A 56598-nucleotide genomic window follows, 5' to 3' on the forward strand; every position below is an offset into this window, starting at 1 on the left:
TGGAAAAGGAATCGCGGCCTGGGTCGTTTGCAATTTCGTCAGGGTTTCGCGGACCACTTCCTTGGCGAGGCAGGCACATTTACCACATTGACTGGCAACGCCGGTGGCCTGGCGGACTTCCTTGTAACTGCAGCATCCTTCATAGATCGCATCGCGGATTTGGCCGTCGGTGACGCCAGTGCAGAGGCAAACATACATAAGTGAAGACCGTCGCTCGTTTATGTCTCGAATGCGATGGATCTTAATGTTAACGAGAATGATTGTCAAAGTGCATTGAGGGAGCTTTTTCGAGGTCTGACGAACGGTGTTTTTCGAGAGAGTATTAAACGAAAGCCGCTCCGGTATTTTTCACCTGAGCGGGAAAAACCGTTGAGGACAGGCCAAACACGCAGTGTATGATGGCCGGTCTTTGCGAAACGGGTTCGTGTCACAGGGCTGTCGCCTGAGGGTGGCAGGCTGGCGCAAACCTTGTTTTTCACGTTTCTACACCAGGAGATATCCAATGAGCGTACTCGTAGGCAAACAAGCCCCGGACTTCACCGTACCGGCCGTACTCGGCAATGGCGAAATCGTAGACAGCTTCACCCTGTCCTCTGCCATCAAAGGCAAATACGGCCTGGTGTTTTTCTACCCACTGGACTTCACCTTCGTTTGCCCGTCGGAGCTGATCGCTCTGGATAACCGCATGTCTGAGTTCAAGGCACGCAACGTTGAAGTGATCGCCGTGTCCATCGACTCGCATTTCACCCACAACGCGTGGCGCAACACTCCGGTCAACAATGGCGGTATCGGCGAAGTCCGTTACACCATGGCTGCCGACATCAAGCAGGACATCATGAAAGCCTACGACGTTCAGTCCGCTGATGGCGTGGCCTTCCGTGGCGCGTTCCTGATCGACGACAAAGGCGTTGTCCGTTCGCAGATCGTCAACGACCTGCCACTGGGTCGTAACATGGAAGAGTTGCTGCGTCTGGTCGACGCTCTGCAATTCCACGAAGAACACGGCGAAGTCTGCCCAGCGAACTGGAAAAAAGGCGACAAGGGCATGAACGCTTCGCCAGAAGGCGTCGCGGCTTACCTGACCGAACACGCTGCTGCGCTGTAAGGCACACGTTCCTGCTACAAAAAGCAGGTACAAAAAAACCGGCCCTTGAGGCCGGTTTTTTTATGGGCGGGATGAGTGCGACGGATCAATCGTCGAAGTCTTCCCAACCGCCCATTTGTTTCCAGCGATTGACGATGCCGCAGAACAGCTCGGCGGTCTTCTCCGTGTCATAGCGAGCCGAGTGGGCCTCGCGACCGTCGAAGTCGATGTCGGCTGCCTGGCAGGCTTTGGCCAGCACCGTTTGACCATAAGCCAGGCCGGCGAGGGTGGCCGTGTCGAAACTGGAGAACGGGTGAAACGGGTTGCGCTTCATGTCCAGCCGCGCGACGGCGGCGTTGAGGAAGCCCAGGTCGAAGCTGCTGTTGTGACCGACCAGAATCGCCCGCTTGCAACCGTTGGCTTTTAACGCCTTGCGTACGCCGCGGAAGATATCGTTCAGCGCCGACTCTTCACTCACGGCCATGCGCAGTGGGTGATCGAGCTTGATCCCGGTGAATTCCAGGGCTGCTGCTTCGACGTTCGCGCCTTCAAATGGCTCGACCCGGAAGAAGTAGGTGTGATCAGGGTAGACAAAGCCCTTTTCATCCATGGCGATGGTAGTCGCGGCGATTTCCAGCAAGGCGTCAGTGGCCGAGTTGAAGCCACCGGTTTCTACGTCGACGACAACCGGCAGGTAACCACGGAACCGGGCAGCCATTGGATGACGAGGACCGCCTCCGCCGCCTTGACCTTCCTGTTCGTCGTCGAAATGGTCTTCACTCACGCGTGTTCCTCCAGCAGGCGCCAGCGCAGTTTTTCACCGGCGCGCAGCGGGATAACGGTCAGCTCGCCAAACGGCAGGCTGGTTGGAGCGGTCCACTCTTCGCGGACCAGGGTGATGCGATCGGTGTTCACCGGCAGGCCATAGAAGCGCGGGCCGTTAAGGCTGGCGAAGGCTTCGAGCTTGTCCAGCGCATTGCGCTGTTCGAAGGCTTCGGCATACATCTCGATTGCCGCAAAAGCGGTGTAGCAGCCGGCGCAACCGCAGGCGGCTTCCTTGGCGTGCTGGGCGTGGGGCGCCGAGTCGGTGCCGAGGAAGAATTTTTCGCTGCCGCTGGTGGCGGCATCGAGCAGCGCTTCCTGATGCGTGTTGCGCTTGAGAATCGGCAGGCAATAGAAGTGCGGCCGAATCCCGCCCACCAACATATGGTTGCGGTTGTACAGCAGGTGATGCGCGGTGATGGTCGCGCCAACGTTGGCCGAAGCCGAGTTGACGAATTGCACGGCGTCAGTGGTGGTGATGTGTTCGAACACCACTTTGAGTGTCGGGAAACGCTCGACCACGCGACGCATGTGTTCATCGATGAAGATTTTTTCGCGGTCGAACACGTCGACATCGCCACGGGTGACTTCACCGTGAATCAGCAAGGGCATCCCGACTTCGGCCATGGCCTCCAGTGCCGGGAAGATCTTGTCGATGCTGGTGACGCCAGAGTCGGAATTGGTGGTCGCGCCGGCCGGGTAGAGCTTGGCGGCATGAATAAAGCCGCTGGCCTTGGCCTCGCGAATTTCTTCAGGCTGAGTGCGGTCGGTCAGGTACAGGACCATCAGCGGTTCGAACCGGCTGCCGGCCGGGCGGGCAGCGAGAATCCGCTGGCGGTAGCCGTCGGCCTCAGCCGCATTGCGGACCGGAGGTACCAGGTTGGGCATGATGATGGCGCGACCAAAGGTGCGCGCGACATCCGCGACGGTATTGGTCAACACGGCACCATCGCGAAGATGAATGTGCCAGTCGTCGGGACGCAGCAGGGTCAGGCGGTCGGACATGAGGGGATTCCAGGCGGGTCAAACTGAGGGGAATGCTACCGGAAAAGACTCTTGCAGGCACTCGCTATCAAGTTTTGCAGGAAGCTTCCGATATCCAACAGGTATGCCGTAAACATCTGTGTGTCGGTCTTATTGTTGTAGAAGCCAGTGGAGCCTCCCGTGCGCCAGCGTTATTTAGCCTTGCTCAGTGTGTTTGCCAGCCTTCCCGCGATGGCGCTCACTTTCCAGACCCGTCTGGAGAGCATTGAGTGGACGGTCGAAGGCGACAAGTTTGAATGCCGACTGACCCAGCCGATCACCGATTTCGGCTCGGGACAGTTCGTGCGTCGAGCCGGCGAGCAGGCAACGTTTCGTCTGAATGCTTACAACGCCATGATGGGCGGTGGTTCGGCTACCTTGCTGGCCGCCGCTGCGCCTTGGCAACCGGGGCGGGGCGATATCAATCTGGGTACGGTGAGAATCGGCAGCGGTAACGTGTTGTTCAACAGCTCACAGGCTCAGGCCGGACGCCTGATCAGTGGCCTGATGGATGGGCGCAGTCCCGTGGTTCGGCATTCCTCTGGCGATGGACGGGTGTCGGAAGTGCGCCTGTTACCGGTCAAGTTCAACAAGGCATTTGCCGACTACCAGGGGTGCGTCGCCAAGCTGTTGCCACAGAATTTCGATCAGGTGAAACAGTCCGAAGTCGGTTTCCCCGGCGGCGGCATTGAGCTGGATGCTGCCGCGAAAGCCAGGCTGCAGGTGATGCTCGAATTCATGAAGGCCGATCCGACGGTCAATCACATCGAACTCGACGGCCATTCCGACAACAGCGGCAATCGCCTGACCAACCGCGACCTGTCACGTCGCCGCGCCCTGGCCGTCATGGAGTTCTTCAAGGCGAACGGCATCCAGGAGTCGCAGATCACCCTGCGCTTCCATGGCGAGCGTTACCCGCTGGCACCCAATACCAACAACGCCAATCGCTCGAAGAACCGCCGGGTTGCGGTGCGTCTGGAGCGGGGGGCACCACCGGAACAAGTGGCGCCTCAAGCCACGAAGCCGGCCGCATCGGCAACATCCTGACTCCTTGGTCATCGTCGCGCTCTCGACATAATCTGTCGCTTCGTCGTCATAAGCTGTCGCGCCACTGTAAATTATCCTGCATGAGCGGTAGACTTCTCGGCTTTCCGTAGAACCCCGTGGAGTGATGGCATGGCGGACGTAAACAAGGTCGTTCTGGCGTATTCCGGCGGCCTGGACACTTCGGTGATCCTCAAGTGGCTGCAGGATACTTATAACTGTGAAGTGGTGACCTTCACCGCTGACCTGGGTCAGGGCGAAGAGGTCGAACCGGCACGCGCCAAGGCACAGGCCATGGGCGTGAAAGAAATCTACATCGACGACTTGCGCGAAGAGTTCGTGCGCGATTTCGTGTTCCCGATGTTCCGCGCCAACACCGTTTACGAAGGCGAGTACCTGCTGGGTACTTCCATCGCTCGTCCGCTGATCGCCAAGCGCCTGATCGAAATCGCCAACGAAACCGGCGCTGACGCCATTTCCCATGGCGCCACCGGCAAGGGTAACGACCAGGTTCGTTTCGAACTGGGCGCCTACGCCTTGAAACCTGGCGTGAAAGTGATCGCTCCGTGGCGCGAATGGGACCTTCTGTCCCGTGAGAAGCTGATGGATTACGCTGAAAAGCACGCAATCCCGATCGAGCGTCACGGCAAGAAAAAATCCCCGTACTCGATGGATGCCAACCTGCTGCACATCTCCTATGAAGGCGGCGTGCTGGAAGACACCTGGACCGAGCATGAAGAAGACATGTGGCGCTGGACCGTCTCCCCGGAGAACGCTCCTGACAAGCCGCAGTACCTGGAATTGACTTACCGCAACGGCGACATCGTGGCCCTGGACGGCGTCGAAATGACCCCGGCCACCGTGCTGGCGACCTTGAACCGTATCGGTGGCGAACACGGTATCGGTCGTCTGGATATCGTCGAGAACCGTTACGTGGGCATGAAGTCCCGTGGCTGCTACGAGACGCCTGGCGGCACCATCATGCTGCGCGCCCACCGTGCGATCGAATCGATCACCCTGGACCGCGAAGTGGCTCACCTGAAAGACGAGTTGATGCCGAAGTACGCCAGCCTGATCTACACCGGCTACTGGTGGAGTCCTGAGCGTCTGATGCTGCAACAGATGATCGATGCGTCCCAGGCTCACGTGAACGGCGTTGTGCGCCTGAAACTGTATAAGGGCAACGTGATCGTAACCGGTCGCAAGTCCGACGAATCGCTGTTCGACGCCAACATCGCGACCTTCGAGGAAGATGGCGGCGCTTACAACCAGGCCGATGCGGCGGGCTTCATCAAGCTCAATGCCTTGCGCATGCGTATTGCTGCAAACAAAGGCCGCAAGCTGTTCTGAGTGGTTTGAGCCTGTGATGGATTTGTGGCCTCGTCATCGACGGGGCCACAAATCTGAAAGAGGTTTTTGAATTTTGTAATACAACGATTTACGTTTGGCCTGATTGATACCTTCCCGTCTGCCTCTCACTGATCGGACCTATCCTGCTGCTGAGCGTTGTGTGTCAGTCGGCAATCGGGGTCCATGACAGTCATCCCCTGCGAACTCAAGTTGTAAGCCACACAGAAATGGGCGCTGCCGCGTTTTTTTGTCTGTTTGAAATATTTGAGTACACGTCCATTCAGTAATTTTTCCGATTCGGCACCGGTAAGAAACAAAATTACGCGCGGCCGCTTTTCCTGTGTCCTTTGTATCTTCTCCAACGAAGAGCTGAGCTCCGGTTTGTTTTTCATCCGGCGTGTATCGATGATGTGCAGATCCCTCAATAATTCAGGTAGGCGAATATGGAGCGGAGGCTGTAACCCTGTTTCGTCTGGCGGAGCCTGTGCACTGCCGGGAGAGGAGGCTGGCCGCAAGTCATTTGTCGAAGCGTTGTTTTCCTGAGCATCCACATCGTCCATGGCCTTCAGGAAGTGTTCATCCTTTTCAAAGTCAGAAGGTGAGTACAGTGATCGGTAATTGAAGTTGAGTGTGGCAAAGAAAAGGAACAATAGATAAAAAGGAAAGCTGATCAGGAACCAGACATAGATCTCTCTTTCCTGATTGTCCAGAAAGGGCAGAGAGATAGCTGCCGATGTTTCAGAAAGTGTTGCGAATGTGGCGATTATTGTCATGGGGTTGGTTATTCTTCTTTTTAGTTTGTTCATGTCTGCTACTCATCGTATGTGTGTTTTCTTGGTTGAAATGTTGGTGCCTTTTGTTGAAGGTTATGTTACGTCATTCACTTGATTTCAGTATCTTTGTGTTGGTTGGAAATATTGTTTGTTTTATTTTGCTGGTCGCTAGTTTGTTGTTTTTGATTTGATAATGATTGTTCATGTGAGATTTTTTGCTGTAAGAGTAAGTGGATAATCGATGTGTGATATTTCTGGTGTGAATGTTTTAGTGGTTGGCGTCAGTTGCGGTTTAATGTTGACTGTCCGGTCGGATTTGGTTTGCTGGATGTTGAGGGTTTGTTTTTAAGTTGAGAGTTGATGCGAAAGATGTTGGAAGAGGTAATCTGTTTGCTTGGATACAATTTTTTTGCGTTGTGTTCGAGGGAGTTTTGTAGGACTAATCCGCGATTTTTGTAGGGAATGTCTCTCGGTGCAGGTCGTTGGGGGGGGCGGCATGCCATGGGTGAAACGACTAGGCTATTGTGCTGGCTCTAAAAATTCGAACAGCGAAAATTGGACTTGCCCATGAATAAAGTGCTGATCGTGGATGATCACCCCGTCATTCGTCTTGCGGTACGTATGCTAATGGAACGTCATGGCTACGAAGTTGTTGCAGAAACCGATAACGGCGTGGATGCATTGCAACTTGCTCGCGAACATATGCCGGATATTGTCATTCTGGATATCGGAATACCGAAACTGGACGGGCTGGAAGTTATTGCGCGTCTTGCATCAGCGGCAATGCCCATGAAAGTGCTGATATTGACTTCCCAGGCTCCCGGACACTTTTCCATGCGTTGCATGCAGTCGGGGGCTGCGGGGTATGTTTGCAAGCAGCAGGATCTCACGGAGTTACTCAGTGCGATAAAAGCGGTTTTGTCCGGTTACAGCTACTTTCCCAATCAGGCTTTGCATACCGTGCGCGCCAGTCTCGGGAACGCCAGTGAAGCCGATATGGTGGATCGCCTGTCAGGGCGGGAAATGATGGTCTTGCAACAGTTGGCCAGGGGCAAGACCAACAAGGAGATAGCTGATGGGATGTTTCTCAGCAACAAGACCGTCAGTACTTACAAGACGCGCCTGTTGCTGAAGCTCAATGCACGCTCCCTGGTAGACCTGATCGAACTGGCTCAACGCAATGGATTAGTGTGATTTTATCCGGGGCGACGATACGTGATGAACGGGCATTTATCGCGGTTCGGCACACAGTAAAAAGCCTCCGTTTCGGGAGGCTTTCAGGTGTCATAAGTCAAAGTCGTAATCGGCCAATTGCTTTTGCAGTCGGCGCTCCTCCAGCAGATTGTCGATGGTACGCCGTTTGCTCAGGTTGGTTTTCGCTACTTCAACCACAGGTTCGGCATCATCAGCCTCAACGGCAGTGAATTCTTCATCTACGTCCAATTGCTCTTTGCCAGTGCTCATTTAGTTACTCCAGGCTAAGAAGGCCTTTGGGGCTCCTTATATCGACAATCTCCCGGCGGGTAAAAAAGATTTTTTCAATCGACGAATCAATAAATCCAATAGTGGCTCAATCGTCCGAGGTCTTGTGCTTGTATTCGCACAAGTCTTCGATGCGGCAACTGCCGCACCGGGGCTTGCGGGCCAGGCAAACGTAGCGACCGTGAAGGATCAACCAGTGGTGGGAGTCGAGCAGGTACTCCTTGGGCACGAACTTCATTAGTTTTTTCTCGACTTCGACCACATTCTTGCCGGGCGCAATGCCGGTGCGGTTGCTGACCCGGAAAATATGGGTATCCACGGCCATGGTCAGCTGGCGAAATGCAGTATTGAGTACAACGTTGGCGGTTTTGCGGCCCACGCCCGGCAGGGCTTCCAATTCTTCACGAGTCTGTGGCACTTCCCCCGCATGACGTTCCACCAGCAAGCGACAGGTCTCGATCACGTTTTTCGCTTTGCTGTTGAACAGCCCGATGGTCTTGATGTATTCCGACAGCCCCTCGACGCCCAAGGCATGGATTGCAGCGGGGGTATTGGCTACCGGGAACAGTTTTGCCGTGGCCTTGTTGACGCCGACATCGGTTGATTGCGCCGAAAGAATCACCGCAATCAGCAATTCAAACGGTGAGGAATAGGCCAGTTCGGTCTTCGGTTCCGGGTTGTCTTCATGCAGCCTGCGGAAAATTTCCAGACGTTTTGCGGCATTCATGGGCAGTGCGATTCCTCGAAAGCGATCAATGTGAAGGTGTCGGGCGCTGCCAGGCCTGCCATGCGGCGACCAGCAACCCCAGCAAAATGAAGCCACCAGGGGCCAGTGTGGCCAGGCGCAAGCCTCCGTCGGCGGTCAGCACCCACCCGCGCCAATCCGTTTGCGTCGCAACAAGCAGCCACGGTAAATGATTACCGAGCGTCCCGTTACCGATGAGTTCACGTAGCAGGCCGAGGCCCACCATCAATGCGCCGAACAGGCTGTACAGGCGCAGGCGATCGCGCCGGCTGCTCTGGAAGAATCCAGTGTGGTCCAGCACGACACATTGCAAGGCGATTAACGCTGAATAGATGCCCACCTGTTGATGCCATTGCAGCGACCAGATTTGCGCCCCGAGTTCCGCGCAACTGGTCAGCGTTGTGGCGAGCAGCACGCTTGCCGGCAAATGCGTCGACGCAAGCAAGCGCGAGCGCAATGCATTCATGCCCAGTCCAAAAACACTGATCACCACGATGAACATCAGCCACAGGCCAAGCGCGCTCACCAATGAGCCGGTGGCGCCGATAAGCGGCGCGAGCATCAATGAATGCTGTAACAGCGGTGATTTACTCATGGGAAGGGCTCCCAAGCAGTTGTTGTCGGTGCTCATCGAAGTAGCGCAGCGCGTCATGGGTGGCGTTTATCACCGCTCTCGAAGTAATTGTCGCGCCTGCAATCTGGTCGAATTGCCCTTGATCCTTTTTCAAGGCCCAGCCGTTGTCGACCGGATCGGTTCGGGACTTGCCGGAAAACATTTGAAGCCAGGCATTGGGCCAGTCGGCAATCCGCGCGCCGAGCCCCGGTGTTTCCACTTGCTTGAGGGTTTTGATGCCAATCAACCTGCCGTTAGCGTCGATGGCGATCAGCAGCTCGATAGCGCCTGCGTAACCCAGGGTCTGGCTGCGCAGCAGCACGGCATACGCCTGACCAGCCTTGGTCGCCTGGTAACCCGCCAGCAGTGTGCTGTTGCCCAGTGCTGTGTTTTCAAGCGTGAGCGGTTGATCCAGCGGCTGATTGTCGTAGCTGCCGGGCGGTAGCAGGTCCAGCAGGTTACGACTGTCGATCAGGCGTTGCTCCGCCGCGATCCGTGGCTCGCTGCTGTGCTGCACGAGCCAGGTCAGGCCGACTCCGAGGACGGCCAGTAATATCAGGACGGCAACGCTCGAAGCCCGGTTCATGATGCAGTCCGCTGCTGTCTGGCCGCGACAAACCGATCCAGCGCCGGCACACAGAGGTTCATCAACAGCACCGCAAAAGCCACGCCGTCCGGGTAGCCGCCCCACGTACGAATCAGATACGTCAGCAGCCCGACACCAATGCCGAACAGCAGTCGTGCGCCGGGGCTTTTGGCGCCGGACACCGGTTCTGTAACGATAAAGAACGCTCCCAGCATGCTGGCGCCGGTCAGCAGATGAAACAGCGGTGAGCCATGGGAATCGGAGCCCGAGCCGTTCCAGAACAATAGACTGATGATAAACAGGCTGGTGAGCATGCCGACCGGCGCATGCCAGCTGAACACGCGTCGTTGCAGCAGAAACGCGCCACCCGCGAGAAAGGCCAGGTTCACCCATTCCACACCGCGACCACCGAAATGGCCAAACGCCGGATTGGCCGAGAACAGTTCGTCCATGGTGAGGTTTTTATTGATCCGCAGGCTGTCCAGTGCCGTGGCCCCAACCCACGCATCCGGGGTTGGACCGAAACCGAACACTTGCTGTAAGCCGCCCGACAGATTCAGGCCGTGGGACGCGGGCCAGTGGGTCATCTGTTGCGGAAAAGCCACCATCACCAGGGCGAAACCGAGCATCGCCGGGTTGAACGGATTGCTTCCGACACCGCCATACAGGTGTTTACCGAACACCATGGCAAACGCGGCAGCACTGACCGTGAGCCACCACGGGCAATAGGGTGGCAAGGCCAGGGCCAACAGGGTTGCACTGACGAGGGCGCTGCCATCGCTCAAGGTCGGCTTGAGGGGGCGCTTGCGCAATTGCAGTACCGTCGCTTCAGCGGCCAGCGCACTGGTGCTTGCCAGCATCAGATTGATCAATACCCCCCAGCCGTATAGCCAGAACAACGCCAGCATCCCTGGCAACGTAGCCAGTAGAACCAGTTTCATGGCCTGCTGCAGGCGTTCGTCGACCGATTCAAGGGGTTGCATAGGCATCCACCTGGCGTTCGGCTTCACTGACTGCACGTTCCAGGGCTTCGATCTGCTCAGCGGGCGTTTCGGCGGCTTGGGCTTTTTTGAGTTCCGCGCGGCGCATGGCCAACTGGATCTTCGCCCGATTCAGGTCGGCATTCTTCGGTGGAGTAGCAACCGTAGCGGGCGTCGGGGACGGCGGTGCTGCGTTTTCCAGTTGTGCCAAGGCTTGCTCGGCGGCTTCGAATTGCTGTTGCAAAACGATCAACTGCGACTGCTGTTCGAAGGTCGGCGGATGGCCAAAAGCCTTGAGTGATTTGGTCAGTTGCGCCCGACTCATTGCCAGATCGATCTTGGCTTTCTTCAGCGCCGCATCGGCATTGGCGGCCTTCTGTGCGCGGACGCGTTCGAGGGCGGCTTGCACCGGGTCAAGCGTCACTTGCGCGGGTTGGGCGGCGCGTTGCGCACGGGCTTGGCGCTCGGCGGCCTTTTGTTGTTCTTCGTGCTGCAAACGGGCGTTGCGCTGCTCGAAACGGCGCCGTGCATGATTACGTTTGGCGGCGCGAGCCCGTTGTTCTTCCAGACTGAACGCCAGGCCACCGACAATCGGCAGCACGGAGGTCATCGGCAACGGATGCATTTCGATGCAGTCCACAGGGCATGGTGCCACGCAGAGGTCGCAACCGGTGCATTCGTCGATAATCACCGTGTGCATCAGCTTGGCCGCGCCGACGATGGCGTCTACCGGGCAGGCCTGGATGCATTTGGTGCAACCGATGCATTCGGCTTCGCGGATGTAGGCAATCTGTGCCGGGGCGGATCCACGGCTGAGATCCAGCTCCAGCACCGGCACGTTCAGCAGTTCGGCCAGGGCGTTGATGGTTTCGTTGCCGCCCGGTGGACACTTGTTGATCGGCTCGCCGTTGGCGATGCCTTCAGCGTAGGGCTTGCATCCGGGATGGCCGCACTTGCCACATTGGGTCTGCGGCAAGAGGGCGTCGATGCGTTGAATCAGACTCATGTTTTGATCAGTCCGCTGAATCCGAGAAAGGCCACTGCGATCAGGCCGGCGCCGATCAGGTCGATCGGCAAGCCGCGAAAGGGCAGGGGAACATCGTTATCGAGTGTGCGTTGACGCAGGTCGTTGAACAGACTCAGCACCAGCCAGAACCCCAGCCCGCCGCCCAGGCTCAGGGCTGCTGCGGCGAAAAATCCTTTGTCATCCTGAATGCCGAGAAGCGCCACCCCGAGCACGCCGGCGTTGCCCAACAGTAACGGCCAGAGACCTTCAAACGACAGCGTCGAAAAAAACCGGGACAAGCCCTTCAGCAGAGGACCGATCAGCAGCACGCTCAGGGGCAGGAATACGAACAGACGCAGCGACGTCAATTCCAGCGGGAGGAGCAGCCAATGATAGAGCGCATAACCGAGCAGGCCGACAATCAGCATCAGGCAGGTCGTCGCCAAGCCCAGGGCATGGACTTGCCGACGTTCGCTGCCCAGCAGCGGATCGACACCCAGCGGCCAATGCAACACGAGGTTGTTGATCAGGGCGGTGCTGATAAGCGTGAGCAGTGTTTCGGTCATGATCGTGCCGGCAAGGACGGAGTTGTTTAACACCGCTGTCTAGAAAAGCTTAGGCATTATCCGGCAAGGGCGGAGGGTGGGCCAGACATGAAAATCCCACAGGCGCGCCAGGCACGACTGTGGGATCGGTTTGCTGCCGTGCCTTACTTGATCCGCTGACCAGGCTTGGCGCCGCTGTCAGGGCTCAGCAGATAGATTTCTTCACCGCCAGGACCGGCCGCCATCACCATGCCCTCGGAGATGCCGAATTTCATTTTGCGAGGCTTGAGGTTGGCGATCATCATGGTCAGACGACCATTGAGCTTGGACGGGTCCGGGTAGGCGCTCTTGATCCCTGAGAACACGTTGCGCTGTTCGTCACCGATGTCGAGCGTCAGGCGCAACAGCTTGTCGGCGCCTTCCACAGCTTCGGCCTTCACGATCAGGGCAACGCGCAGGTCGACCGCAGCGAAGGTGTCGAATTCGATTTCCGGGGACAACGGATCCTTGGCCAGTTCGCCGTTGCCAGCGGTTGCAGCTTCGCCGGTATCGGTCTGGCTGGCGGTCAGGTCTTCTTTCGAAGCGTCGGTCATGGCCTGCACTTTAACCGGGTCGATACGGGTCATCAGCGGCTTGAACTCGTTCAGCTGATGGTTGGCAAGCCAGATCGTATGATCGTTCCAGGTCAATGGCGCGACGTTCAGGAATGCCTCGGCATCGGCAGCCAGAAGCGGCAGCACCGGCTTGAGGAAGATGACCAGCTGGCGGAACAGGTTGACGCCGGTGGCGCAGATGGCCTGGACTTCATCCTGCTTGCCTTCCTGTTTGTTCAGCGACCACGGTGCCTTGTCGGCGATCCAGGCGTTGGCGCGGTCGGCCAGGGCCATGATCTCGCGCATGGCGCGGGCAAAGTCGCGGGCCTCGTAGGCATCGGCGATGCCAGGCGCGGCGGCCAGGAAGGCTTCGGTCAGCTCCGGCGCGGCGTTGGTGTCGACCATGACGCCGGCATTGCCCTTGTGGATGAAACCGGCGCAACGGCTGGCGATGTTGACGACTTTGCCGACCAGGTCGGAATTGACCTTCTGCACGAAGTCTTCGAGGTTCAGGTCGAGGTCGTCGACGCCACGGCTCAGTTTGGCCGCGTAGTAGTAGCGCAGGTATTCCGGCGACAGATGATCCAGGTAGGTCCGTGCCTTGATGAAGGTGCCACGGGACTTGGACATTTTCTGGCCGTTGACGGTCAGGTAGCCGTGCACGTTGATGCCGGTCGGCTTGCGGTAGCCCGCGCCCTCGAGCATGGCTGGCCAGAACAGGGCGTGGAAGTTGACGATGTCCTTGCCGATGAAATGGTACAGCTCGGCGGTGGAGTCCTTGCCCCAGAACGCGTCGAAGTCCAGCTCCGGCGTACGGTTGCAGAGGTTCTTGAAGCTCGCCATGTAGCCGATCGGCGCATCCAGCCACACGTAGAAGTACTTGCCCGGCTCGTCTGGAATTTCAAAGCCGAAGTACGGCGCATCGCGGGAGATGTCCCACTGTTGCAGGCCGGCATCCAGCCATTCGGCGATTTTGTTGGCGACGGCGTCTTGCAGGGTGCCGCTGCGGGTCCAGGTCTGCAACATTTCCTGGAAGTCCGGCAACTTGAAGAAGAAGTGCTGGGAATCCTTGAGTACCGGGGTGGCGCCGGAGATCGCCGACTTGGGATCTTTCAGGTCGGTCGGTGCGTAGGTCGCGCCGCATTTTTCGCAGTTGTCGCCGTACTGGTCTTCCGTGCCGCATTTCGGGCAGGTGCCCTTGATGAAGCGGTCGGCCAGGAACATTTTCTTTTCCGGGTCGAAATACTGCGTGATCGAACGCGTGGCGATGTGCCCGGCGTCGCGCAGCTTCAGGTAGATCTGGCTCGACAGCTCACGGTTTTCTTCGGCGTGAGTGGAGTGGAAGTTATCGAAGTCCACCAGGAACTCGGCAAAGTCGGCGCTGTGTTCAGCCTGGACGTTGGCGATCAGTTGTTCCGGGGTGATGCCTTCCTTTTCCGCGCGCAGCATGATCGCCGAACCGTGGGCGTCGTCGGCGCAGACATAAATGCATTGATTGCCGCGGTGCTTCTGGAAGCGCACCCACATATCGGTCTGGATGTATTCCAGCATATGGCCGAGGTGAATCGAACCATTGGCATAGGGCAGGGCGCTGGTGACGAGGATCTTGCGTGGCTCGGACATGGGGCTCGGCTACTTGATGAAACGGAGGTCGGCCACTATAAAGCGCCGGCGCATATTTTTCACCTTTGTGGCTGTTTCCTCCGATGATCAAACCGGTTATGCCTGCAAAAGATCGCAGCCATCCCGCCCAACGATCAGAACAGGTACGATACCCGTCATCTTTTCCAGTCCCGTTTTCGGAGTTGCCCATGAGCGCCGTCAATCGCGCAGCGGTGGAAGCCGTCCTTCGCCAATACACCGACCCTTACCTGAACCAGGACCCGGTCAGCGCCGGGTGCGTGCGCAGCATCGACATTCAGGGGGACCGCGTCAGCGTTCAGCTTGAACTGGGCTATGCCGCCGGCCTGTTCAAGAGCGGCTGGGCACAGCTGTTGCAAATGGCCATCGAAGGCCTGGACGGCGTGACAACTGCCCGCGTTGATATCACCAGTGTGATTGCCGCGCACAAGGCTCAGGCGCAGATTCCGGGACTGGCCAACGTCAAGAACGTGGTGGCCGTGGCATCGGGCAAGGGCGGCGTGGGCAAGTCCACCACCGCGGCCAACCTGGCCCTGGCCCTGGCCCGCGAAGGTGCCAAGGTCGGCATTCTCGATGCGGACATCTACGGTCCGAGCCAGGGCATTATGTTCGGCATACCGGAGCGCACCCGTCCCGAGGTCAAGGATCAGAAATGGTTCGTTCCGCTCAAGTCCCATGGCGTGGAAGTGATGTCCATGGCCTTCCTCACCGACGACAACACGCCGATGGTCTGGCGCGGTCCGATGGTCTCAGGCGCCTTGTTGCAACTGGTGACCCAAACAGCGTGGGGCGACCTGGATTACCTGGTCATCGACATGCCGCCGGGTACAGGTGACATCCAACTGACCCTGGCACAGAAAGTCCCGGTGGCCGGTGCCGTCATTGTCACCACACCGCAGGACCTGGCCTTGCTCGACGCACGCAAGGGCGTGGAAATGTTCCGCAAGGTCAACATCCCGGTGCTGGGCGTGGTGGAAAACATGGCCGTGCACATCTGCTCCAACTGCGGACATGCCGAGCATCTGTTCGGTGAGGGCGGCGGCGTGAAACTGGCCAACCAGTATGGCGTCGAGTTGCTGGCATCTTTGCCACTGTCGATGGTCATCCGCGAGCAGGCCGATGGCGGCAAGCCGACGGTGGTCGCCGAGCCGGACAGCCAGATCGCCATGGTTTACCAGGAACTGGCCCGCCATGTCGGTGCGCGGATCGTATTGCAGGAAGCGGCGACGCCGGCGATGCCGAACATCACCATCAGCGACGATTGATTCACTGAAATACAGTCCCTGTGGGAGCGAGCAGGTTCGCTCCCACATTCGTTTTAGGTCGGGGGTTTAGATGCGCAACCCGCCATCCATTTCCAGAATCCGGCCGGTGTAATAGTCGTTCTCGAAAATGTACGCCGCCGAATGGGCGATCTCTTCCGGCTTGCCCATGCGCTTGAGTGGAATGCCCGAGGTCATTTTCTCCAGCGCTTCGGGTTTCATGCCCAGGGTCATTTCGGTTTCGATGAAGCCCGGTGCAATACCGGCCACGCGGATGCCGTAGCGCGCCAGTTCCTTGGCCCAGGTCACGGTTGCGGCGGCGACACCGGCCTTGGCGGCGGAGTAGTTGGTCTGGCCGACATTGCCTGCGCGGGAAATCGACGAGATATTGATGATCGTGCCGCTGTTCTTCAACTCGACCATTTTCGCCGCGACTTCACGGGTGCACAGGAACACGCCGGTCAGGTTGACGTCGATGACCGCTTGCCACTGGGACAGGCTCATTTTGGTCATCTCGCCATCCTTGACTTTGAGCAATAGCCCGTCACGCAGGATGCCGGCGTTGTTGATCAGGCCGTGGATCGCACCGAAGTCTTCGGCGACCTGGGCGACCATGTGGGTCACTTGCTCTTCATTGGCCACGTTGCACAGGTAGGCGCGGGCTTCGGCGCCCTTGGCCTTGCAAGCCGCCACGGTGTCATCGAGCTTTTCCTGGTTGAGATCCACCAGCGCAAGCTTCGCGCCCTTGGCGGCGAAATACTCGGCCATGGAACGGCCCAAACCCTGGCAACCGCCGGTGATAATGATTACTTTGTCAGTGAGTTGCATTCGCATGCCCCGGTAGCAGTTCTGAGTGGTTTCCTTGTAGAGAGCCTCTCGATCTGCGCCTGACATGGCCTGGCTGCACATGAGAACTGCCCCGATGGCGTACTGGGACTTTCACCAGTCGCCTGTCCGTTTTTCTGACGGATTCTATATAAGGAGTCATAAATTGAGCGTTGAAGTTGCCAAGCATGCCCGAGAATTGCTGCTCAAGGAATACCGCGGAGTCCTGTCGACGCTCTCCAAGGCAATGCCCGGTTTCCCGTTCGGTTCCGTGGTTCCGTACTGTCTGGACGAGCAGGGCCGGCCGTTGATCCTGATCAGCCGTATCGCCCAGCACACCCACAATTTGCAGAAAGACCCGAAGTGCTCGCTGTTCGTCGGCGAGCGTGGAGCCGAAGATGTGCAAGCTGTCGGTCGCTTGACCTACCTGGCAGAGGCGCACCAGATCGACGACGAGGCCGCCATCGAAGCCGCCGCCGAGCGTTACTACCGCTACTTCCCGGATTCGCAGAACTATCACAAGGCCCATGATTTCGATTTCTGGGTACTGCAACCGGTGCGTCACCGTTACATCGGAGGTTTTGGCGCCATTCACTGGGTCAACGACCTGACCTTGGCCAATCCCTTCGCCGGCAAGGCCGAAGTGAGCATGGTCGAGCACATGAACGCCGATCACGCCAAGGCCATTGCCCATTACGTCGACCTGGCGGGGCTGCCGAAAACCGTGCCGGCGCAAATGGTCGGGATTGATACCGAAGGCATGCACCTGCGGATCGGCCAGGGCGTCTACTGGCTGCCGTTCCAGGCTCCATGTAATACGCCGACACAAGTTCGTGAAGCCTTGGTTTTCCTGGCCCACGCCGAGCATTGGCCGAAAAATGAAGTGGCCGACGCTTGAATTCACGAAACGGCGACGTCATCTAAGGTGAACTGGCAAGGCATTCTTGCGTTGAGGAACCATTTGATGCGCCCTTTTTTGTTGCTCTTTCTGCTGTTCCCGGTGTTGGAGCTGTTCGTATTCGTCAAGGTGGCAGGGGCTATCGGGTTTTTCCCGGCCCTGCTGCTGATCATTCTCGGCTCGATGTTCGGCGTGTTCGTACTGCGGATCGCCGGCCTGGCCACGGCGCTGCGTGCCCGTGAAAGCCTGAACCGTGGCGAGCTGCCCGCCCAGACCATGCTCGAAGGCCTGATGCTGGCATTGGCCGGTGGCCTGTTGATCCTTCCGGGTTTCATCAGCGACGTGATCGGCCTGGTCATGCTGCTGCCGATCAGCCGTCGTCTGCTGGCCAATAAAATGCGCCGGCGTGCCGAGGAACAAGCGATCCGCCAACGTGCGTTCGCCGAGGACCTTCAGTCCCGTGGCGGTCCCGCGCCGCGCGAGCCGCTGAGCCGTGAGCCCAATGTGATCGAAGGCGAGTTTGAACACCGCGATACCAAGTAACGTCACAGCGACACGGCACCTTCGGGTGCCGTGTTCGTTTGCGGGGCATTGACCTGAAAATTTTTTGCTCCCCGCCCCTTGTAATAAGCTTATGCGCCCTTATGTAACGGTCACCGCAAGGTTTCTGGCAATCACGCCAGACAGACTTCCGCGTCTCGCTTGTCGAGCCGCACCCGGCACCGCCGGACTTTGTTAAACCCGCCGGGACTACACCGGCCGATGAAAACCACAATTAGGAGAGATCGACAATGAAGCTTCGTCCTCTGCATGACCGCGTCGTCATCCGTCGCAGCGAAGAAGAAAAGAAAACCGCTGGCGGTATCGTCCTGCCAGGTTCGGCTGCTGAAAAAGCCAACAGCGGCGAGATCCTCGCTGTCGGCACCGGCCGCGTACTGGAAAACGGTGAAGTGCGTGCACTGTCCGTAAAAGTGGGCGACAAGGTTGTGTTCGGTCCTTACTCCGGCAGCAACACTGTGAAAGTCGACGGCGAAGACCTGCTGGTAATGAGCGAGAACGAAATCCTCGCTGTTATCGAAGGCTGATTCCCCGCTCATTTTCCCGCTACTACAAAGTATTTAAGGAATATCGATCATGGCTGCTAAAGAAGTTAAATTCGGCGATTCCGCCCGCAAGAAAATGCTCACCGGTGTCAACGTCCTGGCTGACGCAGTAAAAGCGACCCTGGGCCCGAAAGGCCGTAACGTGATCATCGAGAAGAGCTTCGGCGCTCCGACCATCACCAAGGACGGCGTTTCCGTAGCCAAGGAAATCGAACTGGAAGACCGTTTCGAAAACATGGGCGCGCAGCTGGTCAAAGACGTTGCCTCCCGTGCCAACGATGACGCAGGCGACGGCACCACCACCGCTACCGTTCTGGCTCAATCGATCGTCAACGAAGGCCTGAAAGCCGTCGCTGCCGGCATGAACCCGATGGACCTCAAGCGCGGTATCGACAAAGCGACCATCGCGATCGTCAAAGAACTGAAAGCCCTGTCCAAGCCATGCGCTGACACCAAGGCTATCGCTCAGGTAGGTACCATCTCCGCCAACTCCGACAACTCCATCGGCGACATCATTGCCGAAGCCATGGAAAAAGTCGGTAAAGAAGGCGTGATCACCGTTGAAGAAGGCTCGGGCCTGGAAAACGAACTGTCGGTCGTTGAAGGCATGCAGTTCGACCGCGGCTACCTGTCCCCGTACTTCGTCAACAAGCCGGAGACCATGGTCGCCGAGCTGGACGGCCCGCTGATCCTGCTGGTCGACAAAAAGATCTCGAACATCCGTGAAATGCTGCCAGTGCTGGAAGCCGTTGCCAAAGCCGGCCGTCCACTGCTGATCGTGGCCGAAGACGTTGAAGGCGAAGCCCTGGCGACTCTGGTTGTGAACAACATGCGTGGCATCGTTAAAGTCGCAGCCGTCAAGGCACCAGGCTTCGGCGACCGTCGCAAGGCCATGCTGCAGGACATCGCCGTTCTGACCGGCGGTACCGTCATCTCCGAAGAGATCGGCCTGAGCCTGGAAAGCACCACCCTGGAGCACCTGGGTAACGCCAAGCGCGTGACCCTGTCCAAGGAAAACACCACTATCGTTGACGGTGCTGGCGTTCATACTGACATCGAAGGTCGTGTTGCTCAGATCCGTGCCCAGGTTGCCGAGACTTCCTCGGACTACGACCGTGAAAAACTGCAAGAGCGTCTGGCCAAGCTGTCCGGCGGCGTTGCAGTGATCAAGGTTGGCGCCGGCTCCGAAGTTGAAATGAAAGAGAAGAAAGCCCGCGTTGAAGATGCCCTGCACGCTACCCGTGCAGCCGTTGAAGAAGGCGTGGTGCCTGGCGGTGGCGTGGCCCTGATCCGTGCTTTGCAATCGCTGACCGATCTGAAAGGCGACAACGCCGATCAGGACGTAGGTATCGCTGTTCTGCGTCGTGCCATCGAAGCACCTCTGCGTCAGATCGTTGCCAACTCCGGCGACGAGCCAAGCGTGGTTGTCGACAAGGTCAAGAACGGCCAAGGCAGCTTCGGCTACAACGCTGCGACTGGCGAATACGGTGACATGATCGAAATGGGTATCCTGGACCCAACCAAGGTCACCCGTTCGGCTCTGCAAGCTGCAGCTTCCATTGGCAGTCTGATCCTGACTACCGAAGCAGCAATCGCTGATGCACCGAAAAAAGACGGCGGTGCTGGTGGCGGCATGCCAGACATGGGCGGCATGGGTGGCATGGGCGGCATGATGTAAGCCAGCCTTACCCCTGTACTAAAAAACCCGCCTGCGAAAGCAGGCGGGTTTTTTATTGCTCGTATTTTGATGGCCACTTCAATCCATTGTGGGAGCGAGCCGGCTCCCACCGTTTTAAGCTGTGTTTCATGCGTTGACCGGTTCCGTATTGGTTTGCGGCTCAGCGCTCGACATGGGCCGATAAAGAATCCAGTAATACGCCCCCAGGCAAATCAACCAGCAGAACACCGCCGTCCATACGTTGTGCGAAAAAAAGTGCGCCCCCTGCATCATCCGTCCGATGGAAAACACCGAACCCAGAGTGAAGGCGAAGACGAACGCCGCGCGGGCCAGTCGCGGACGACGGTCGCGCAAGACGAAGAACAGCGCAAACAGAGTGAAACCGGTCGCGGCGTGTCCGCCAGGCCAGCAGCGCCCGGGCTTTTCAGTGGCCGGACGTGGACTGAGCAATTCGCTGTAGGTTTCGTGACCGCCGAACTGTTCAAGACTCCACGGACATTGAACCGCCGTCACCGCTTTCATGGGGGTGACAAAGGACGTCGCCAGGCCAAGGGATAGCACCAGGCAGCCCAGTTCCCGCTTGAACGGCATGAGCCTGGCCATGAAGAACGAGCCGACAAAACCGAGAATGGCCAACACCGAGAAGGCAATGACCACTTGCTTGGCGCGGTCATGCAGGACGGTTTCCAGGAAGTAACTGTGTCGCCCGATAAAGCCTCCTGCGACCGGGTCGTAGAACAGTTTGGCCAGGTCCATGTCCAGCGAGGTCAATTCCAACAGAATCAAAAGGATTGCCGCAACGGCGGGTACGCCCAGGCACAGCCAAACGTTGAGTGGGCGGGAAGCGGGGCGGATGGAGGTCGAAACCATGGCAGTTCCTGGGTCGGTGATGTGACTGAAGAGCGCAACCGCGCGGAGTGTGAACCCGATCCTGTCGCCGGCCCGTGAACCGAAAGTGAAAAAGTCGTTAAGGCCCGGACAGGCTTTTCCACCGGGTTGAGTACTGCACGCAATCCTAGCCGTGAGCCAAACTTGGCCTTAAGCTGCGCGGGCCAAGACGGCCGTTACCGTGTACGGAGAAGGTGCCCATGCGAATTTTATTGGTTGAAGACAACCGCGATATCCTGGCCAATCTGGCCGATTATCTGGGGCTCAAAGGCTACACCGTGGATTGCGCGCAAGACGGCTTGTCGGGCCTGCACCTGGCGGCCACCGAACATTACGATTTGATCGTACTCGACATCATGCTGCCCGGGATCGACGGCTACACCTTGTGCAAACGCCTGCGCGAAGATGCCCGCCGGGATACACCGGTGATCATGCTCACCGCTCGCGATCAACTGGACGACCGGTTGCAAGGATTCAAGTCCGGTGCTGACGACTACCTGATCAAACCTTTCGCCTTGTCTGAGCTGGCGGCGCGGGTTGAAGCCGTCATGCGCCGGTCCCAGGGTGGGGGGCGCCGCACCTTGCAAGTCGGCGATCTGATCTACGACCTCGACACGCTGGAGGTCACCCGCGAAGGTCGCTTGCTCAAACTCAACCCGGTAGGCCTGAAGTTGCTGGCGGTACTGATGCAGAAAAGTCCCCATGTCTTGCGTCGCGAAATTCTCGAAGAGGCGCTGTGGGGCGATGACTGCCCGGACAGCGACAGCCTGCGCAGCCATGTCCATCAACTACGCCAGGTGATCGATAAGCCGTTCGCCAAACCGTTGCTGCACACCGTGCACGGTGTGGGCTACCGCTTGGCAGAGGGGCGTGATGGAGTTTAGACAGAGCCTCGCTCAGCGGATCATCATTGCCTTTGCGCTCATGAGCGCACTGGTGGCGGGTGCCTTTGCCATGGGCATTGTGGCGACCGTGCATCTGGTGGAAGAAAAATTGATTTCTGCAGGCTTGGGCGGTGATCTGCAGCGTCTGTTGCTGATGGATAACGTCTCGGACTGGAGCCATCGTCCAGAACCGGACCAGTTATTCTATTTCAGCGGTGGGCCGGGCGATTTTGAGCTGCCCAAGGATCTGCGGCACCTGGATTCGGGGTTTCACGAGGTGTTCCGCGAGCAGTTGTCGTATCACGCCATGGTCGAAATCGTCGACGGTCGACGCTATGTACTGTTGCAGGATCAGAGCGACTTCGAAGAGCGCGAGCGAGTACTGTTCGCCGTGGTGCTGGTGGGCTTCGTGCTCAGCCTGGCGCTGGCGGTTTTCCTCGGCTGGGTCCTGGCGCGCAAGGTCATGGCACCGGTCGTACGGCTGGCCCGGCAGGTGCGTCATCGCGACCAGTTGTTGGGGCTGGCGCCGCCTCTGGCGCCGGATTACGCGGCTGATGAAGTGGGTGAGCTGGCGGTAGCCTTCGACGCTACTCTGGGACGCCTGCGCCAGGCATTGACCCGGGAGCGGATGTTCACCAGCGACGTCAGCCACGAGTTGCGCACGCCGTTGATGGTGCTTGCCAGTTCCTGCGAGCTGCTGCTGGAAAACCCCGGTATTGATCAGCGTGGTCGCGCTCAGGTTGAGCGAATCGCTCGCGCCAGCGAAGAAATGCGCGATCTGGTGCAAACCTTCCTGATGCTGGCCCGGGCACAGCGCGAAGACGCAGGCATGTCGCCACAGCAGACGCTGGGAGAGGTGGCTGACGGGTTGATCAGTCAATGGCGTGCACCGATCGAGGCCAAAGGGCTGAAACTGATTGTCGAGCCGGGTAAGCCGTACAACACGCGTTTCAACGCGACGTTCCTGAATGCGGTCATGGGTAATCTGTTGCGTAATGCGCTGCACTACACAGAGCAGGGATTCATTCGCCTGAGCCTGTCAGACAGCGGATTCATGGTCGAGGACAGCGGTGTGGGTATTCCCGAAGAGAAGCGTGAAGCGATGTTCGAGCCTTTCGTGCGCGGCAACGAAAAGCGCGGAGAGGGCCTGGGCCTGGGACTGTCGCTGGTGCAACGAATCTGTGAAAACCAGGGTTGGAGCGTCAGCCTGACCCACATGGAACCCCATGGCTGTCGTTTTCAGGTGGAGCTGCATACGCCGCAAGAGAGCTGACGGGCTGGAAGTGGACTATCCTTATTGGCGGCATTGCCATGTAAAACCTCGAAACGATTAAGGGTTTTACATGACAATTTTTTCACAAAGGCATGACCTGACGCTGACATGGCGATGCCTAAGGTGGTCGCCATCAGAAGTACAGGAGACCCTGACGATGGCCGGTCCGATCAAACTTGATTTTTCCGAAAAATACGACGATCAACACGCGCAACAGTACCTGCTCAAACATCAGGACGGCGTCAGTCGCAAACTGTCCCATTGGCGTGACGAACAACTGGCGCGCAAGGCGCTGACGCTGGTTGGCGAGCCGGGCCTGGTACTCGATCTGCCCTGCGGTGCGGGGCGTTTCTGGCCCTTGCTGGCGGAAAAGCCCAATCGCGTGATCATCGGAGCCGACAACTCCGAGTCGATGTTGAAGATTGCCACGCAGGCGCAGCCGGCCGACGTGGTGAAGCGGGTACAACCCTTGCACACCTCTGCATTCGATATCGCCTTGCCTGATAACGCCGTCGACAGCATTTTCTGCATGCGTTTGCTCCATCACATCGGTGAAGCCGAGCATCGACGGGTCATTCTGCGTGAATTCGAGCGCGTCACCCGTGACAGCGTGATCCTCTCACTGTGGGTGGATGGCAATTTCAAGGCCTGGAAACGCAAGCGTCTCGAACGCAGGCGTGGGCAAGTCGGTTACCAAAACCGATTTGTGTTACCAGCCGCTACGGTAGAACAGGAGTTTGAAGAAGCCGGTTTCCGTATTCAGGAACGTCTGGACTTTTTACCGCTCTATGCCATGTGGCGGGTATACGTATTACGCAAGAGGTAACAGGATGGCAGTGCAGTGTGTAGCAGGATCGGACCTCGTTTCTCAGGACCGCTTCGACTATTTCTGGAATCAGCGTGGTGAATGGGTAGAAGAGCCCAATGTCCGGCGCGGAGGAGAAAGTGGTGTAGAGCGCGTCATGGGCAGTGATGGCCAGCTGCTGTATGCCAAGCGCCAGACCGGGCACACCTATCGCAGTCTGCTGCATCCGGTCGGGCGGCCGACAGTGTTGCGCGAACGTGACGCACTCATCGGTGTCGGTCAGCTCGGCGTAGGCGTCCCGGAAATCGTTTTCTGCGGTGCGCAGCGCGATCCGGTGCACAATTGGCGCGCATTGCTGGTGACCAAAGCATTGGATGGCTTCGTGGAGCTCGAACATTGGTATGCGGCTGGTGAGCGTGAGCGTCACGGTGAAGCGGTGCACGATCGGGTGTTGAAGGAGTTGGCCGACAACCTGGCGCGTATGCACAAGGGCCGTTGGCAGCACAGTTGCCTCTATACCAAGCATGTGTTCGTGCGCGTGACCGGTGAAGACGAGGCCGCCAAGGTCGAAATTGCGCTGATCGACCTGGAGAAATGCCGGCAGCGTTTGAGCGCAAGGCAAGCGGCAGTCCACGACCTGAAGCAGCTGCGTCGCCACTCGTCGTTCAGCCCTACGGACTGGGAAAAGCTCGTCTATTTTTACAAGACGGCGTATGGCAGCGCTATCAAAGGTTTATAGCAATGAAACTTGAAGTTGCGCGAGGTTTGTTTTTAGTAGGAGCCTTGGCAGTTGCTTCACTCGCGGTGGCAGCTTGGGAGCAGCCACGCACGCAAGTTCTTAGTTCAGAGAGTGGCGACCATTGCCCCCTGCCACGGGTCGCCAAGGCATCCGTGGCCACTCAGCCCGATCATGATTTATTGCTGTTCATCTTCGGACTGTCTCAAGGATTGAGGCCGCAAAGTTGAAAAAATTGAAGCCCAAATAAAAGGCCTCGCTGATGCGAGGCCTTTTTTGTTGCGCGATTTCAGGCATGTCGGAGATCAAATGTGGGAGCGAGCCTGCTCGCGAATGCGGTGTATCAGTCACTTTCATGCCGACTGTTCCAGTGCATTCGCGAGCAGGCTCGCTCCCACAGTATTATCAGTGCGATGGTTTATCGGGTTTTGCCAGCAGGGTGTACACGCATGGCAACACAAACAACGTAAACAGCGTGCCGATCGACATCCCGGTCGCAATCACCGTACCTATATCAAATCGGCTGACCGCCCCGGCACCCGTGGCAATGATCAGCGGCACCATGCCGAATACCATCGCGGCGGTCGTCATCAACACCGGACGCAGGCGAATAGCCGCTGCTTCCTCCACGGCCTCGCGTGGTGTCAGGCCCTTGTCCTTGCGCAACTGGTTGGCAAACTCGACGATCAGGATCCCGTGCTTGCTGATCAACCCGATCAGTGTCACCAATCCGACCTGGGTATAAATGTTCATGCTCGACCAGCCGAGAAACAGCGGCAACAACGCGCCGCAAATCGACAGCGGCACGGTCACCAGAATCACCAGCGGATCGCGAAAGCTTTCGAACTGCGCAGCCAGCACCAGGAAAATGATCGCCAATGCCAGGGCGAAGGTGACCCACAACGCACTGCCTTCCTGCACGTATTGCCGTGATGCGCCGGCGTAGTCGATGGCAAACCCTACAGGCGCTTCTTCCCGGGCGAACTGGCGCACGGTGTCGATGGCTTCGCCCATGCTGACCAGCGGTACCCCGGAAAGAATGGCCGAGTTGAGTTGCTGGAACTGGTTCAATTGCCGTGGGCGCGCCCGGTCGGTCACGGTAATCAGTGTCGACAGGGCCAGCAATTCACCCTGGGTATTCCTGACGTAGTAATTGTTCAGCCAGTCAGGGTTATCCCGGAAGGGTCGTTCCACCTGGGCAATGACTTTGTAGCTACGGCCTTCGATGGTAAACCGGTTGATCTCCGCTTCGCCGAGCAAGGTCGCCAGCGTTCCGCCCAGGTCCTGCATCGACACGCCCATCTGCGCAGCCTTGGCACGATCAATATCCACCACTACTTCGGGTTTGTCGAAGGCCAGGTCGACGTCGACGAAAGCGAACTTGCCGGATTCCATCGCGCGTTTTTTCACCCGGTCCACCACTTGCAGCAGCAACTCGTAATCGTTGGCGGTGTTGATGACGAACTGGAAGGGAAGACCCTCACCGGTACCCGGCAACGACGGCAGGTTGAAGCCGAAAATCTGTAGACCGGGAATGCTCTCCAGTTTGGCCTGAACGTCGGGCAGGATCTGCATCTGGGTCCGGCTGCGCTCGTTCCAGGGCTTGAGCAGGAAACCGCCGATGCCCGATTGCACGCCATTGAAGCCGTTGATCTGGAACGAGGAGTAGTACTCGGGAAACGCCTTGAAGATCGAGATGAACTCGTCGGTGTAGGTGTTCAGGTAGTCGAGGTTGGTCGGTTGCGGGGCGTTGGCTATCATGAAAATGACGCCCTGGTCCTCATCCGGTGCCAGTTCCGACTTGGTGAACTTGAGCAGTACCGGAATCAGGCACAGCACGATGACGGCAAAGACCAACACCACTGGTCGGGTGTTAAGGGTGCCGTGCAGAAGGTGTTGGTAACGACGCTTGAGGCTTTCGAAAATCAGGTCGAGACGATGGGCCAGGCCGGTGGGGTTTTCATCGTGACGCAGCAGGAAGGCGCACATCATCGGCGACAGCGTCAGGGCCACGACGCCGGAGATCACCACGGCCCCGGCCAGGGTCAGGGCGAACTCCTTGAACAGTGCCCCGGTCAGCCCCGTCAGGAATCCGATCGGCGCGTAGACCGCCGCCAGGGTGATGGTCATCGACACCACCGGCATGGCGATTTCCCGGGCGCCTTCAATGGCCGCGTCCAGCGGCGACTTGCCTTCTTCGATATGACGGTGAATGTTTTCCACGACAACAATGGCGTCGTCCACCACCAGACCAATGGCCAGCACCATCGCCAGCAGCGTCAGCAGATTGATCGAATACCCCATCATCTGCATGAAGAACATCACGCCGATCATCGACAGCGGGATAGTGACGACCGGGATCACCACCGACCGCAGCGCACCAAGGAACAGGAACACTACGACGATCACGATCAACACCGCTTCGAACAGGGTTTTCACCACTTCATCGATCGAGGCCTGGATGAACAGTGTGGCGTCGTAGGCGATTTCACCCTTGAGGTTCGGCGGCAGTTGGGCCTCAAGATCCGGCATGATCTTGCGCACTTCCTTGATCACGTCCAGCGGGTTGGCGCCCGGCGTGGCCTTGATGCCGATGTACACCGAGGGCGTGCCGCCGAAGGAACTGATGGTGTCGTAGTTTTCCGCGCCCATCTCCACCCGTGCGACATCACGCAACAGTACGCGACTGTCGCCATCGACCTTGAGCGGGATCGCCGCGAAAGCTTCCGCGGACTTGAGCTCGGTACTGGCGTTGATACTGGTGACCACATACTCGCCTTTCACTTCGCCGGCGGCGGAGAGAAAGTTGTATTGGCGTACCGCGTTGGTCACGTCGCTGGCACTCAGGCCGAAACCGGCAAGCTTCACCGGGTCCAGCCACAGGCGCATCGCAAATACCTGGTTGCCGAGAATCTCGGCTTCGGCCATGCCCGGCAGGGTCGCCAGTTTCGGCTGGATCACCCGCGACAGGTAGTCGGTGATCTGCGGGTTGCTCAATTCCTTGCTGAAAAAACTGATGTACATCAGCGCCGAGGCGTCGGCAGCTTCCTTGCTCAGGACCGGGTCTTCCGCGTCCTGAGGCAACTGGTTCTTGACCTCGTTGGCCTTGGCCAACAGTTCGGTGAACAGGCGATCGCTATTGGCGCCGATACGTGCGTAGATCGAAATCACCGAGAAATTCTGGCGACTGACCGAGGTCATGTAATCGATGCCCTCGGCGCTGGCCAGGCTCTGTTGCATCGGTTGGGTGATGTAGCCCTGGATGGTTTCGGCGTTGGCCCCCGGGTACGCGGTGGTCACCGTGATCAGGGCGTTTTCCATTTGTGGATACTGGCGCAGCGGCAACTTGCTCCAGGCCTGGAAGCCCAGCAGCACAATCAGCAGGCTGACCACGGTGGCGAGTACCGGGCGACGAATGAACGGATCAGTAAAAGCCATCAGGGGTTCCTTGATCCGTCAGCGCGGGGTTGGCCGTTTTTCTCGGCCAGGGTCTTGTCGTCGCTGATGGTAATGTGTGCACCGTTGTCCAGCTTGATCTGGCCGGCGGTCACCACCGTTTCACCGTTCTGCACGCCTTTGGTGATCATCACCATGCCATCACGACGTTCGCCGGTTTCCACGAAGCGCCGTTCGGCGATCAGGACAGGCTGGCCCTTGTCGTCTTTTTCCACGCTGCCGTCTTCGGCTTTTTTCTGGGCAGCGACATAGACCGAGTTGCCATAGAGCGTGTAGGTGATCGCGCTTTCAGGCACGACGATGCGTGGCTGCGGATCGGGCAAAATGACCTGCAGGCTGGCGAACATCCCTGGCAGCAGCTTGCCGTCGGGGTTGGCCAGGGTTGCACGGACCTGCACGTTGCGCGTGCTGTTCTCGACTTTCGGGTTGATCGCACTGATGGTGCCGGGGAACGCCTCCGTCGGAAAAGCCGCCACTATGATCTGCACCGGCTGGCCGACGGCAATCTTCGGCACGGACTGTTCAGGTACGAAAAAGTCGACGTACAGACTGCTGAGGTCCTGGAGGGTGGCAATCATGGTGCCGGTGGCCACGTAGTCGCCGACGTCCACCTGACGAATGCCGATGGTGCCGCTGAAGGGTGCGAGAATGCTTTTCTTGCCGAGCGCAGCCTTGAGTTGATTGACCGTCGCCTTACTCTTTTTCAGTACCGCCGAGAGTCGATCGAACTCACCCTTGGAAATGGCCTGGCTGCCCACCAGTTGACTGCCACGGCTGTAATCCACCTGGGCCAGTCCGAGGTCGGCCAGGGCGGTTTCGAGCAAGGCACTTTCAACGGCGCTGTCGAGCCGGACGATGGGTTGGCCGGCCTTGACCTTCTGCCCTGACTCGAACTGCACATCGATGACGGTGCCGTCGGTCTCCAGGCTCAGGTCCACGCCTTGCAGCGCCTTGAGGGTGCCTACGGTGGGCAGGCGAGCTTGCCAGGGCCGTTCGGTAGCCGTGGCCACGGCGACGCTGATGGGCGGCTTCGGCGCGGAGAAGCCTTGGATCATCGTGTAGATGGAGAAGGCTTTATACCCGGCCAGCACCAGCACGATCAGCAGAACAACACCCAACATGATCAGCATGCGGCGACGCAGCATATTTCCAGTTCCTTGGAGTAAATCAGGTGAGACAGGGGGGAACATTACCGCGAGTGGGAAAGGGAATCCAACTGGCACTTGTTACAGGCAGGTGCAAATCCTGCAGGAGCGAAGCTTGCTCGCGAAGGCGGTATGTCAAGGCACATCGCACTTGAATGTGCCGCCGCCTTCGCGAGCAAGCTTCGCTCCTACAAGAGCAGGGTACTCAGATCAGATGAAGATGGTTGTCCCAGAGCCCCGCCGGCAGTTCCAGCGGTTTTGCAACCAGATCTGTCTGACGGCAATCGTAGTACCGGCAGCGTCCCTGGCCCGAGGTCACGACAAAACCGTCGGCCACCGCGCCAACCCCGGCGCAATCGGGAAGTGGCGCGTCCAGGCGCACTTCGCCGCTGTCCAGGTCCCAGATGAAAAAGCGGTTGCCCCGGGGCGCGGTCAACGCCACCAGGCGCAAGTCGCTGTGCACTGCGACGCTCGCGGTGTAGTGCCCCATCGCCTGCAACTGGTGCTCGGGCACCGGGAACGCCACAAACGGTTGACCGGGACGCTTGATCGCCAGCAGTTCCGAAGGCTCATGAGCCGCCCCCATGAATTGCTGGCCGGCGACAATGGTGCCGTCGCTGGCAATGCCCAGGTGACGCACGCTGTTCATCTGCTGGGCGAGGGTTTCCTTGCTCAGCAGTGTGCCGTCGCGTTGCATCAGGACCAGGCTCGGTTCCATGGCATCGAGGTTCATCTCGACGCGGCTTTCAGCCTCGGTACGAATCCCGCCGTTGGCCACCACCAGGGTTTCGCCGTCGGGCATCCACGACACCTGATGCGGCCCGATGCCGTGGGTGGAAATCTCGCCGCTATGGACCAGCCGTTCGCCTTCGAATTTGTACACGCCGAGCAGGCCGCGACCCGGATCGGTGGTGTCGTTTTCGGTGGTGTACAGCCAATCGCCGCTCTGATGAATCACCGCGTGACCGTAGAAGTGCCGGTTCGGCCGGGACGTTACGGTCTGCAGCAGGGTGCCGTCACGCAAGTCGATCAGGTAACTCTCGGTGCCCGGCCGCCGGGCGACAAACAGTGCGATCGGCAACGTCGGGTGGTTGATGATGTCGTGGCAGCGCTGGCCGACCGGAGTGGCGAACACCCGAGTGCCATCCAGCCGATAACCGACGGCATAATGCTTGCTATCGGTATCGTCCCGCGCCGAGAGCAGCAGCGGGCTCTGATCCTTGCGCTTGAACAGCGTCCAGCCACCCAGTGTCACCGCTCCCAACAGCAAACTACCTAAAGTCAGAACCTGGCGTCGCAGCATGGCACTCGCCCTCATCAGTCACCGTCGTTGGCGTTGAAGCCCAATTGAATGCCCAGCGCCTTGGCCAGCTCGCCTTCGTGCAGGCGATGGACGACGTTGAGGCTGTCGTAGATATCGTTGAGTTGCTGGCGACCGGCATCATCACCGAGCGTTTCAGTCAGCGAGCGCTGGTTGCTGGCGAACAGTTTCAACGACGCGGCATAGGCGGCGTCGATCTTGTCGGCCAATGGTTTTTGTTCGCTTGGCAGCAGACCGCGCAGTCCTTTGTTGTCGACACCTTCCCAGACCGTTTTGGCGGCGGCGAGGCTGGCTTGCATACTCGTCAGCGACGACTGGCTGCGCCACGAGTCGGCCTGGAACGGTTGTGGAACGCCCTTGCTCTGACGGCCCATCGGCGTGCCGAGCTTTTTCTTCAAACTGTCGAGGGCGGTGACCTGCACACGCAACAGATCGGCGATCGCTTCGTGGGAGTCGGCGTAGCGCTGGTTGGGGAACTTGCTCAGCTGCGCGAGCATGCCGTCGGTGTTGTTCCAGCTTTTAAGGATCTCTTCGGCCAGCTGTTTCTGGCGCTCGCCAATGGCGATCAGCAGTGGGCAATACTTGGCCTTTTGCTCGGCGTTGGCCACATCAGGCTTGCTGTCGAACAGGATGTATTCGTAGGCCGATAGACCCTGAACCACAACGCTGGACTTGGTCAGCGCGGCGGCATCGATCTGAGGCTGCGCGGTGACCAGTTGTTCGACCTGACGGCCGACGAGGTTTTTTTTGTCCGGCCAGAACTGCACCTGCCACGAACGGTTGCCCTCGGCCAGCGGCCCGATCAGTAGCGGTTGCAGCTCGGCCCAGGCTTTTTGTGCGTGCAGGAAGTCGGCACGGGCGGTGTCGAGGGTTTCCTTGCCTTCGCAATACGCCAAGGCGCTGACGGCCAGTTGGCGGTCGGCTTCGACCCAGCGGGTGTAGGTCGGCAGGATCACGGATTTGGCGATGGCCGCCGAAGTGACGGCTTGCGGGTCCTGTGGCGAACAAGCGCCCAAGGCTAGCGCGGCAAGGCTGGTGAACAACAATTTGGGACGGAACATGTCGGGCTCCCGCGGGTGGAATGGGTATTAAAGGGAATTCAAAAACGCCAGCAACGCAGCGCGCTGCTCGGCATTGAAAGTCAAAACCTGTTGTTGCGCAGCTTTCGCTTCGCCGCCATGCCAGAGCACGGCTTCGAGCAGGTTGCGGGCGCGGCCGTCATGCAAAAACTGGGTGTGGCCACTGACCGCTTCGGTCAGGCCGATGCCCCACAACGGTGGGGTGCGCCAGTCGCGACCGCCGGCCTGGAATTCGCTGCGGTTGTCGGCCAGGCCGTCGCCCATGTCGTGCAACAGCAGATCGCTGTAAGGGCGAATCTCTTGATTGGCCAGTTCAGGTTCGGCGGCGTTGGCGGCGGTGGTGTATTTCGGTGTGTGACAGGACTGGCAACCAGCCTGGTAAAACAGATTCTTGCCGGCCAGCACTTCAGGCGCGCTGACATCGCGGCGCGCCGGGACGGCGAGGTTGCGGGTGTAGAACAGCACCAGGCGCAGGATGTTGTCGCTGACTTCCGGCTCGCCATCGGGGCCTGCGCCGTTCGGTGCCTGTTTGCAGGCGGTTTGCGCATCGGTGCAGTCATCAAAGGGCCTCAGGCTGGTCGTGAGGCCCATATCACCGGAAAACGCGTGAACATTTTGTTGATTGAGGTTCGGTTGTCCGGCTTTCCAGCCAAATCGCCCGATGACGGTCTTTTGCTGCGTGTCATCCCAGACCCGGTTCGGTCGACCGGCGATACCGTTTTTCTCTTTAGCCTGCGCCTCGGCGTTCGCCAGAATGGCCTCTTCCGGGATGGCTTCCAGCAAGCCCAGGCCGATCATCGGCGGTGCAACCCGGGCCGAGAAGCGGGTGTCTGGGTGCATCGGGCCGTAACCCAATTGGGTGATGTTCAAGGTCGGCTTGCGCAGCTCGACTACGGTGCCGTCCTTGAAGCGAACCGGCACTGGCGTGTAATCGACCCGCACCTTGCCTTCCGGGACGACGCCGGGCACGGCCATGTCCTGGAATTGTCCGCCGTAGATCGGCTCCGGTACGACACCCTGTTGCTCGATGATCCTGGCGTAGGCGGGAGCATCGGGAATCGACAGGCGCACCAGCATCGACACGGCATTCTGCGCATCCGGCGCAGGCGGATGACCGCGACCGTCCTTGATATGGCAACCCTGGCACGCGTTGGTGTTGAACAAGGGGCCGAGGCCGTCACGGGCGGTCGTGGTCGACGGGGCGATCACCCAAGGATTACGGAAGAAACTGTTGCCGACACTGAAGTCCACACGCCTTGATGGCGGCAGGTTGGCCGATGGCAGCGAAAAGGCGTTCTGATCGGTCTTGCGCACGGTCGCACTGCCCCCGGAGCGGGCTTCACCGGGTTCTGCCTTGGTAAAACGCGGGGCGTCATCGCAGGCACTCAGGCCCAGGGCCAGGAACAGTGCGGACAAGCGAAGAGGCAGCGGGGGCATCAGACATCCTGCAAGACGAGCAAAACAAGGGCGCAAAGTCTAACAGGGTAGGGGGGTTTGAATAAGAGGAATTATCGTTTGCTTGATGTGGGGCAGGGTTTGACTTGAGACCGTGTCGCGGCCATCGCGGGCAAGCCCGCTTACACAGGATCTTGCGCAGGACCTGTGGGAGCGTGGCTTGCCCGCGATGAGGCCATCAGCGTCGCTCAAATTTCAGGCATGAAAAAGGCGACCCGAAGGTCGCCTTTCTATTCAGCCAGCGTTGATCAGAACTCGTGATCAGCGTTGTCCGGGTTCAGGTCGCTGATACCCAGTTTGCCAGCGGCGGCTTCGATCGAACCGGTCTGCTTGACCAGCGAAGCGATGGCGTCACGGACGATCTGGTTGCCGGCGGTGTTGCCGGCAGCGATCAACTGGTCGTAGTGCTCACCCTTGTTGGCGTGGTCGACGATGACCTGCATCTTGGCTTCAGTCGCAGCCAGATCGGCTTTCAGTGCGGTGTCGGCAGCCGGATCGACTTTGGCCACCAGGGACGACAGGCTTGCACCGGTCATTTTGGTGCCGTCGACACGGGTGTATTCGCCCAGGTACACGTTACGAACGCCTTTGGCATCGTAGAACTGCGAGTTGTGGGTGTTGTCGCTGAAGCAGTCGTGTTCGTCTTCCGGGGAGTTGGCTTCCAGGGAAACTTTCATGCGTTCACCCGCCAGTTCGCCCAGGGACAAGCTGCCCATGCCGAACAGCATTTTACGCAGGCCGCTTTCAGCCGGTTCCGCTTCCAGGGTGGCGCGGTAGTTGTCGGCCACGTTCGGCTTCCAGTTGCCGACCATTTCTTCCAGATCGCTGACCAGCAGTTGGGTCACGGCTTTCAGGTAGGCACGGCGACGGTCGTTGTGGCCGCCGGTAGCGCCTTTGCCTTCCAGGTAATCGGAAGCAGGGCGGTTGCCGGCGCCAGGGCCGGTGCCGTTCAGGTCCTGGCCCCAGAGCAGGAATTCGATGGCGTGGTAGCCAGTGGCGACGTTGGCTTCGGAACCGCCCAGCTCGTTCAGGCTGGCGAGTTTTTCCGGGGTGATGTCTTTCACGTCGACCTTGTCTTCGCCGACCTGAATCTGAGTGTTGGCGATGATGTTGGCGGTGGCACCCGGGTTACCCAGCGCGTGCTCGTAGGATTTGTCGACGTAGTCGATCAGGCCTTCGTCCAGTGGCCAGGCGTTCACCTGACCCTCCCAGTCGTCGATGATGGTGTTGCCGAAGCGGAAAACTTCGCTCTGCAGGTAAGGAACGCGGGCGGCGATCCAGGCAGCCTTGGCGGCTTTCAGGGTGTCGGCGTTCGGCTTGGCGAGGAAGGCGTCTACAGCGGTTTGCAGGGTTTTCGCGGTGGATTCGGCATCGCTGTAGACAGCGAAAACGATGTCGGCGTAATGGGCGACAACGGCTTTGGCAGCGGCTTCATCGACTTTACCGGCGGCGGCTGGAGCAGCCGGGGCAGCAGCGGTGCTGGCAGCCGGCGCAGGTGCGGCAGCTTTTTCCTTGTCTTTGCCTTCACCGCAACCGGCGAGGGAAATTGCGATGGCCAACAGACTGGCGGTAGCCAGAGGCATACGAATCATGGCGAACATCCTGCTTCGAGAGGGGGTGGAATGGCGCGCCCGGCGCGCAAAACTGCCACATAATGCAAATCTTTCGCATTATGTGTAAAGGGTTGTGCTTGGAAATATTTCTTATTCACGAGGGGCAGGCGTTTTCATTCTGTGGGAGCGAGCCTGCTTGCGAGGGTGGTGAACGATGATGCGGGCGGTCTGAAAGATGCATCGCCTTCAAATTCATCGCGAGCAGGCTCGCTCCCACAGAGAGAAAGGAGACAGCGGTCTTTTACATAATTGCTGCATTACTACGCTGGGCCTGCTTCAGATAAGCGCCCAATTCCCTTGCCGGCAACGGTTTGCTGTAGTGATAACCCTGACCTTCGTGGCAGCCTTCGGAGATGATGTAGGCCTCCTGTTCGGCCGTTTCCACACCTTCGGCGATCACCTGCATGCCCAGGCTCTTGCCCAATTGGATGATGGCGCGAACGATGGTTGCGTCGTCGTCATCATCGAGCAGGTCCTGAACGAAACTCTTGTCGATCTTGATCTTGTCCAGCGGCAGGCTTTTCAGGTAGCTCAGTGAGGAATAACCCGTACCGAAGTCGTCGATCGCGATCAGCGCCCCGGAACGACGCAGGCTGAGCAAGTGCTGGGCGGCGGTGCTGATGTCTTCCATCAGGCCGGTTTCGGTCACCTCCAGCTCCAGGCTGCGCGGTGGCAGGCGATACATCTGCAGCAGGTTGTTGACCACCCTTGGCAACTCGGCGTGGTGCAGTTGCACGGTGGACAGGTTCACCGCCATGCGCAGGTCGCTGAAACCCTGGTCATGCCAGTCGCGCAATTGCTTGCAAGCCTGATCCAGCACCCACTCGCCAATGGCAATGATGGTGCCGTTCTGCTCGGCCAGCGGGATGAACAGGTCCGGCGGAACCAGCCCGTGTTCCGGATGCTGCCAGCGAATCAACGCCTCGACGCCGACTACCCGGTGGTCGCGGTAGCTGATCTGTGGTTGATAGACGAGGTAGAACTGCTCGCGGACCAAGGCATCGCGCAGGTCTTTCTCCAGCTCGCGACGGCGGCGCATCTCGGTGTCGACGCTGGCGATGTAGAACTGATAGCGGTTGCGCGAGCGGGTCTTGGCCAGGGTCATGGTTTGCTCGGCTTTCTGCAGCAGCTTCTCGGTGCTGTTACCGTCTTCGGGGAACAGGGTGATGCCGATGGTGGCGCGCAGGCGGATTTCCTGATGATCGAGGGCAAACGCCGCTTCCAGGTCATCGAGAATGCTTTGGGCCAGCTCGGCGGCTTCGTAAGGTTGTTCGATATCGGCCTGCACCAGGGCAAACTGGTCGCCGCCGAGGCGGGCGAGGGCACCAAGGCGTCCACTGTGCGCCCGCAGGCGATCGGCCAGGGCCAGCAACAGCTGGTCGCCGGTCTGGTAGCTGAACTGTTCGTTGATGCTCTTGAAGTCATCGAGGCCGACACACAGCACGGCCACCCGTCGTTGCAGCTTGCCGGCGTCAACCAGAATCTTGTCCAGTTGCGATTGGAGTTGCTGACGATTCGGCAGGCCGGTGAGGAAATCGTACTGGGCCATGCGCAACAGGCTGTTTTCCGCCTCGTGGCGCAAATGGGTGTTGCGCTCGATGGACTCCAGTAACTGGTTGGCAGTGTTGATCCAGATCCCCAGCTCGTTTTTTTCGTGACCCTTGAGCAGCGGAATCTTGTGTTCGCTGGGACGATCCGGGTTGATTTCGGTCAGGTGCTCGATGATCCGCGACAGCGGTTTGGTCAATAGCCAGTGGTAGACCAGATACAGCACCAGCCCCATTGCCAGGGCGCGCAGAACGCCCGATATGAAGATGATCACCGAGCTGACGATAAAACCTTGCCCGTAGGTCGCCGTGTCGAGGGTGATGCTCAAGTCACCGTAATACTCGCTGTAAGGGCCGCGTCCCACCAATTGAGTGGTGAAGGTGCGTTCCTTGCCGAGAATCAGGTCGGTCAGCCAGCGACTGCTGGAGTGCTGCGGCTCGCGGGATTTCTGCGCGAGCATGGCTTCATTGGGGTGGCCGATGGAGGCCTGGCGCACGGCATCGTCCTGAAACAGGCCTTCGATGACCTGCATGCCCATTTCCCGGTCCAGGCTGTAGACGGCCTGGGTCGAGGGATCGCGGAACATGTCGAGGATGCGTTCGGCATCGCCGGCAACGGCCTGGCGTGTTTTGTAGGCATCGAACACGATCTGCGCGCAGCTCAAGACCACGCCGACGATCAATGCCGACAGGAGTACGACCCGGAGCAACTTCACCGACAAGCTGTTCTTGAGTTCCAGCTTCAAAGGGTTATTCCTTGTTCCGTGCGGGTAGCATCAAGTTGCCATGAGTATTGGCAATCCCGTGATGGCAGTCAAAGGGACAATCATCCATGGGGGATTTTGCCTGCAGCTTGGCCGATATGCAGTTGTCTGCGGTAATTGTCCGATTAGTACTGTGTCGGTTGTCGAGTCCTTCAACTTGAGGAGGGATGTGGAGATATTTTCCTTCTGACTGATGTTAGACGGCTGTGGCGCCGGGGCAAGGGGTTGAAGGATGGTTTCATCGTGGGAAATTGGCCTTCTTTATGAATTGGCGCGATCTTCCTGTAGGAGCGTGGCTTGCCCGCGAAGGCGGTCTAGCCTAATAGCCGATCGGTTTTTTGGATGGTGTGAATATCCATTGCTGCGGTAACGGCTGCTTATGGTTTCGCCCTTACGGCGAGTCCCTTTTGGCAAACGCCCCAAAAGGAACCAAAAGGTCTCGCCCCGGCGTCCGGCCCCTCGCCAAGGCTCGGGGTTCCTTCGCTCCGGCATTCATCCGGGGGCATTGCCCTCCGGTTGGCTTCGCTGCACCTACATGCAATGGGTTCGACTGCGTCGAACGGCGCTACGCGCCAGTCCCCGGATGAACACCTCCACTCAGCCTCCCGAAGGGGCGGGTGAATCAAGATCAAGAGCTGAAGGCGAGCTAACGCTCGGCCTGATGAGTGGTGAAGAGCGGAGTGAGTGTTTGTGATCTGCTCTTGCTCTTGATTTTGTAGGAGCGAGGCTTGCCCGCGAAGGCGGCCTGACAGCCAACCAATACCTCACAGATATACCCAATCCAACTGTGGGAGCGAGCCTGCTCGCGAAGACGGCGGAACAGTCACCACCGTTCCTCTGCTCATATCCTTCCATAAAAAAACCCGGCTAAAGCCGGGTTTTTTGTCTGGCATCGAGCTTAAGCGGTGAAGGTTTTGCCTTCGAACTGCTCAGCCACGAATTTCCAGTTGACCAGGTTCCAGAACGCTTCAACGTACTTAGGACGCAGGTTGCGGTAGTCGATGTAGTAAGCGTGTTCCCAGACGTCGCAGGTCAGCAGCGGGGTGTCGCCGTTGGTCAGCGGGTTGCCGGCGCCGATGGTGCTGGCCAGGGCCAGGGAACCGTCAGCCTTTTTCACCAGCCAGCCCCAGCCGGAGCCGAAGGTGCCGATGGACGTCTTGCTGAACTCTTCCTTGAACTTGTCGAACGAACCGAACGCAGCGTTGATGGCTTCAGCCAGTGCGCCGGTTGGTTGACCGCCGGCGTTTGGCGCCAGGCAGTTCCAGTAGAAAGTGTGGTTCCAGACCTGAGCGGCGTTGTTGAAGATGCCACCCGAGGAAGTCTTGACGATTTCTTCCAGGGTCTTGCCTTCGAACTCGGTGCCTGGCACCAGGTTGTTCAGGTTCACGACGTAGGTGTTGTGGTGTTTGTCGTGGTGGTATTCCAGAGTTTCCTTGGAAATGTGCGGCTGCAGTGCATCGTGTGCGTAAGGCAGTGGCGGCAATTCGAAAGCCATGGTGGATCTCCTAATCAGGTCAGTTGCGGTGAGCGCAAGGCCGATCACGGGCGGCCAGACAAGCGCCGGGGAGTTTTATACTCTTTGCGGCGCAGGTCACGGATCATAGCACCGGGGGTGCGGCATAACCACGCAACAACTGTGTGGAATAGAGGTTCAAGGGGATGCCCTCACTAAATGGCGCGACCGTCATTTAGTGAGGGCATCCCCTTAGCAGTTTGGAATAAATCAACCCGCCATGATCAGTTGCAACGCTACAGCAAACATCATGACCGCGACCAACAGGTCGAGAATTCGCCAGGTGCTCGGTCGAGCCAGCCACGGAGCCAGCCACGCCGCGCCCAGTGCGAGGGTGAAAAACCACAGCAACGAGGCACTGGCCGCACCGACCACATAAGCGCCGGGTTCCGTCTGTTGTGCCCCCAGCGAACCGATCAACAGGACGGTGTCCAGATACACATGGGGGTTGAGCAGCGTCACTGCCAGCGCACTGAGCATCACCGCGCGCAAAGAGCGCACCGTCTGGTTTTCACCCTGCTGCAGACTTTGTTTTGAGCAGGCACGGCGCAACGCCTGGCTGCCATACCAAATCAGAAATACAGCGCCGCCCCAGCGGGCCACTGCCAGTAAAGTCGGGTTCTGCGCCAGCACTGTCGCCAACCCGAACACCCCGGCGGCCACCAGCAACGCATCGCAGGTCACGCACAGTGCCGCCACCGGCAAATGATGTTCACGTCGCAGGCTCTGGGCCAGTACAAAGGCGTTTTGGGTACCGATCGCCATGATCAGGCCCGCGGCCACCAGCAGGCCGTTTACATAGCTTTGCCACATAATTGCTACTCCGCGTTGGTTGCGAGGTCGCGCAACACCTGCATGGCGCGCTCGGCGTCGGCCTGGCCGACGAATAAATGGTCGTGGTAGTAGCCGGCAATCACGTTGCAACTGATGCCAGCCTTGCCCAATGCCGTGGCGAACGCGGCGGTCAGGCCGACGGCTTCGAGAGCCGAGTGCACGTTCAGGGTGATCCAGGCCGCGACGTAGTCGAAGCTGAAACCGGCCTGTTCGGCGTGAGAGCGTTCGAGAATCACCGTCAGGCCTTCCTGTTCACGAAAGCTGCCGATGATGTCCAGGCCTGAAGGCAATTGCCCGTCACGCAGGGTGCAGAACACGTATTCGCCGGCGTTGAGTTGCGGGCTCATGCTGCGCAGCAACGTTGCCAATGAAGTTTCGCCAGCCATGTGAGTAATCCTGTTCAAGAGTTCTTGCTGGCCATTCTCCGGCAGGACGCTGTATAAGAAAAACCAATAGTGGTGATCGCTCATTAGGAAAACTGATGTTCGACTATAAATTGCTTTCTGCCTTGGCCGCGGTGGTCGAGCAGGCGGGTTTTGAACGGGCTGCGCAGGTGTTGGGTTTGTCGCAATCGGCGATTTCCCAGCGCATCAAATTGCTCGAAGCGCGGGTCGGCCAACCGGTGCTGGTGCGGGGCACGCCGCCGTCGCCGACCGAGATCGGCCGGCGGCTGCTCAATCATGTGCAGCAGGTGCGTTTGCTCGAGCGCGATTTGCAGACATTGGTCCCGGCGTTGGACGAAGAAGGACTGCCAGAGCGCCTGCGTATCGCTCTGAACGCTGACAGTCTGGCGACCTGGTGGGCGCAAGCCATAGGGGATTTTTGTGCGGATCAGCATTTGTTGCTGGATTTGATCGTCGAGGACCAGACTGTCGGCCTCAAACGCATGCGCGCAGGGGAAGTGGCGGCCTGCCTGTGTGCAAGCGAGCGGCCGGTGGCCGGTGCCCGTAGCGTGCTGCTGGGGGCGATGCGTTACCGGGCATTGGCCAGCCCGGCCTTCATCGCCCGGCATTTTCCGCAAGGTGTGCGCGCCGAGCAGTTGGCCCGAACTCCGGCCCTGGTATTCGGCCCGGATGACTTCCTGCAGCATCGCTATCTGGCGTCCCTCGGGGTCGATGGCGGGTTTGAACACCACTTGTGCCCATCGTCCGAAGGCTTCATCCGTCTTACAGAAGCCGGACTCGGTTGGGGGCTGGTGCCGGAACTGCAGGTTCGCGAACAGCTGGAGCGCGGCACTTTGCTTGAGCTTTTGCCAGATAAGCCGATCGACGTGCCGTTGTACTGGCATCATTGGCGCAATGGCGGTCAGTTGCTGGGGTTGCTCACCGATCAATTGGTGCGCGCGTCGAAGCAGTGGCTGGTGCCGTTGGACTGACGGGCAGCGTCAAGACCTCACGCCCTACGCAATATGCAAAGCGCAAAACGAAATATTCGGAGTACAACATGAAGATTCTGGTCACCGGCGCGAGCGGCTTCATCGGCGGGCGCTTTGCGCGTTTCGCCCTGGAGCAGGGCCTGGATGTGCGGGTCAACGGTCGCCGGGCCGAGGGTGTGGAGCATCTGGTGCGGCGTGGCGCCGAATTCGTTCAGGGTGACCTCAGCGACCCCGAGTTCACCCGCGAGCTGTGCGCCGATGTCGAGGCCGTGGTGCATTGCGCCGGTGCCGTCGGCGTGTGGGGGCGCTATCAGGACTTTCACCAGGGCAACGTCCAGGTCACGGAGAACGTGGTCGAGGCCTGTCTGAAGCAGCGGGTCAGGCGCCTCGTGCACTTGTCGTCGCCATCGATCTACTTCGATGGCCGTGACCATCTGGGCCTGACCGAGGAGCAAGTCCCCAAGCGCTTCAAGCATCCCTACGCCGCGACCAAATACCTGGCTGAGCAAAAGGTCTTCGGCGCCCAGGAATTCGGCCTGGAAACCCTGGCACTTCGCCCGCGTTTCGTCACCGGTGCCGGTGACATGAGCATCTTCCCGCGCCTGCTCAAGATGCAGCGCAAGGGCCGTTTGGCAATCATCGGCAATGGCCTGAACAAGGTCGATTTCACCAGTGTGCAAAACCTCAATGAAGCCTTGCTCAGCAGTTTGCTGGCCGGCGGCTCGGCCCTGGGCAAGGCCTACAACATCAGCAACGGAGCACCGATTCCCTTGTGGGACGTGGTCAATTACGTGATGCGCAACATGGAGGTCCCACAAGTTACGCGCTACCGCTCCTACGGCTTGGCCTACAGCGTTGCCGCACTGAACGAAGGTGTGTGCAAGTTGTGGCCGGGTCGTCCGGAACCGACTCTGTCGCGACTGGGCATGCAGGTCATGAACAAAAACTTCACCCTGGACATCAGCCGCGCCCGGCATTATCTGGATTACGATCCGAAGGTGAGCCTGTGGACCGCTCTTGATGAGTTCTGTAGTTGGTGGAAGGCCCAGGACATTCGCTGAACGGTCCATGGACTGAACCGACTACGGGGTTGAGGGTCAATCGGTGCGGCTGTGGGGGGTTATACTCGCCGCATCAAGCCATCACCGTTTCACAAAGGTTGACTCCATGTCCATGCGTAACGATGCCAACGACGACTTCGATGATGTACCGAGCCTGCGTGCCGACAGCCTCGACGACGATGACTATGTACCCACCTCGCGCACTTCCGTGCATTCGCGCACGGCGCCCGTGGTCAAGGTCAAGAGCCCGAGTACCGGGCCGTTGTGGGCGCTGGTCGGCGCTTTGTTCTTTGCGTTCGCGGGCCTGGCCTGGTGGAGCTTCCAGCAGATTTCGCTGATGGAGCAGCAACTGGTGGCGACCCAGGAAAGTTTCGCGCGTATCAGTGAGGAAGCGGCGGGGCGCCTGCAGGACATTTCCGGCAAGGTGGTCGCCAGCCAGACCAACGTGACCTCCGACAGCGAAGCCTTGAAGTTGCAAATCAAACAGCTGCAAAGCCAGCTGCAGGATCAGGGTAAACAGCAGCAGGGCGTGGCCGGTCAGGCTTCGGAGCTGGACAAGCGTCTGGCGCAGATGACCGCCCAGACCACCGAGCTGGACAAACGCCTCGAGCAGATCACCGCTCAGAGTACCGCTCATGCCACTGAGCAACAGACCGCCACCATTCAATTGCAGGCTCAGGTCAAAGTCTTGAACAGCGACGTAGCCGTGCTGAAAAGCGCCCCGGCGGACACTGAGAAGTTCGACGCCCAGCTGAAAAGCCTCGGCGCCGACATCAGCGCATTGAAAAAACAAGGCAACCCGAACGCGGCCATCGATCGTCTGGAACAGGAGATCGTCATCCTCAAAAGCGAGCAGGACAATCGCCCGACACCGGCTCAAAGCTCGACCAATACCGCAGAGTTCGACGCCTTCCGTGGCCAGGTCACCCGCAACATCAACACCCTTCAGGCGCAGATCCAGAACCTGCAACAGCAACTTCGCGCAAGGCAGTAACCTGTGGCGGGGGCGGTGCGACGTTTCGCTAAATCCCCCTCGCCACAAAAGCGCTTCCCTCACTCCCAAGCCGTCTACGCTCTTGAAACATCAACAAGAACGAGGGATGCGCAATGGGGGTTCTGCATAAGCTGGCCTTGCTGGGCGGGATGCTTTTGTTGTGCCTGGGCCAGGTTCAGGCCGCCGGTACGGAAAAAGCTGACAGTCAGGCCGCCATCGCCTTGCTGGAAAAAGCCTTGGCCTACTACCACGACAATGGTGACAAGGCCTTCGCCGCGTTCAGCCGCCAGGGCGAATTCGTCGACAAGGACCGTTATGTGTTTGTCGTCGACACCAAGGGCGTGATGCTCGCCAGCGGCGGTCCTTCCGCGGCGCTGATTGGTCGGGATGTGTCGGAGGTCCTCGGGCCGGATCTGCGCAAATCCTTCAAGGATGCCCTGAAAGTGCCGGAGGGCAATGGTATCCAGCAAGCGGAATATCGCTGGCAGAATTGGGCCGACGGCAAGGTCGAGCGCAAGCATGTGTACTACCAGCGTGTCGGCCAGCGGATCCTCGCGGTCGGCTACTACCTGCCACGGGCGTCGGCGGAACAGGCCATGGCCTTGCTGAACAAAGCGGCAACCGACCTGGCCAAGGACGAGAAGGGCACTTTGACGGCGATCAACGCCCTCAAGGGCGGTTATCTTCAGGATGATTTGTATGTGTTTGTCGTCGACCTGAACACCCAGCGCTATGTCGCCCACGGCACCAACCTGCGCTTGATCAACTCTGATTTCGGCAAGATCAAGGACCCGGAAGGTAAACCGGTGGGGGAGCCGATTCTGGCGCTGATGAGCCAGCAGGATTATGGCGAGTACGAATACCGATGGAAGAACCCGGTGACCGGCAAGGTCGAGGACAAGCATGCTTATCTGAAGAAGGTTGGGCATTTGCTGGTGGCGGTGGGGTATTACAGCCCTTGATTTTGTGGTTGTAGGAGCGAGCTTGCTCCGGGCGGCGTTCCGACGAAAGTCGTGAACGATAACGCGTAAAAACCAGATGTCCGGTGGCGTCCTCGGGTTTTTCGCGAGCAGGCTCGCTCCTACAGTACCTTGTCTTCCCGCCCCCGCAACAACATGTTCGGCATGGCAACTGCCGCCGCCAGTCCCAGCAACGACACCGCGGCACTGACCATCAGCAAATGCCGGAAGGTCAGCAGCAATTCGGCGCGCAAGGCGTTCTGCGCATCCCCCGGTGTGGCGTTCAGGCCGTCCAGCAGAACATTGCCCGAATGTCCCTCGGCAATCAGTGACGAGCCGGCCAGGTGCGCGAAGCTCGAATCCTGCAAAAACGCCAGCAGAAGCGCTGACATCAGGGCAACACCCACCGCACCGCCCAGCGAGCGGAACAGGTTGGTGGTGCTGGTGGCGACACCGATGTCTCGCTGCTCCACCGAGTTCTGCGTACCCACCAAAGACGTCGGGAACTGCATGCCCGAGGCGATCCCGCTGAGCAACATGAACAAACTGCTCAACACAAAAGCCTGGGGCGGGCTGAAGGCCATGCCGAGGATCGAGATCGGCATCAGGATCGCACCAGTGAGAATCTGCGGTTTGTAGCGACCGGTCACCGAGGTGCGACGGCCGGCGAAATACGCACCTATCGGCAGCCCCATCGCCAGTGGCAGCAAATGCAGCGCTGCACTGTCGGCGCCGGCGCCGGTAACGCTCTGAAAGCGCAGCGGCATCAGCACGATCAACGAAATCGCCTGGAAACTGGTGAAGAAAATCGTGCACCAGCACAGCAGGGCATTGCGGTTGGCGAACAGGTGCATCGGTAGCAGCGGCTCCCGCGCGCGGCGCTCATGCCAGACGAACGCCGCCAGTACGACGCCGGCGCAAGCAAAGAGACCAAGCACCTCGCTGCTGCGCCATGAATACCCCTGACCGACCTCAGTAATACCGAGCAACAGCGCGGTCAGGCCGATGATCATCAGCAGCGTGCCGAGGTAATCGATGATGGGTGTGCGCTGCGGAATCGGCAGCCCCACCAGGTTGCGCCGGGCCACCCACCAGGCGCCAAGTCCCAGTGGCAGATTGATCAGGAACACCCAGCGCCAGGACAGGTATTCGGTCATATAACCGCCGAGTACCGGACCGGCCACGCTGGCCACCGCATACATGCTGCTGAAGTAACCCTGATAACGCCCGCGCTCGCGCGGCGGCACGATGTCGCCGATGATTGCCTGGCTGACCGAAATCATCCCGCCCGCGCCAATCCCCTGAAAGATCCGCGCCAGCACCAGTTGCTCCATGCTCTGGGCCATGCCGCAGAACAACGACGCCAGGGTGAACAGGCCCATGCCGAACAACATCAACTTGCGCCGCCCGTACAGATCGCCGAGTTTGCCGTAGATCGGCACCGCCACCGTCATCGCCACCATGTAGCCGGAAATCACCCAGGCCAGCAGGCTAACGTCCTTGAATTGCGCGGAAATGGCCGGCATCGACACGGCGACGATGGTCTGGTCCAGCGCACCGAGAAAGATCGCCATCATCAGGGCGACCAGCACGCTGCGAAGGGCCGGTTTGGGCGTTTCAGGCTGGTTGAGATTGGTCACGGGAGAACCTGCGGGCAGTGATGGTCCCGCAAGAGGCAAGGGCGAGCGGGGATGCTCGCCAGTGTAAGTCGATAGGAGGCTATTCGATAGCCTCATACGGAAGCCCGACGTAATTTTCTGCAATGGTTTTTCGACCGGCCTCAGAGTCGACGAAGTACTCCAGCTCCGACTCGGCGATGCGCTGGCTGAAGCCATCGTGATCTTCGAAACGGTGCAGCATCGACGTCATCCACCAGGAAAACCGCTCGGCTTTCCATACCCGGCGCAGGCAGATGTCGGAGTACTTCTCCAGCAAATCGACACGGCCTTCGCGGTAAACCTTCAACAGAATATTGAACAGCGTACTGACGTCGCTTGCCGCCAGGTTCAAGCCCTTGGCGCCGGTGGGCGGGACAATGTGCGCGGCGTCACCGACCAGGAACATGCGCCCGTACTGCATCGGTTCGACCACGAAACTGCGCAACGGCGCGATGCTTTTTTCGATGGACGGTCCGGTCACCAGCTTTTCCGCCAGGGCCGCTGGCAAGCGGGTCTTGAGTTCATCCCAGAAGCGTTGATCAGACCAGTCCTCGACCTTTTCATTTGCCGGTACTTGCAGGTAGTAACGGGTGCGTGTCGCCGAACGCATGCTGCACAGGGCGAAACCCCGTTCGTGGCGAGCGTAGACCAGCTCTTCGTGGACCGGCGGGGTGTCGGCCAGTATTCCCAGCCAGCCAAAGGGATAGACCCGTTCGAACACCTTCAGGCACTCGGCGGGTATCGACTGCCGTGCCACCCCATGGAAACCGTCGCAACCGGCGATGTAGTCGCAATCGAGGCGATACCGCTCGCCATCCTTCTCGAAGGTGACGAAGGTTTCGTTGGTTTTCATGCTATGGGGCACCACGTTGCCGGCCTGGTAAATCGTCTGCGCACCGGCCTCCCGACGAGCGGCCATCAGGTCGCGGGTGACTTCGGTCTGGCCGTAGATCATCACCGTTTTACCGCCGGTAAGGGCTTGCAGATCGATGTGCACCTGGCGGTGATCGAGGGCCAGTTCGAATCCGCCGTGGACCAACCCTTCGGCGTCCATGCGCTGACTCACACCGGCCTGGCGCAACAGCTCTACCATGCCTTGTTCAAGGACACCGGCACGGATGCGCCCGAGCACATAATCGGGCGTCTGACGCTCGAGAATCAGGGTGTCGATACCGGCGTTGTGCAGTAATTGGCCGAGCAATAGACCGGAGGGACCGGCACCAATAATGGCGACTTGGGTTTTCAGCATTTTCATTGTTTTTATGGCTCGCAAGCTCCACGCGACCAAGGTCGGTGAGTGATTTTTATGGATCGAGTGCTTGCATTTTTCCCTTGCGGGTCTGTCAATTGAAGGTGAAAACTGAGCCGATACCTGTACATTCTGCCAATCGGTGCGATTATCGCCCGTCATCTATTCCGAGGCCTGGATTGAAGTGATGAACAAGCCTGACCTGCCTTCGATTCCAGTGTTCAAGCTCTACGGTGAAAGCCTGGATTGGCCAACCCCGGACTTGCTGCACTGTGAAACCATCTCCAAACGCAGCCGCGAACATCAATGGGAAATCAAACCCCACCGCCATGCCGATTTATGCCAGTTGCTCTTCGTATTCAAAGGTCAGGCAGAGCTTGAAATCGAAGGCAAACGCACGCAACTGAACGAACCGGCGATCCTGGTCATGCCACCGCTTTCGGTGCATGGCTACCGTTTTTCCGAAGACGTCGAAGGGTTCGTCGTGACCCTGGCCGCGCCACTGGTCGCCCATCTCCAGGCGCAACTGGGTAACTCGGTCAATGCCCTGGCCCAGCCCGAAAGTTACCCGGCCGGCAAGGACAGTGAGTACCTCAACAGCCTGTTTGCTGCCTTGCAAACCGAATACACAGGCCACCAACCGGCGCGGGAAATACTCATGCATTCGCTGGTCAGCGTGATCATGGTGTGGATCAGCCGCCAGGTGATCCAGCGACACTCAGCCACACAACGGCCGCAGCGTGCCCGGGAATACCTCAACGGTTTCATTCAACTGGTGGAGGAGACCTATCGTCAGCACGTCAAGGTCGAGGACCTGGCTCATCGGCTGGGCATTTCCGTGTCCCACCTCAACGGCACCTGCCGCGAACTGGCGGGGCAACCGGCATTGCAGATCATGCACGAACGGCAGTTGTTGGAGGCCAAGCGCTTGCTGACCTACACCAGCATGACCATCTATGAAATGTCCGATGTGTTGGGGTTCTCTGATCCGACAAACTTCACGCGCCTGTTCCGACGACGGGTGGGGATTTCGCCCAAGGCTTTTCGCGACCGCTTGAAGGCCGATCAGGACAACCAGGCCTGATCCGCTGTCTTCAACGGCATTCGTCAGCGCAGGGCGTTGAGGGTCGCGTTGTGGGGAATGCAGCGCTCGAAATTGCAGCTGGCGTAATCACGGGGCAGGTTGCGCAACTGCTCCACGCGCCAGGCCGCAGCGCCATAAAGCCCGAGCGTCACCGCGCAGGTGATGAAAATGGCGAGGTACCTTCTTGTTCTGATGTTCATGGCGAAGACCTCTGAACGAATACCCTTGGGTATTTACATTGAGCATAGGTCACAGAGGGGCAGCTGCAAGCTGCAAGTTTCAAGCTGCAAGTAATGGACTGTGAGCTTGCAGCAGCTTCAAAGTCCGATATCCCACTGTGGCTCTTGCGGAAATCTCATCACCAGAAAATCCAGCAAACTGCGCAACGCCGCGGGCATGTGCTTGCGCGAAGCATATACCGCGTACACGTTCATCTGCCGTGGTTCGGCATGGGGCAGCAGGCGCACCAGCTCGCCGCTGTGGATGTGCACCCCGGCCTGATAGGTAGGCAGCATCGCCACCCCGGCGCCAGCCATGGCCGCACGCAGCAGGGTGCTGGCTTCGTTGGCGCTGATGTTTCCTTGCACCGGCACCGAGACCTGTTCGCCGTCCTGTTCGAAATGCCAGAGGCTTTTGCCGAAGTAGGAGTGGGTCAGGCAGTTGTGCTGGCTCAGGTCCTCGACCCGCTGCGGCGTCGGATGCTCGCGCAGGTAAGCGGGGGAGGCGCAGATCACTGAACGGCAGACCGTGAGTCGACGGGCGATCAGGTTCGGGTCCAGGTCGTTGCTGGTGCGGATCGCCAGGTCGATGCGCTCATCCACCAGGTTCACCGTGCGGTCGAGCATCTGCATGTCGATGCTGACGCCGGGGTAGCGCTTGACGTATGCCGCCATGGCCTCGGCCAGTTGCGCCTGGCCGAACGAAGTGCTGACGCTGATGCGCAGCAGGCCGCGGGGGGCGTCGTCCGGCTCGCTGACCGCGGCTTGCAGGTCGTGGCACAGCTCCAGCATCTGGCGGCAGCGGGGCAGGGTTTCGCTGCCGGCGGCGGTCAGGCTCAACTTGCGTGTGGTGCGGTGCATCAGGCGTGCGCCAACCCAGTCTTCCAGTTCCGCCAGATACCGGGAAACCACCGGTCGCGACAGCTCCAGATGATCGGCTGCCGCTGACTGGCTGCCGAGGTCGACCACTGTGACGAACACCCGCATTGCTTGTAGACGATCCATGATTTGCCCGATTTCAGAAACAAACTATGTTCCAGCATCGCATTTTTTGTACTGAGTCTGGCAACTAAGCTCTGCTCCATCGCCAAACATGGCATTCGGACCCCGGAGCAACAGATGATCGGCTTCACCTCACTCAAACGCGTTTTCCTCGCCACCGCCCTCGGTTTTGCCGCCCACGCCAGTGCATCGACGCTGACGCTGGATGTCTACAACCCCGGAACCCAGGCGATTTTCCCGGTGACCTCGGTGCTGGTCAGCGGTGAGAAAGAGGCGATCCTGGTGGACGCGCAATTCGGTAAGTCCCAGGCCGAGCAGGTGGTGGAAAAAATCCGTGCCAGCGGCAAGCAATTGACCACCATCTACATCAGCCATGGCGATCCGGATTACTACTTCGGCCTCGACACCCTGACCGCCGCATTCCCCAAGGCCAAGGTACTCGCCTCGCAACCGACCGTTGATCACATCAAGCAGACCGTCGCCGGAAAGTTCGCGTTCTGGGGGCCGAAGTTGGGGGCTGACGCGCCGGCCAAAACCATCGTGCCTGAGGTACTCAAGGGCGACAGCCTGATCCTCGAAGGGCAGAAGTTGCAGGTGGTCGGACTGGAAGGCAAACAACCGGATCGCAGCTTCGTCTGGATTCCGTCGATCAAGGCCGTGGTCGGTGGTGTGGTTGTGGCACAAAACATCCATGTGTGGATGGCCGACACCCAGACCCCGCAGTCCCATGTCGATTGGTTGGCTACGCTGCATTCGATCGAAACCCTGAACCCGAAAACCATCGTGCCGGGACACTATCTCGGCGAGAGCACCCGGTCCCAGGCCGCTGTGCAGTTCACTGCCGATTACATCAAGGCGTTCGATGAAGAAACCGCCAAGGCCAAGGATTCCACTGCACTGATCGCCGCGATGAAAAAGCGCTTCCCGGCACTGGGCGAAGAAAGCTCCCTGGAGCTGAGCGCCAAAGTCGCCAAGGGCGAGATGAAGTGGGGTGAATGAATTTATCTGTGGCGAGGGGATTTATCCCCGTTCGGCTGCGCAGCAGTCGTCAAACCCTGCGTCAGGAAAAGGAACTGCACTGGACCTTTGTGTCGCCGTCGGCGGAATTTGTCGAGGGTGAGCGCTGCGGTTCGTTTCGGATCGGCAAGGATGATTTGCTGGTGAGCCGTGAAGGGCGCAGCTGGATCACGTTCGCCGACTATGCGATTGCGATGCTTTATGAGTTTCACCGACTTTGCGCCTGCTCCACCAACCACTCCATCAACTCGCGCAACTTCGGCGAAGGTGCAGGTTTTTCCGGGAACACCAGGTAATACGCCAGCCCGGTTTTCACCTTCAATTCAAAGGGCATGACCAGCCGCCCGGCGTTCAGGTCATCGCCGATCAACGACCAGTCGCCAATTGCCACGCCCGTGCCCTGGGATGCCATCGACATCGCCAGGTCCAGCGTTTCAAAGTGCTGGCCCTTGCCGACATTGGTCAAATGCACGTCCGCCGCTTTCAACCAGGCCTTCCAGTCCCGTTCATCGCGGGTGGGGTGCAGCAACAAGTGTTGTTGCAGGTCAGCCGGAGTTTGCAAGGCCAACGACCCTTCGAGCATGGGCCGTGAACACACGGGGGTCAGTTGTTCATCGAACAGCAGACAAGACTCAAGAAAGCTGTCCGGCGGCCCCCCGTACATCACCGCCGCATCGAATTGTTCGCGATGAAAGTCCACGCCGTGCTTGACCGTGGTGGTCAGTTCAACCGGCACGTCCGGCCGCTCTTTTTGCCACTGCAACAGGCGTGGCAGCAGCCAACGCATTACACAAGTCGGCGCCTTGAGTTGCAGGGTTTCGCGTTTCTCGCCGATCTGTTCCACCGCCTCGTCGATCAAACCGAAAATCTGCTGGACCCGTGGCAGCCACTCGCGCCCCTCGGTGGTCAGGTCCAGTCCCCGGGCCTGGCGGATGAACAGTTCATAACCCAGATGATCTTCCAGCCCGGCGATCTGTCGGCTCACCGCGCCTTGGGTGATGTGCAGTTGCTCGGCGGCCCGGGTGAAGTTGCAGCACTGCGCGGTAATCAGAAAAGTGTGCAGCGCCGGCAGGGGAGGCAGTCGTTTCATTGGGATCCAAGGTATGACGTGAGGACATGGCTAGTATGACTTTTTATCCATTGTTGCGGCTACGTGTCGCCCGTTCCAATGAGGCCATCCCTGGACCTGCGAATTCATCATAAACACAGCGCAGGCCCGGCGTCTCAAACGAACAAGAAGGGCAATGACATGGCGACGTGCGGCGAAGTATTGGTCAAGTTACTCGAAAACTACGGGGTCGAGCAGGTGTTCGGCATTCCGGGGGTGCACACCGTGGAGCTGTATCGCGGGTTGGCCCGTTCGAGCATCAACCACGTCACTCCGCGTCACGAACAAGGCGCCGGCTTCATGGCCGACGGCTATGCCCGCACCAGCGGCAAACCGGGTGTGTGCTTCATCATCACCGGCCCTGGCATGACCAACATCACCACCGCCATGGGCCAGGCCTACGCCGATTCGATCCCGATGCTGGTGATCTCCAGCGTGCAGACCCGCAACCAGTTGGGCGGCGGTCGCGGCAAGCTGCATGAGCTGCCGAACCAGAGCGCGCTGGTTGGCGGCGTGGCGGCGTTCTCCCACACCCTGATGTCGGCGTCCGAATTGCCGGGCGTGCTGGCCCGTGCCTTCGCGCTGTTCCAGGCGGGCCGTCCGCGTCCGGTGCACATCGAAATTCCGTTGGACGTGCTGGTTGAAGAAGCCGACGACCTGCTGACGAGCGTACCGGTGAACATCGACCGCGCCGGTGCTGCACCCACCGCCGTGAGCCGCATGACCGAGTTGCTGGCCGGCGCCAAGCGTCCGCTGATTCTCGCCGGTGGCGGTGCCATCGATGCCGCCGCCGAGCTGACCGAGCTGGCCGAATTGTTGGACGCCCCTGTCGCCCTGACCATCAATGCCAAAGGCATGCTCGAATCCGCTCACCCGTTGCTGATCGGTTCGACCCAGAGTCTGGTCGCAACCCGCGCGCTGGTCGCCGAGGCCGACGTGGTGCTGGCCATCGGCACCGAACTGGCCGAAACCGACTATGACGTCACCTTCGCCGGCGGTTTCGAGATTCCCGGCAAACTGCTGCGCGTCGACATCGACCCGGACCAGACCGTGCGCAACTATCCGCCGCACGTCGCGTTGGTCGCCGACTCGCGCAACGCCGCCCAGGCCTTGCTCAGCGCGTTGTCGCACAAGTCCCTGGCCGAGCGCCGCAACGATTGGGGCCAGGTACGCGCCGCCCGTTTGCGTGAAGAACTGGCCGCCAACTGGGACGCGCCGACCCTGGCCCAGACCCGTTTCCTGGAAACCGTCCTGCACGAGTTGCCGGACGCGGTATTCGTCGGCGATTCGACCCAACCGGTGTACACCGGCAACCTGACGTTCAACCCTGAGCGCCCACGTCGCTGGTTCAACTCGTCCACCGGCTACGGCACCCTCGGCTACGCCTTGCCGGCGGCGATCGGCGCCTGGCTCGGCGGCAGCGTGCAAAACGGTGCGCGTCCGCCTGTGGTGTGCCTGATCGGCGACGGCGGCCTGCAATTCACCCTGCCGGAATTGGCCAGCGCCGTTGAAGCGCGCACGCCGGTGATCGTGCTGCTCTGGAATAACCAGGGCTACGAAGAGATCAAGAAATACATGGTCAACCGCGCCATCGAACCGGTGGGCGTCGACATCTACACCCCGGACTTCATCGGTGTGGCCAAAGCCCTGGGCTGCGCCGCCGAAGCGGTCAACGATGTCGAGCAACTGCGCAGCGCCTTGCGTGTAGCCACCGATCGCCAAGGTCCGACCCTGATTGAAATCGACCAGGCTACTTGGACTAAGGCAGTGTGGACCCAGGCGGTGTCGAAATGAGTTTTCCAACGACTCTGGACGGTCTGTTCATCGACGGTAAATGGTCGGCCGGCAGCGAACATCTGCGCGTGATCAACCCGGCGACCGAAGCGCTGTTGACCACCGTCGTGGGCGGTGACGAGCAAGCTGTCGATCAAGCCGTCAGCGCGGCGACCAGAGCCTTCGCCGACTGGTCGAAAACCACCGGTGCCGAACGCGGCGCGATCCTGCGCAAAATCGCCGCCGGCGTGCAGGCCGGTCGTGACCAGTTGATGCACTTGCAGTCGAGCAACAACGGCAAGCCACAGTTCGAAGCGGCCATCGACGTCGATGACGTGATCGCCACCTTTGAGTACTACGCGGACCTGGCCGAAGGGCTGGACGCGAAACAGGACAGCGCCGTCGAACTGCCGAGCGATGACTTCAGCGCTCGCCTGCGCCGCGAACCGTGCGGCGTGGTCGGCCTGATCGTGCCGTGGAATTTCCCGATGGTCACCACCGCGTGGAAACTCGCCCCGGCCCTCGCCGCCGGTTGCTGCGTGGTGCTCAAGCCTTCGGAGGTGACACCGCTACCGGAGCTGGAACTGGCGGCGATCATCGCGGATGCCGGCTTGCCGGCCGGTGTGTTCAACGTGGTTTGCGGTACTGGCCTGGCCGTTGGCGCGCCGCTGTCGGCGGACCCGCGCATCGCCAAGATTTCTTTCACTGGCAGCAATGCGGTGGGCGTGCAGGTCATGCAACGCGCAGCAGAAAGCGTCAAAGGCGTGAGCCTGGAACTGGGCGGCAAATCGTCGTTGCTGGTGCTGGCCGATGCTGACATCGAGCTGGCCGTGGAAGTGGCCTGCGGTGGCGGCTTCTTCAACGCCGGGCAAATGTGTTCCGCCACCAGCCGGGTGTTGGTTGCCGATGAATTGTTTGATGAGTTCCTGACCCGCTTGAAGGCTCGCGCCGAAGCCATCCGCGTGGCCGACCCGTTCGACCCGAACGTGGAAATGGGCGCACTGGTCAATCAGGCGCAATACCAGCGCGTGCTCGGCCACATCGATCGCGGACTGAGTGCCGGTGCCTCGCTGGTTTGCGGCGGCAATCGTCCAGCGGACCTGCCGCGCGGATATTTTTTGCAGCCGACGATTTTCACCGACGTGCCCCTGGACAGTGCGCTGTGGTGTGAAGAGATTTTCGGCCCGGTGATCTGCGTGCGCCGTTTCACCTCGCAAGCCGAAGCGATTGCCCTGGCCAATGACAGTCAATTCGGTCTGGTCGCCAGCGTCGTCACGCGCAATGCCGAAGCGGCGGATCGCGTCGCCAACGCCTTGCAGGCGGGGCTTGTGTGGATCAATGCGCCGCAGGTGATCTTCCCGCAGACCGCCTGGGGTGGCTACAAGCAGAGCAGCATTGGCCGCGAATTGGGGCCGTGGGGCTTGCAGGCTTTCCAGGAAATCAAGCACGTGATTCGGGCCGTCTGAAGGCACGAAAAAGGTGAGCGCATGCCTCCTGATGAGGCATGCGCTGGCGTCATGGCTTCAATGAGTTTTTTTCGATAGTCAGGTGTTTTACACGACCTCAGGATGAACCCGTCGGCTCAGCTCCGGCCCCGTAAATGCGGGGTTCAAGGCAGATCTGGCCGCGCGGATGCAACGGTTGCGACCAACCTCATAACTTACAAAAACAAAGGGAGTCCTTCATGGGCGAGCACGATCTGAACAGACGTCAATTCATCAAAACCGTGGGCGTCGCCTCGGTTGCCGCGGCGGCCATGAGCCTGCCGTTCGTCAAGGCCAACGCCAGTGACACCCGCTTTCAAGGCAAGACCCTGCGCCTGCTGACCTGGTCCGATGACACCGGTCTGGCAGCACTGCGCAACATTGCTGCGACATTCGAAGACAAGTACGGCTGCAAGGTCATCGCCGACCGCACCGGCAGTACCTCGGAAATGGTCGCCAAACTCAAGGCCGGCGGTGATCGTCCGCAATACGACATCATCACCCTGGCAGGCGTCGGTGCCGAAGGTCTGGCCGCTGCCAACCTGCTGGAAAAACCCGACCTCAACCGCATTCCCAACCTGGTGGATGTACCGGAGAAATACCGTACCGGCGCCAATGGCCACGGTATCGGTTACCTGCTCTGGTGCAACAGCCTGGTCTACAGCACGCGCACCATCAAGGAAGCCCCGAACAGCTACGCCGCCCTGTGGGACGCCGACCTGTCGCCGAACATCTTCCTGCCGCCGCCGAACTGGACCGAGGCCATGGACCTGATCATCATCGCCGCCAAACTGGCCGGTGGTGATGAGCACAACATTGAACCAGGCTTCAAGAAGCTCGCCGAGCTCAAGGATCGCGTGGTAACCCTGGGCGAAAACCCGAACCAGATCGCCGAGCTGTTCCGCACCGGTTCCCTGGACATGGGCGGTCTCTACGCTCCGGCCTTCTTCCCGAAACAGATCCGCGATCCGAACTACGGACTGGGCGCCACCTTCGGCATGAAGGAAGGTTTCTACACCGACCTGATGCTCTCGGTGATGCCGAAGAATCGTCCAGGCGACACCGACCTGGCCTATGCCTTCATCAACCACTCCCTGGATCCGCTGGTGCAGGGCAAGATGGCCGAAGACATCTACAACGGCCCGGTCAACGCCAAGGCGATCATCTCCGCCGAAGCGCGCAAGAGCCCGTACATTCTTACGCCGGAGCAGATCTCCGAGAAGGCGATCATGCACGACAACGCCTTCCTGGCCACCGTGCATGACCAATGGATTCGTCGTTACACGGAAATCTTTTCTTCCTGATTGAGTGACGAGCACAAGTCTTTAGAACACTGCAAAACCTTGTGGGAGCGGGCTTGCCCGCGATGGCGGCCGTCCTGTCAACAATGATGTGACCGTCACACCGCCATCGCTGGCAAGCCAGCTCCCACAGCGTTCACTGCGGTTTGGAGGCTTGTGTTTGTCAGCTGCTTTCCATTGACGAGACCCTTGCTATGGAACACCAACCACTGACCCATCCGGTGAGTGCCGCCCCCGTGCGCGCCAACCGCGGTGTTTCGCCGACGGCGCGCGCCTGGTTTTTCCTCTCGCCGTCGATGCTGTTTCTGGGCGTGCTGATTGCCGCCAGCCTGCTGGTGCTGCGCATGAGCGTGGGCACCAAGGGCGCGGAATGGTCCGGGTTCAGCCTGGCCAGTTATGCCCAATTGCTGGAACCCTATTACCTCAAATCCTTGCTGCTGACCCTGCGTCTGGCGCTGATCAGCGCGGTGATCGCGGTGATACTGGCGATCCCGGTGGCCTACACCATGTCGCGACTGACTTCGCCGTTCGTGCGGCGGATCTTCCTCGCCGCGGTGCTGCTGCCGTTGCTGGTCAACCTCCTGCTGCAAAGCTACGGCTGGCTGGTGATCCTCGGCCCCGGTGGCATGCTCAACCAGGCGTTGATGGGCCTGGGTCTGATCAAGCGTCCGATCATGCTCCTGTACAACCAGAACGGCGTGTTGATGGGGCTGGTGCAAACCGCGTTCCCGCTGGCCGTGCTGCCGATTGCCAGCGCCATGCGCGGTGTCGCCCGCAGCTACGAAGAAGCCGCCGCCACCCTCGGTGCCAGCCGCTTGCAGGTGTTCCGCCAGGTGGTGTTGCCGATGAGTCTGCCGGGGATCATCACCGGTGCGACGTTGGTGTTCGCCTACAACGCCAGCAGCTTCGTGGTGCCTTTGCTGCTCGGCGGCCGTCGCGTGCCGATGCT

Annotated in this window: 53 protein-coding genes and 1 pseudogene (2 of these 54 cut by a window edge); 25 read left to right on the plus strand and 29 right to left on the minus strand. The window is 59.4% G+C overall.

Annotation, left to right across the window (positions count from 1 at the left end; translation table 11 throughout):
* Positions 1 to 198: the 5' portion of a bacterioferritin-associated ferredoxin gene (locus tag FFS64_RS01085; RefSeq protein WP_137803872.1), read on the minus strand. The gene continues 21 nt to the left of window position 1, outside the view; the window shows 198 of its 219 coding nt (coding positions 1-198); it begins with the start codon at positions 196 to 198; its stop codon lies beyond the left edge, outside the window.
* Between the two features lie 304 nt (positions 199 to 502).
* Here FFS64_RS01085 and FFS64_RS01090 point away from each other — a divergent pair, with 304 nt between their 5' ends.
* Positions 503 to 1105: a peroxiredoxin gene (locus FFS64_RS01090; RefSeq protein WP_137803873.1), complete on the plus strand. Its 603-nt coding sequence runs from the start codon at positions 503 to 505 to the stop codon at positions 1103 to 1105.
* A gap of 85 nt (positions 1106 to 1190) precedes the next feature.
* On the opposite strand, the gene rnt is transcribed toward FFS64_RS01090, so the two are convergent.
* On the minus strand, positions 1191 to 1868 hold the full coding sequence (gene rnt / locus FFS64_RS01095) for a ribonuclease T (protein ID WP_095193077.1): 678 nt from the start codon (positions 1866 to 1868) through the stop codon (positions 1191 to 1193).
* On the minus strand, positions 1865 to 2911 hold the full coding sequence (gene pyrC / locus FFS64_RS01100; RefSeq protein ID WP_137803874.1) for a dihydroorotase: 1047 nt from the start codon (positions 2909 to 2911) through the stop codon (positions 1865 to 1867). Before pyrC ends, rnt begins: the two co-directional genes overlap by 4 nt.
* A gap of 159 nt (positions 2912 to 3070) precedes the next feature.
* On the opposite strand from pyrC, the gene FFS64_RS01105 reads away from it, so the two are divergent.
* Both FFS64_RS01105 and FFS64_RS01110 read left to right on the plus strand, forming a co-directional pair.
* Complete coding sequence (locus FFS64_RS01105; protein WP_137803875.1) at positions 3071 to 3976, plus strand: OmpA family protein; 906 nt, start codon at positions 3071 to 3073, stop codon at positions 3974 to 3976.
* Between the two features lie 129 nt (positions 3977 to 4105).
* Positions 4106 to 5323 (plus strand): argininosuccinate synthase, encoded by a 1218-nt coding sequence (locus FFS64_RS01110; RefSeq protein ID WP_007938916.1) that lies wholly within the window; start codon positions 4106 to 4108, stop codon positions 5321 to 5323.
* 125 nt (positions 5324 to 5448) lie between these two features.
* Here FFS64_RS01110 and FFS64_RS01115 read toward each other — a convergent pair whose 3' ends face one another.
* Positions 5449 to 6129 carry a hypothetical protein gene (locus FFS64_RS01115; RefSeq protein WP_137803876.1) on the minus strand — a complete coding sequence of 227 codons (681 nt, stop codon included), beginning with the start codon at positions 6127 to 6129 and terminating at the stop codon, positions 5449 to 5451.
* Between the two features lie 534 nt (positions 6130 to 6663).
* Between FFS64_RS01115 and FFS64_RS01120 the strand changes: the two genes are divergently transcribed.
* Entirely contained in the window at positions 6664 to 7290 is a 627-nt protein-coding gene (locus tag FFS64_RS01120; protein ID WP_095193082.1) for a response regulator transcription factor, read from the plus strand.
* A 90-nt stretch (positions 7291 to 7380) separates the two neighbouring features.
* Here the strand turns inward: FFS64_RS01120 and FFS64_RS01125 are convergent, their stop codons facing one another.
* The 8 genes from FFS64_RS01125 to metG form a co-directional block, all read right to left on the minus strand.
* Positions 7381 to 7560, minus strand: a complete 180-nt coding sequence (locus FFS64_RS01125; RefSeq protein WP_095193083.1) for a PA3496 family putative envelope integrity protein — start codon at positions 7558 to 7560, stop codon at positions 7381 to 7383.
* A 106-nt stretch (positions 7561 to 7666) separates the two neighbouring features.
* Positions 7667 to 8305, minus strand: a complete 639-nt coding sequence (nth, locus tag FFS64_RS01130) for an endonuclease III (RefSeq protein ID WP_034149025.1) — start codon at positions 8303 to 8305, stop codon at positions 7667 to 7669.
* Positions 8306 to 8330: 25 nt separating this feature from the next.
* The gene (locus FFS64_RS01135) at positions 8331 to 8918 is read right to left on the minus strand and encodes an Rnf-Nqr domain containing protein (RefSeq protein WP_137803877.1); all 588 of its coding nucleotides are present in this window, start codon (positions 8916 to 8918) and stop codon (positions 8331 to 8333) included.
* Entirely contained in the window at positions 8911 to 9522 is a 612-nt protein-coding gene (locus FFS64_RS01140) for an RnfABCDGE type electron transport complex subunit G (RefSeq protein ID WP_137803878.1), read from the minus strand. Before FFS64_RS01140 ends, FFS64_RS01135 begins: the two co-directional genes overlap by 8 nt.
* Positions 9519 to 10505 carry an RnfABCDGE type electron transport complex subunit D gene (locus tag FFS64_RS01145; RefSeq protein ID WP_137803879.1) on the minus strand — a complete coding sequence of 329 codons (987 nt, stop codon included), beginning with the start codon at positions 10503 to 10505 and terminating at the stop codon, positions 9519 to 9521. The genes FFS64_RS01140 and FFS64_RS01145 overlap by 4 nt, the downstream gene beginning before the upstream one ends.
* Complete coding sequence (gene rsxB / locus FFS64_RS01150; RefSeq protein ID WP_137803880.1) at positions 10492 to 11508, minus strand: electron transport complex subunit RsxB; 1017 nt, start codon at positions 11506 to 11508, stop codon at positions 10492 to 10494. Before rsxB ends, FFS64_RS01145 begins: the two co-directional genes overlap by 14 nt.
* Positions 11505 to 12074 (minus strand): Rnf-Nqr domain containing protein, encoded by a 570-nt coding sequence (locus FFS64_RS01155; protein ID WP_137803881.1) that lies wholly within the window; start codon positions 12072 to 12074, stop codon positions 11505 to 11507. The genes rsxB and FFS64_RS01155 overlap by 4 nt, the downstream gene beginning before the upstream one ends.
* A gap of 143 nt (positions 12075 to 12217) precedes the next feature.
* The gene (gene metG, locus FFS64_RS01160; RefSeq protein WP_137803882.1) at positions 12218 to 14269 is read right to left on the minus strand and encodes a methionine--tRNA ligase; all 2052 of its coding nucleotides are present in this window, start codon (positions 14267 to 14269) and stop codon (positions 12218 to 12220) included.
* Positions 14270 to 14457: 188 nt separating this feature from the next.
* On the opposite strand from metG, the gene apbC reads away from it, so the two are divergent.
* Complete coding sequence (gene apbC / locus FFS64_RS01165; protein ID WP_137803883.1) at positions 14458 to 15552, plus strand: iron-sulfur cluster carrier protein ApbC; 1095 nt, start codon at positions 14458 to 14460, stop codon at positions 15550 to 15552.
* 66 nt (positions 15553 to 15618) lie between these two features.
* Here the strand turns inward: apbC and FFS64_RS01170 are convergent, their stop codons facing one another.
* The gene (locus FFS64_RS01170; RefSeq protein WP_137803884.1) at positions 15619 to 16377 is read right to left on the minus strand and encodes an SDR family oxidoreductase; all 759 of its coding nucleotides are present in this window, start codon (positions 16375 to 16377) and stop codon (positions 15619 to 15621) included.
* Positions 16378 to 16540: 163 nt separating this feature from the next.
* Here FFS64_RS01170 and FFS64_RS01175 point away from each other — a divergent pair, with 163 nt between their 5' ends.
* From FFS64_RS01175 to groL, 4 genes are all read left to right on the plus strand, one after another.
* A complete protein-coding gene (locus FFS64_RS01175) occupies positions 16541 to 17272 on the plus strand; it encodes a HugZ family protein (protein ID WP_137803885.1) in 732 nt (243 codons plus the stop codon).
* 66 nt (positions 17273 to 17338) lie between these two features.
* Positions 17339 to 17815 (plus strand): FxsA family protein, encoded by a 477-nt coding sequence (locus FFS64_RS01180; RefSeq protein WP_137803886.1) that lies wholly within the window; start codon positions 17339 to 17341, stop codon positions 17813 to 17815.
* A 248-nt stretch (positions 17816 to 18063) separates the two neighbouring features.
* Entirely contained in the window at positions 18064 to 18357 is a 294-nt protein-coding gene (locus FFS64_RS01185; RefSeq protein WP_007985847.1) for a co-chaperone GroES, read from the plus strand.
* Between the two features lie 49 nt (positions 18358 to 18406).
* Complete coding sequence (gene groL, locus FFS64_RS01190) at positions 18407 to 20053, plus strand: chaperonin GroEL (protein WP_137803887.1); 1647 nt, start codon at positions 18407 to 18409, stop codon at positions 20051 to 20053.
* Between the two features lie 126 nt (positions 20054 to 20179).
* On the opposite strand, the gene FFS64_RS01195 is transcribed toward groL, so the two are convergent.
* On the minus strand, positions 20180 to 20923 hold the full coding sequence (locus tag FFS64_RS01195; RefSeq protein WP_137803888.1) for a phosphatase PAP2 family protein: 744 nt from the start codon (positions 20921 to 20923) through the stop codon (positions 20180 to 20182).
* Positions 20924 to 21141: 218 nt separating this feature from the next.
* Between FFS64_RS01195 and colR the strand changes: the two genes are divergently transcribed.
* The 5 genes from colR to FFS64_RS01220 all read left to right on the plus strand — a co-directional run bounded on the left by colR (position 21142) and on the right by FFS64_RS01220 (position 24869).
* The gene (gene colR, locus FFS64_RS01200) at positions 21142 to 21825 is read left to right on the plus strand and encodes a two-component system response regulator ColR (RefSeq protein WP_095193097.1); all 684 of its coding nucleotides are present in this window, start codon (positions 21142 to 21144) and stop codon (positions 21823 to 21825) included.
* Positions 21815 to 23098 (plus strand): HAMP domain-containing sensor histidine kinase, encoded by a 1284-nt coding sequence (locus FFS64_RS01205; RefSeq protein ID WP_137803889.1) that lies wholly within the window; start codon positions 21815 to 21817, stop codon positions 23096 to 23098. Before colR ends, FFS64_RS01205 begins: the two co-directional genes overlap by 11 nt.
* Positions 23099 to 23255: 157 nt before the next feature.
* The gene (locus tag FFS64_RS01210) at positions 23256 to 23924 is read left to right on the plus strand and encodes a class I SAM-dependent methyltransferase (RefSeq protein WP_137803890.1); all 669 of its coding nucleotides are present in this window, start codon (positions 23256 to 23258) and stop codon (positions 23922 to 23924) included.
* A gap of 4 nt (positions 23925 to 23928) precedes the next feature.
* Positions 23929 to 24642 carry a lipopolysaccharide kinase InaA family protein gene (locus tag FFS64_RS01215; RefSeq protein ID WP_137803891.1) on the plus strand — a complete coding sequence of 238 codons (714 nt, stop codon included), beginning with the start codon at positions 23929 to 23931 and terminating at the stop codon, positions 24640 to 24642.
* A 2-nt stretch (positions 24643 to 24644) separates the two neighbouring features.
* Complete coding sequence (locus FFS64_RS01220) at positions 24645 to 24869, plus strand: hypothetical protein (protein WP_137803892.1); 225 nt, start codon at positions 24645 to 24647, stop codon at positions 24867 to 24869.
* A 175-nt stretch (positions 24870 to 25044) separates the two neighbouring features.
* Here the strand turns inward: FFS64_RS01220 and FFS64_RS01225 are convergent, their stop codons facing one another.
* The 10 genes from FFS64_RS01225 to FFS64_RS01270 form a co-directional block, all read right to left on the minus strand.
* Positions 25045 to 28077 (minus strand): multidrug efflux RND transporter permease subunit, encoded by a 3033-nt coding sequence (locus FFS64_RS01225; RefSeq protein WP_137803893.1) that lies wholly within the window; start codon positions 28075 to 28077, stop codon positions 25045 to 25047.
* A complete protein-coding gene (locus FFS64_RS01230) occupies positions 28077 to 29240 on the minus strand; it encodes an efflux RND transporter periplasmic adaptor subunit (protein ID WP_137803894.1) in 1164 nt (387 codons plus the stop codon). The genes FFS64_RS01225 and FFS64_RS01230 overlap by 1 nt, the downstream gene beginning before the upstream one ends.
* 205 nt (positions 29241 to 29445) lie before the next feature.
* Positions 29446 to 30543, minus strand: coding sequence for a DUF1513 domain-containing protein (locus FFS64_RS01235; RefSeq protein WP_137803895.1), 1098 nt, complete (start codon positions 30541 to 30543; stop codon positions 29446 to 29448).
* A gap of 14 nt (positions 30544 to 30557) precedes the next feature.
* Positions 30558 to 31622, minus strand: a complete 1065-nt coding sequence (locus FFS64_RS01240) for an imelysin family protein (protein WP_137803896.1) — start codon at positions 31620 to 31622, stop codon at positions 30558 to 30560.
* Positions 31623 to 31649: 27 nt separating this feature from the next.
* Positions 31650 to 33077, minus strand: a complete 1428-nt coding sequence (locus FFS64_RS01245; RefSeq protein ID WP_137803897.1) for a di-heme oxidoredictase family protein — start codon at positions 33075 to 33077, stop codon at positions 31650 to 31652.
* A gap of 266 nt (positions 33078 to 33343) precedes the next feature.
* Positions 33344 to 34687: an imelysin family protein gene (locus tag FFS64_RS01250; protein ID WP_137803898.1), complete on the minus strand. Its 1344-nt coding sequence runs from the start codon at positions 34685 to 34687 to the stop codon at positions 33344 to 33346.
* Between the two features lie 262 nt (positions 34688 to 34949).
* Positions 34950 to 37001: a bifunctional diguanylate cyclase/phosphodiesterase gene (locus FFS64_RS01255; protein WP_137803899.1), complete on the minus strand. Its 2052-nt coding sequence runs from the start codon at positions 36999 to 37001 to the stop codon at positions 34950 to 34952.
* Positions 37002 to 37917: 916 nt separating this feature from the next.
* Entirely contained in the window at positions 37918 to 38514 is a 597-nt protein-coding gene (locus tag FFS64_RS01260; RefSeq protein ID WP_007986065.1) for a superoxide dismutase, read from the minus strand.
* Positions 38515 to 38742: 228 nt separating this feature from the next.
* On the minus strand, positions 38743 to 39345 hold the full coding sequence (locus FFS64_RS01265; RefSeq protein ID WP_095193108.1) for a LysE/ArgO family amino acid transporter: 603 nt from the start codon (positions 39343 to 39345) through the stop codon (positions 38743 to 38745).
* 5 nt (positions 39346 to 39350) lie between these two features.
* A complete protein-coding gene (locus tag FFS64_RS01270; protein WP_137803900.1) occupies positions 39351 to 39752 on the minus strand; it encodes an ACT domain-containing protein in 402 nt (133 codons plus the stop codon).
* 95 nt (positions 39753 to 39847) lie between these two features.
* On the opposite strand from FFS64_RS01270, the gene FFS64_RS01275 reads away from it, so the two are divergent.
* The 4 genes from FFS64_RS01275 (at position 39848) to FFS64_RS01290 (ending at position 43758) form a co-directional block, all read left to right on the plus strand.
* A complete protein-coding gene (locus FFS64_RS01275) occupies positions 39848 to 40741 on the plus strand; it encodes a LysR family transcriptional regulator ArgP (RefSeq protein ID WP_137803901.1) in 894 nt (297 codons plus the stop codon).
* A gap of 68 nt (positions 40742 to 40809) precedes the next feature.
* Positions 40810 to 41802, plus strand: a complete 993-nt coding sequence (locus FFS64_RS01280; protein WP_137803902.1) for an NAD(P)-dependent oxidoreductase — start codon at positions 40810 to 40812, stop codon at positions 41800 to 41802.
* Between the two features lie 106 nt (positions 41803 to 41908).
* A complete protein-coding gene (locus FFS64_RS01285; RefSeq protein WP_137803903.1) occupies positions 41909 to 42796 on the plus strand; it encodes an ATPase in 888 nt (295 codons plus the stop codon).
* 113 nt (positions 42797 to 42909) lie between these two features.
* Positions 42910 to 43758, plus strand: a complete 849-nt coding sequence (locus tag FFS64_RS01290) for a cache domain-containing protein (protein WP_137803904.1) — start codon at positions 42910 to 42912, stop codon at positions 43756 to 43758.
* Positions 43759 to 43877: 119 nt separating this feature from the next.
* On the opposite strand, the gene FFS64_RS01295 is transcribed toward FFS64_RS01290, so the two are convergent.
* Positions 43878 to 45395 (minus strand): MDR family MFS transporter, encoded by a 1518-nt coding sequence (locus FFS64_RS01295; protein WP_137803905.1) that lies wholly within the window; start codon positions 45393 to 45395, stop codon positions 43878 to 43880.
* Between the two features lie 79 nt (positions 45396 to 45474).
* On the minus strand, positions 45475 to 46659 hold the full coding sequence (gene pobA / locus FFS64_RS01300) for a 4-hydroxybenzoate 3-monooxygenase (RefSeq protein ID WP_171017045.1): 1185 nt from the start codon (positions 46657 to 46659) through the stop codon (positions 45475 to 45477).
* A gap of 190 nt (positions 46660 to 46849) precedes the next feature.
* Here pobA and FFS64_RS01305 point away from each other — a divergent pair, with 190 nt between their 5' ends.
* Complete coding sequence (locus FFS64_RS01305; RefSeq protein WP_137803907.1) at positions 46850 to 47746, plus strand: helix-turn-helix domain-containing protein; 897 nt, start codon at positions 46850 to 46852, stop codon at positions 47744 to 47746.
* Positions 47747 to 47769: 23 nt separating this feature from the next.
* On the opposite strand, the gene FFS64_RS31215 is transcribed toward FFS64_RS01305, so the two are convergent.
* Complete coding sequence (locus FFS64_RS31215; RefSeq protein ID WP_170948630.1) at positions 47770 to 47946, minus strand: hypothetical protein; 177 nt, start codon at positions 47944 to 47946, stop codon at positions 47770 to 47772.
* 117 nt (positions 47947 to 48063) lie between these two features.
* Positions 48064 to 48969, minus strand: coding sequence for a LysR family transcriptional regulator (locus FFS64_RS01310; RefSeq protein ID WP_137803908.1), 906 nt, complete (start codon positions 48967 to 48969; stop codon positions 48064 to 48066).
* 114 nt (positions 48970 to 49083) lie between these two features.
* On the opposite strand from FFS64_RS01310, the gene FFS64_RS01315 reads away from it, so the two are divergent.
* The gene (locus FFS64_RS01315; RefSeq protein WP_137803909.1) at positions 49084 to 49965 is read left to right on the plus strand and encodes an MBL fold metallo-hydrolase; all 882 of its coding nucleotides are present in this window, start codon (positions 49084 to 49086) and stop codon (positions 49963 to 49965) included.
* A gap of 56 nt (positions 49966 to 50021) precedes the next feature.
* Positions 50022 to 50279, plus strand: a pseudogene (locus tag FFS64_RS31580) (hypothetical protein); the annotation flags it as partial.
* Here the strand turns inward: FFS64_RS31580 and FFS64_RS01325 are convergent.
* A complete protein-coding gene (locus tag FFS64_RS01325) occupies positions 50192 to 51073 on the minus strand; it encodes a LysR substrate-binding domain-containing protein (RefSeq protein ID WP_137803910.1) in 882 nt (293 codons plus the stop codon). The pseudogene FFS64_RS31580 and the gene FFS64_RS01325 sit on opposite strands and share 88 nt — an antisense overlap.
* Before the next feature lie 159 nt (positions 51074 to 51232).
* Between FFS64_RS01325 and FFS64_RS01330 the strand changes: the two genes are divergently transcribed.
* The 4 genes from FFS64_RS01330 to FFS64_RS01345 all read left to right on the plus strand — a co-directional run.
* Entirely contained in the window at positions 51233 to 52885 is a 1653-nt protein-coding gene (locus FFS64_RS01330) for a 5-guanidino-2-oxopentanoate decarboxylase (RefSeq protein ID WP_137803911.1), read from the plus strand.
* Complete coding sequence (locus FFS64_RS01335) at positions 52882 to 54330, plus strand: aldehyde dehydrogenase family protein (protein ID WP_137803912.1); 1449 nt, start codon at positions 52882 to 52884, stop codon at positions 54328 to 54330. The genes FFS64_RS01330 and FFS64_RS01335 overlap by 4 nt, the downstream gene beginning before the upstream one ends.
* Positions 54331 to 54548: 218 nt before the next feature.
* Positions 54549 to 55652, plus strand: a complete 1104-nt coding sequence (locus tag FFS64_RS01340; RefSeq protein ID WP_137803913.1) for an ABC transporter substrate-binding protein — start codon at positions 54549 to 54551, stop codon at positions 55650 to 55652.
* Between the two features lie 191 nt (positions 55653 to 55843).
* Positions 55844 to 56598, plus strand: the 5' portion of a protein-coding gene (locus FFS64_RS01345; RefSeq protein WP_137803914.1) for an ABC transporter permease. Its footprint extends 154 nt past the window's final position; the window shows 755 of its 909 coding nt (coding positions 1-755); the start codon lies at positions 55844 to 55846; the stop codon falls past the right edge of the window.

This window comes from Pseudomonas sp. G(2018), assembly GCF_005502415.1.
In the GTDB taxonomy this organism is placed as follows: domain Bacteria; phylum Pseudomonadota; class Gammaproteobacteria; order Pseudomonadales; family Pseudomonadaceae; genus Aquipseudomonas.

What these genes read in the sequence shown, in the direction of transcription:
- FFS64_RS01115 (WP_137803876.1), bottom strand. Translation starts at nt 6,129, where the DNA reads ATGAACAAACTAAAAAGAAGAATAACCAACCCCATGACAATAATCGCC.
- FFS64_RS01235 (WP_137803895.1), bottom strand. Translation starts at nt 30,543, where the DNA reads ATGCTGCGACGCCAGGTTCTGACTTTAGGTAGTTTGCTGTTGGGAGCG.
- colR (WP_095193097.1), top strand. Translation starts at nt 21,142, where the DNA reads ATGCGAATTTTATTGGTTGAAGACAACCGCGATATCCTGGCCAATCTG.
- FFS64_RS01170 (WP_137803884.1), bottom strand. Translation starts at nt 16,377, where the DNA reads ATGCAACTCACTGACAAAGTAATCATTATCACCGGCGGTTGCCAGGGT.
- FFS64_RS01240 (WP_137803896.1), bottom strand. Translation starts at nt 31,622, where the DNA reads ATGTTCCGTCCCAAATTGTTGTTCACCAGCCTTGCCGCGCTAGCCTTG.
- FFS64_RS01110 (WP_007938916.1), top strand. Translation starts at nt 4,106, where the DNA reads ATGGCGGACGTAAACAAGGTCGTTCTGGCGTATTCCGGCGGCCTGGAC.
- FFS64_RS01250 (WP_137803898.1), bottom strand. Translation starts at nt 34,687, where the DNA reads ATGATTCGTATGCCTCTGGCTACCGCCAGTCTGTTGGCCATCGCAATT.
- metG (WP_137803882.1), bottom strand. Translation starts at nt 14,269, where the DNA reads ATGTCCGAGCCACGCAAGATCCTCGTCACCAGCGCCCTGCCCTATGCC.
- pyrC (WP_137803874.1), bottom strand. Translation starts at nt 2,911, where the DNA reads ATGTCCGACCGCCTGACCCTGCTGCGTCCCGACGACTGGCACATTCAT.
- FFS64_RS01340 (WP_137803913.1), top strand. Translation starts at nt 54,549, where the DNA reads ATGGGCGAGCACGATCTGAACAGACGTCAATTCATCAAAACCGTGGGC.
- FFS64_RS01120 (WP_095193082.1), top strand. Translation starts at nt 6,664, where the DNA reads ATGAATAAAGTGCTGATCGTGGATGATCACCCCGTCATTCGTCTTGCG.
- FFS64_RS01135 (WP_137803877.1), bottom strand. Translation starts at nt 8,918, where the DNA reads ATGAGTAAATCACCGCTGTTACAGCATTCATTGATGCTCGCGCCGCTT.
- rsxB (WP_137803880.1), bottom strand. Translation starts at nt 11,508, where the DNA reads ATGAGTCTGATTCAACGCATCGACGCCCTCTTGCCGCAGACCCAATGT.
- FFS64_RS01140 (WP_137803878.1), bottom strand. Translation starts at nt 9,522, where the DNA reads ATGAACCGGGCTTCGAGCGTTGCCGTCCTGATATTACTGGCCGTCCTC.
- FFS64_RS01195 (WP_137803888.1), bottom strand. Translation starts at nt 20,923, where the DNA reads ATGGTTTCGACCTCCATCCGCCCCGCTTCCCGCCCACTCAACGTTTGG.
- FFS64_RS01155 (WP_137803881.1), bottom strand. Translation starts at nt 12,074, where the DNA reads ATGACCGAAACACTGCTCACGCTTATCAGCACCGCCCTGATCAACAAC.
- nth (WP_034149025.1), bottom strand. Translation starts at nt 8,305, where the DNA reads ATGAATGCCGCAAAACGTCTGGAAATTTTCCGCAGGCTGCATGAAGAC.
- FFS64_RS01280 (WP_137803902.1), top strand. Translation starts at nt 40,810, where the DNA reads ATGAAGATTCTGGTCACCGGCGCGAGCGGCTTCATCGGCGGGCGCTTT.
- FFS64_RS01145 (WP_137803879.1), bottom strand. Translation starts at nt 10,505, where the DNA reads ATGCAACCCCTTGAATCGGTCGACGAACGCCTGCAGCAGGCCATGAAA.
- FFS64_RS31215 (WP_170948630.1), bottom strand. Translation starts at nt 47,946, where the DNA reads ATGAACATCAGAACAAGAAGGTACCTCGCCATTTTCATCACCTGCGCG.
- FFS64_RS01285 (WP_137803903.1), top strand. Translation starts at nt 41,909, where the DNA reads ATGTCCATGCGTAACGATGCCAACGACGACTTCGATGATGTACCGAGC.
- FFS64_RS01205 (WP_137803889.1), top strand. Translation starts at nt 21,815, where the DNA reads ATGGAGTTTAGACAGAGCCTCGCTCAGCGGATCATCATTGCCTTTGCG.
- FFS64_RS01315 (WP_137803909.1), top strand. Translation starts at nt 49,084, where the DNA reads ATGATCGGCTTCACCTCACTCAAACGCGTTTTCCTCGCCACCGCCCTC.
- FFS64_RS01260 (WP_007986065.1), bottom strand. Translation starts at nt 38,514, where the DNA reads ATGGCTTTCGAATTGCCGCCACTGCCTTACGCACACGATGCACTGCAG.
- groL (WP_137803887.1), top strand. Translation starts at nt 18,407, where the DNA reads ATGGCTGCTAAAGAAGTTAAATTCGGCGATTCCGCCCGCAAGAAAATG.
- FFS64_RS01185 (WP_007985847.1), top strand. Translation starts at nt 18,064, where the DNA reads ATGAAGCTTCGTCCTCTGCATGACCGCGTCGTCATCCGTCGCAGCGAA.
- FFS64_RS01230 (WP_137803894.1), bottom strand. Translation starts at nt 29,240, where the DNA reads ATGCTGCGTCGCCGCATGCTGATCATGTTGGGTGTTGTTCTGCTGATC.
- apbC (WP_137803883.1), top strand. Translation starts at nt 14,458, where the DNA reads ATGAGCGCCGTCAATCGCGCAGCGGTGGAAGCCGTCCTTCGCCAATAC.
- FFS64_RS01270 (WP_137803900.1), bottom strand. Translation starts at nt 39,752, where the DNA reads ATGGCTGGCGAAACTTCATTGGCAACGTTGCTGCGCAGCATGAGCCCG.
- FFS64_RS01215 (WP_137803891.1), top strand. Translation starts at nt 23,929, where the DNA reads ATGGCAGTGCAGTGTGTAGCAGGATCGGACCTCGTTTCTCAGGACCGC.
- FFS64_RS01265 (WP_095193108.1), bottom strand. Translation starts at nt 39,345, where the DNA reads ATGTGGCAAAGCTATGTAAACGGCCTGCTGGTGGCCGCGGGCCTGATC.
- FFS64_RS01325 (WP_137803910.1), bottom strand. Translation starts at nt 51,073, where the DNA reads ATGAAACGACTGCCTCCCCTGCCGGCGCTGCACACTTTTCTGATTACC.
- FFS64_RS01330 (WP_137803911.1), top strand. Translation starts at nt 51,233, where the DNA reads ATGGCGACGTGCGGCGAAGTATTGGTCAAGTTACTCGAAAACTACGGG.
- FFS64_RS01310 (WP_137803908.1), bottom strand. Translation starts at nt 48,969, where the DNA reads ATGGATCGTCTACAAGCAATGCGGGTGTTCGTCACAGTGGTCGACCTC.
- FFS64_RS01335 (WP_137803912.1), top strand. Translation starts at nt 52,882, where the DNA reads ATGAGTTTTCCAACGACTCTGGACGGTCTGTTCATCGACGGTAAATGG.
- FFS64_RS01125 (WP_095193083.1), bottom strand. Translation starts at nt 7,560, where the DNA reads ATGAGCACTGGCAAAGAGCAATTGGACGTAGATGAAGAATTCACTGCC.
- FFS64_RS01245 (WP_137803897.1), bottom strand. Translation starts at nt 33,077, where the DNA reads ATGCCCCCGCTGCCTCTTCGCTTGTCCGCACTGTTCCTGGCCCTGGGC.
- FFS64_RS01290 (WP_137803904.1), top strand. Translation starts at nt 42,910, where the DNA reads ATGGGGGTTCTGCATAAGCTGGCCTTGCTGGGCGGGATGCTTTTGTTG.
- FFS64_RS01090 (WP_137803873.1), top strand. Translation starts at nt 503, where the DNA reads ATGAGCGTACTCGTAGGCAAACAAGCCCCGGACTTCACCGTACCGGCC.
- FFS64_RS01220 (WP_137803892.1), top strand. Translation starts at nt 24,645, where the DNA reads ATGAAACTTGAAGTTGCGCGAGGTTTGTTTTTAGTAGGAGCCTTGGCA.
- FFS64_RS01225 (WP_137803893.1), bottom strand. Translation starts at nt 28,077, where the DNA reads ATGGCTTTTACTGATCCGTTCATTCGTCGCCCGGTACTCGCCACCGTG.
- FFS64_RS01180 (WP_137803886.1), top strand. Translation starts at nt 17,339, where the DNA reads ATGCGCCCTTTTTTGTTGCTCTTTCTGCTGTTCCCGGTGTTGGAGCTG.
- FFS64_RS01210 (WP_137803890.1), top strand. Translation starts at nt 23,256, where the DNA reads ATGGCCGGTCCGATCAAACTTGATTTTTCCGAAAAATACGACGATCAA.
- FFS64_RS01275 (WP_137803901.1), top strand. Translation starts at nt 39,848, where the DNA reads ATGTTCGACTATAAATTGCTTTCTGCCTTGGCCGCGGTGGTCGAGCAG.
- FFS64_RS01305 (WP_137803907.1), top strand. Translation starts at nt 46,850, where the DNA reads ATGAACAAGCCTGACCTGCCTTCGATTCCAGTGTTCAAGCTCTACGGT.